The sequence below is a fragment of the Rhodococcus sp. LB1 genome (genome assembly GCF_001583455.1).
Taxonomy (GTDB): domain Bacteria; phylum Actinomycetota; class Actinomycetes; order Mycobacteriales; family Mycobacteriaceae; genus Rhodococcus_F; species Rhodococcus_F opacus.
The window spans coordinates 1-45,825 of sequence record NZ_LTCZ01000112.1 but is presented as its reverse complement, the minus strand read 5'-3'; the positions used below and the strand labels follow the sequence as shown (position 1 = coordinate 45,825).

The window sequence follows — 45,825 nt, the reverse complement described above, 5'->3', positions numbered from 1 at the left end:
ATCCGTCTCGATCCGATCCCCTGCCAGAGACACCTGGTCGCCGCTGCCCCACAAAATCGAGGACGACGCCCTGGGGCGGAATCGAGACGGTTGATCCACCCGGGGGGGGCCGCGGCACTTGGATACAGTTGTGCCACAAGCTCATTGCNNNNTGGGAGCGCGGCGACAAGACTACCAGCGCACCGAAGCCTAGGGCAGGGGACGTGTCATTTCTGCAGGTCAAAGGTGAATTCTGGGGCGGATACGACACCACCAGCACTGATGTCGGCCCGGTGCCGCTGGTGCGAGTTCTCACCCGTCCGGCAAGCTCGGTCGCGGCCGACCGGCAGCACAATCGCCGCCCTACCGTCCGGTTAAGCTTCCCGCCATGGCGCTTGGACTCATGCGACGCACGCGCGCCCACCCCGTCGATCTCGAAAACCTCGCCTACGCTGCGTACGAGTTCCGGGAAGCGCTGATTCCGCTGCAGGGCATCACCCCCGACCGCTGCGATGCCGCAGCCACCGAGTTGCGGAACAGAGCACTCGTAGCTGAGAAACGATTTTTCGCGGCTGTCGCTGGGCTCCCCCGCCGCGAGCGCACACTCGCCGGTCACTGGGAGAACGCGGCGGTCATGCGCTACCGGTATGGGCTGGAGGTCTTCGCGCGCGCCGAAGACCTCGGCGCCGACATGCTCGCCCAACTCGCCACCCACCGGCGGCCGTCGTTGCCCGCGCTCACCGAACTGTGCGACGCCTGCACCGATGCCCGCGCCCTCGATTATCACCAATGGCCCGAGATGTTCGGGGCCATACCGCGCAGGGATACCCGGCGGCGTCGCACCGCCCCCGGCGACTCGGCGGGCGCCGACCACGATCGGGCCACCGGGAGGCCCTGCATTGTCGATCAAGCTGAACTGCGGTGGCGGATCCGCCGTGACCTGACAGCCTGGTCGCCCGTGAACGTCCTCGCAGAGGAGAATCAGCCGGGACGGACGCCGAACGCCATCTCGTCCGGTGGCTGAAATTGGCGTGCGAGACCCTCGACAGTCTCGAGATATTGCCGCGCAATGGCGCGAGCGCCGCCCGATCCAGGGCTGCTCCCGACATCGCGCAGCCGTGGCCGGGTGTCACCGACGGTCGACCGCGGGCTCCGGTGTGCGGTCCGCGGCCTCGGGGTGCGAAACACACAGTCCGGCACCACCCACCCCGCCCGCGTCGGGGGTGTGCTGATCTGTGTCGGGTTAGGGCGGCTCGCGGTGAACACCGCTCGATCACCCACCGGTGCACTGCCCCCGCCCTGCGGGGGCGCACCGATTCGCGGGATCACTGTCTCGGCGATTGCGATCTCCCACAAGGCATCCGCCACCAACCGCAGAGACAACTCATCTACCACACGTCACATTATGTCCCGCGCGCCACTTCATCCACCTGAGACGCGCTGAAAAAGGAAGGCTTTCGGACACGGTCTACAGGCACGTTCACACGTGGGGACGGCTCCCCATGTCCTGAAAAACTCACTCTGGTAAGGGTCGTGCTCGTGCAGCTGCCCGATCAGTGCTGTGCGGCGGGGACTGCCCGGACCAGTTGCCGGGCGGCCTCGGTCTATGTCAGGACGCGGTCCCGGGTTTCCGGCATCCGCGCGTACACGATTACGCCCACCAGTGCCGCCGCGGCGACATAGAGCCATACCCAGTCCTGCAGACCGTTGGTGGCCAACCATGTGGTGGTGTAGGGGGCTGTTCCGCCGAACACGGCCACCGCGATGGCGTAGGGAAAACCGATTCCGGTGGTGCGCACTTCGGCGGGGAACTGTTCGGCCATGACCGTCGCGATAAGTCCGGCGTAGCCGGCCAACAGCGTGACGCCCACGATCTCCACGGCGAACAGTGTCCAGAAGCCGCCGGTCTCGAGCAGACGGAACGCCGGATATGCAAATACCAGGAAGCCGACTGCGAAGGTCAACATCACCGGTTTGCGCCCGATGCGGTCGGCGATGATGCCGACGAAGGGAAGTAGGCACAGGAAGTAGGCCAACGCGATCGTGTTCGCCACCAGTGCGGTCTGCAGTGTCATTGTGCCGATCACCGCGCTGACGTAGCCCGGCATGTAGTTGATCCAGATGTAGTAGATCAGCACGCCGGCGGCCGCCATCCCGATCACGCGGAGCGCGGCACCCGGGTGCTTGCGGAACACTTCGGTCAGGGGATTTCGCGGAATGCGGCCCTCTTCTTGCGCGGTGCGGAAGCTGTCGGTCTCATCGAGTCCGATACGCAGCCACAGACCTACCATGCCGAGGAGTCCGCCCGCGATGAAGGCTGCCCGCCAACCCCAGGACGACATGACGTCCGGTTCCAGCGCGGACGTCAACACCAGGGCTAGCACGGCAGCGATCAGCACACCGAGTCCTGCCGAAACCTGCTGCCACGACCCCGCGAAGGCGCGGCGCATCCCGGTGGCGGATTCGACGAGTAGTGCGGAGGACGATCCGAATTCACCTCCGGCAGAGAATCCCTGGACCAGGCGTGCCAGCAGAAGCACGATCGGTGCGGCCACGCCGATCTGCTCGTAGGTCGGGCACAGCGCGATCACGAAGGCGCAGCCGGCCATCATCACGATGGTCAGCGTCAGGCCCTTCTTGCGACCGTAGCGATCGGTGAAGACGCCGATGACAGCACCACCGACCGGGCGCATGACGAAACCGACCGCGAAGACGGCAAGCGTCGCGAGCAGGCCCGCCCCAGGTGCGGCAGGCGGGAAGAACTGGGTGGCAAACACCGGCGCGAGCGCACTGTAGAGCGCCCAGTCGATCCATTCGACGGTGTTACCGACCGATCCGGCGATCAGTGCCTTGCGTTTCTTGCGGGACTCGGTTCGAGCCGCACTCGAGTGAGTACGACTGCCTTGGACGGACAATGTCCAACCTCCTGTTGGGTTCCGCGCTCAGGGGTCTTCGGTGTTTCCGACGGACCGACTGTGATCCACGTAACTACATCTAATATAATTATATTTACTTGTGATGGCCGGGTTGTCAACCCTTGCAGCCGGAACCTTCGGGTCAGCTGCGATACCGCCGGACACATACGGGAACCGGCAGAGCATCGCGCTCTGCCCGCCCGCGTGTCCCGACGCCTCCGCATCCGAACACCGCCGCGGCTCCTCGAACACTTTCGGCGCGAAGTCGTCAGCTTCCGACGAAGTACGCCGGCCGCTTCTCGGCTAGGGCGCGCCGGGCTTCGCGGGAATCCTCGGTCGATATGACGACGGCATGGTGTGAGGAGATGAGGTCGAGAGCCGTTCTCAGGTCGTGCTTCTCGCCCAGCTTCGCGCTGCGCTTGATCATCTGCACCGCCACCGGAGGCTGATGGGCTATCTCGGTGGCCAACGCGAGTATAGCCTCATCCAACTGGTCGTCTGGGTGGACGGAGCTGACCAGTCCGAGGGACAACGCTTCCTGTGCGGCGACGACCTTCCCGGTCCACATCAGCTGCAGGGCCGTGGCGGTGCCGACGATCCGGGGTAGTAGGTAGCATCCCCCGTCGCCGGGAACGAGACCCACCCGGATGTATGCCTGGGAGAACCTCGCCGACTCGGAGGCCAGCCGGATATCGGCGAGCAGGGCCATGTCCATCCCGGCACCGAACGCGTCCCCGGAGACCGCGGCCAGGTAGGGCTTGCTGAGCGCCTCCGCCGCGTGGGCAACCTTGTGCACGTGCTTGGTCAGGAGGTTCTTTGCGCCGAGGGGTGTCGGTTCGATGCTGTCGAGCACCGCGAGATCGACACCGGAGCAGAACGATCCGCCCGCCCCGGTCAGGACGACGACGCGGATATTCGGGTCGTCTTCGGCTTCGGTCAGCGCGTTCGCCCAGGTGTCGATCATCTCCAAGGTGAAGGCGTTCTTCCGCCGTGGACGGTTGAGCCGGATGGTGGCGACGTGATCTGCCACCTCGTATTCGATATCTGCCATGATGATTCCTTCGGTCTGGCGTGGCTGGCGACCTCGACGGGGCGGTCCGCGCGGTCTTCGGTCAGTCCGCGGCACCGAGGACGAGGACGTTGTAGTACTGGGCGCCGGATCCGGCTCCGGCGACCAACCCGGTTCGTGCGCCGGGTACCTGCCTGTTGCAGCCGTCTCCGCGGATTTGCCGGACGGCCTCGATGATCTTCAATGTCGGTGCGCCCCAGCCGATGTGACTGAAGGACAGAACGCCGCCGTCGGTGCAGGTGGGCAGTCCCCCGTCGATGCCGATTCCGGTGTCGAGGGCGAACGGTCCGCCCTCGCCCTGTTTGCAGAAGCCGAGGGCTTCGTACTGCCGGAGCACCTCGGCGGAGTTGACGTCGTACAACTGGACGAAGTCGAGGTCGTGGGGTTCGATGCCGGCGGTGGTGTAGGCGCGGCGGGAGGCGTCGGCGCCGATCATCCACACGTCGTCGTAGCGGGGTGGGTCTACATATTGTTGGCGCATCCATTCGGCGCCGCCGCCGAGGATCCGCACCGGCGTCGACGGCAAATCCCGGGCCCGCTCGAGCGTGGTCACGACCAGGGCGGCCGCGCCTTCGTTGGCCAGGCATACCTCCAGCCGGGTGAACGGATCCACCAGCTTCGGGGCGGCGAGGACGTCCTCGGCGGTGTACGGGCCGCGACCGGCCATCACGGCATCGGGATTGGCCGATCCGGTGTTGCGGATGGTTGCGGCGACTTCGGCCATCGCCTCCCGGGCATGCGGATACTCGTGCAGGTAGCGCTGCGCCACAAGCGCGAACTGTGCGGTGGTGAACGAGCCGAAGGGCTCGACGAACTCGTTCGCCGGACGCGTGTAGGAGGCGACACGGCCGGCTTCGGCGGTCATCACCCCCGCCTGTCCGCCGGTGATCAGCACGGTGTGGCATTGGCCCGTCGCAATCGCCGCGGCGGCGTCGAGGACTGCAGGCACGCCCTGCGGGTAGGTGTCACCGATCCAGCGCACCGGGATTCCCAGCAGTCCCGCCCAGTCCGCCGATCCGGGTTGGAAGACTGTGCCGCCGGGTCCTGGCCAGCGGGCACAGATGCCGTCGACCTCGGTGCGGTCTATCCCGGCGTCCGCGAGGGCCGCCTTGGCGGCGTGCACACTGGCGGTCAGCGAGTTCATCTCGAGTCGCCGAGCCTGCTGGGTCATTCCCACGCCGACGACCGCGATGTCGTGGAACGGATGGCCGGTGGTCATGCAACACCGGCCGGGGAAGCCAACTTCTCTCGCACTTGGGCTTTCGTGATCTTGCCGACCGCATTGCGCGGCAGATCCTGCCACACTTCGATCCGTTCGGGAACTTTGATGCTCGGGAGCCCCTGCTGTCGGCACCACTGCATGAGTTCGTCCGCCGACGGTGCCTGCGCCCCACTCGCGACGACGACCGCGGCGATCGCCTCACCCCATTCGGGATCGTCGAGGCCGACGACGGCGGCCTCACGCACCTGTTCGTGCAGGGTCAGCACGTTCTCGATCTCGGTGGGCGCGATATTGAATCCACCACGGATGATGAGGTCCTTCTTCCTGCCCACGATCTTCAGATAACCGTCGGATGTCCACTGCCCGATGTCACCGGAATGCATCCATCCGTCGACGAGCACCTCCGAGGTCCGCTCGGGTTCGCGGTAGTAGCCGACCATGGTGTACGGCGTGCCGAACACGATCTCGCCGCGCTCGCCCGGGGGGACGTCAGCACCGGTCTCGTCGACCAGGCGCACCATCACCGCCATCGACTCTTTTCCGCAGGTGGTGAACAATTCCGGGCGACCGGCCGCGGCAGCGGCGTGGTCGCTCTTGCGGAGCATGGTGCCGATCGAGGCGACTTCCGCCATGCCGTACAACTGCACGAAAATCGGGCCGAACCGCTCGACGAGGGCCGCGACGCGGTCCGGCGCGATGGGGGCGGATCCGTACCCGATCGTCCGTAGGGTCGGGATCGCGTCACGGTCGATCTCGGATTCGAGCAGTCGAATCAGCATGGTCGGCACCAGGAAGGTGTGGGTGACCGCGTTCGCTCGCACGTCGTCGACGAACCGCGCGGGCTTGAAGCCCCGCGAGTCCGCGAATCCGATCGCACCGCCGAGGAGGGCGAGCGGAGCGAGGGTGATCTGCATGCTGGAGTTGTGGGGAATGGCGATCATCCACCGCGTCTGCGCGGACAGCTCGTATTCGGTTACCGCCACTGCGGCATGCTGCAGGGTGGCGCCGACGCTGAAGAGGATGCCCTTCGGTCGACCGGTCGTGCCGCTCGAGTAGACGATGCAGAAGTCGTCGCCGGGGCCCACCTGCCGCTCGATGAGTGGTGCGGCGGCGGACGAGGCGCTCAGCTGCTCGTCGTACTGGCTCGGATCGTCGATATCGAGCACGACGACGGAGGTGCCGTCGGTGAGCCGCCGCGCCATCGGGGCCAACTCCGCGTCGGCGAGAATGACTTTCGGGGTGCAGTTGGTGAAGATGTCGGCGTACTCCGGCTCACCCAGCCGAAAATTCAGACCGACGTAGACGGCGCCCGCCTTGGCGCAGCCACCGACGAGTTCGACCACCTCCATGCGGTTGGCGACCAGCACCGCGACGCGGTCACCGCGGGCCACCCCGTACCGGTCGATGAGCAGATTCGCCAGGCGGCAGGCCCGATCGTTGACCTGCGCCCAGGTGCGTGCTCGGGTGCCTGCGAAACATGCGAGGGCCTGTGGGTCCCGGCGGGCGTTTCTACTGAAGGCGAGTCCGATATTCATCGCAGGTCCTCTGTGTCGGTGGTGTGGAAGGCGGGGAAGGTCCAGTTCTCGTCGATCTCGGTCCAGGTCACCTCGACGCGTGCACCGATCGGCGTCGGTTCGTTCCGCGTGGTGACGATGTTCGTGAGCAACTGCCAGCCCTCGTCCATGTCGACAATCGCGAGCTCGTAGGGTGCTGGGAGGGCCGGGGACGGCGGGCGGTGAACGATGGTGCTGCTGTAGACGCTTCCGCGGCCGGTGCTGGTCTGGTAGCTCCACTTTTCGCCGAGGCAGTGGGGGCAGATCAACTGGGGTGTGAAGAAGCTGCGGGAGCAGTCGTCGCAGACGGGACGGATCAGGCGATGCTCGCGGGCTGCTGCCCAGAACGGCGCCGTCAATTCGCTCGGGGTGGGCAGTGGCCGCTCGAGTTGCATGTCCATCAGCTGCCGCCGACGAGCAGGAGGTGCGCGGCTTCCGCGACGGGCATGCCGATGGTGACGCCGCGGTCGCGGGCGTGGCCGTTGCAGGCGCTGATCAGCCCTTCGTGGTAGCCGCGGAAGGCGTCGCCGATCGGCGCCGTGCGCCCGTCGATGCAGGCGCCGGCCAGTCCGGCGTCCTCGGCGGTGCGCAGTCCGACGATGCCGGAGTCGTTCTTCGACATGCCTCCGTCGTGGCAGATGAAGGCCCATGGGTCGGCCTCGAGCAAGAACTTGGCGCCACTGCGGCCTGTGTGGCCCGCGGTCACCATGACGCTGCGGCCGGCGTCCTCCGGCAGCGCCCACACGATGGAGTCGGTGACGACGATCCGGCGGCCGTCCGCGAGCTCCTCGACGATCTCGCGCCGGATCTTGTTCCCGACGGTGGTGTCGGTCAGCTCTTTGTCGCGCAGGAGCTCGGCCGCTTCGCGAACGGGCATCCCGACTGCCACGCCCAGGCTTTCGGCGTGGTAGTTCACATGGGAGATCAGGCCGTTGTCGTAGAGGTCGCGTCCGTTGCCCATTTCCACGGTCATGCCGTCCGCGGTGGCGGCGGGGATGCCCAGTGCCTCCAGGTACCAGAGTCCGGCGATCCCGGCCCCGTCCTTGCCGACGCAGGCGTCGTGCCCGATGACGCCGCGGGGGCGGTGGATGGCACACATGCGTGCGGGAAGGACGCCGATGTACGACGCCGGCAGGACGACGTCACGGTCGGTGTTCCGCCCGTCGACCCAGCGGGCGGAGTCCATGATGATGATCCGTCGTCCGTCGCGTTCGGCGACAACTTCCTGGGGATGGTCCTTCTCCCGCTCGAGCAGGGTCTCGCCCACGTCACTTCTCCTCGCCAGTTCGGCACACGTCATGCACCTGAAACAGTATGTGGTGTTATCATAGACATATTTAATCGTGGTTGAGAAGAGCTTCTCGGAAACCGATTCCCCTCGCACGCTTGTAGGTCGCGCGGCCGGCCCGAACTGCCTCGTAACCAAACAGGGTCTCGACTACCGGTCTTAATGATGCTTATATTATCTACGTTAAGTCTCTGACTCTGTCGAACAGGGTCGACCGGGCTTCGAGACGAAGGAGAATCTCATGAATCTTGACGGGACATCCGCGCTGGTCACCGGAGGCGCGTCGGGCCTCGGTTTGGCCAGTGCGCGCGCACTGGCCAAACGGGGAGCGCACGTGACCATCCTGGACTTACCCACGTCCGCCGGTGAGGCGGTGGCCGCGAGCTTCGGTGGCGCGGCCAGCTTCGCACCCGCCGACGTCACCGACGAGGAAACGGTGTCGGCCGCGCTCGACACCGCGCAGTCCCATGGCCCGTTGCGTGCGGTGGTGCACTGCGCCGGACGTAGTCATACGATGCGCATCCTGGACAAGGAAGGCCGACCCAACCCGCTCGGGAACTATGCGGGAGTCATCCAGACCAATCTCATCGGCTCGTATAACGTGCTGCGGCTCAGTGCCGCCCGGATGGTGAGCAACGAACCCCTCGACGGCGACCGCGGCGCGATCGTGATGACGGCATCGGTCGCGGCCTGGGAGGGTCAGGTCGGGCAGATTCCCTACGCTTCGTCGAAGGCGGGTGTCGTCGGCATGACGATCGTCGCCGCGCGGGACCTCGCGACCCACCAGATCCGGGTCGCCACGATCGCACCCGGAATCTTCGACACTCCGCTGCTCGCACGGCTTCCCGAGAACGTGCGCGACAAACTCGGACAGTCCGTCCCACACCCCAGCCGCCTCGGCGATCCGGCAGAATTCGGCGAACTCGCCGTCCACATCATGGAGAATTCCATGATCAACGGTGAAACGATTCGACTCGACGGCGCCATCCGGATGGCGCCGCGATGAGCACCACCGAGACGCCCGCATCGCTGATGATCGACAACCCGATGGACGGAGTCGCCGTCCTCACGATCAACCGGCCCGCGGCCCGTAACGCCGTCGATCTGGCCACCGCTCGGGCGATCAGCCGCGCCCTCGACGCACTCGACGACGACCCGAACTGCCGTGTCATCGTGCTGACCGGCGCGGGCGGCCACTTCTCGGCGGGAATGGACCTGAAAGCCTTCCGGGCCACGGGCGAACGCCCGGTCGACGACAAGCGTGGACCATTCGGCCTGGTGCGCAAACCGCCCGATACGCCGCTCATCGCCGCTGTCGAGGGTGCCGCCATGGGCGGAGGATTCGAGATCGCCTTGTCATGCGACCTCATCGTAGCCGCCGAGGACGCCGTGTTCGGTCTCCCCGAGGTGCAGCGCGGACTCACCGCCGCCGGCGGCGGTCTGCTGCGACTGCCCTCGCGCATCCCGTATCACCTTGCCATGGAGGCAGCCCTGACCGGACGGCGTCTGACCGCCCGGTGGTGCGCCGAACACGGCCTCGTCAACAGAATCGCAGCGCCGGGCCGTGCCCTCGATACTGCGCTCGATTTCGCCGAGGAGATCAGCGGCAACGGACCGCTGGCCGTGCAGGCGTCGAAGAAGGTGATCATCGAGTCCGGCAATTGGGCCACCGATCAGGCATTCGAGCATCAAGAAGCCATTGTCGACCCGGTTCGTCACTCCGCCGACGCACGCGAAGGCGCGACGGCCTTCGCCGAGAAACGGCGGCCAGTCTGGACCGGCCGCTGACCGGCCGCGCCATGCGCACCAACAGGTACCCCAATCGGGAAAATATCGCAGTAACACTGCATATGTCAGCTGTATATGGCAGGGAATGACCCTCGGATGCCCCGCAGCTACATCAGCGACACCAGGCCCAAGGAGCATCGGATGCTGGAAGCGAATGGCAATGGCAATGGCATCAACGTGAAAGACATGACACCGCAGGCCTATGAGCCGCGGATGCCACCGAAACGCTCCGAGGTGATCGCCCAGCGGATCGTCAAGGACATTCGGACTCGCGGTCTTCGTCCCGGTGATCCCCTGGCCACGGAAACGGAGATGTGCGCCTCCCACAGCGTCGGCCGGAGCACGCTCCGGGAGGGACTGCGAATCCTCGAGCTTCTCGGCGTGATCGAGATCCGTCCCGGACGCGGTGGCGGGCCGATCGTGGCCGCACCCAATTCACGCCATCTCGCGAGCACCATGGCGTTGTTGATGCAGTTCTCGGAGACCACGTTTCGCTCTGTCATAGAGTTGCGGGGTTACATCGAGCCAATCGCCGCGTCGCTGTGCGCGGTACACCGGGACGAGCAGACGGTCCTCGCGCTGAAGGAGTCGGTGGCCAGCATGCGGGCCGACATCGACGACGAGGCCACGTTCCTGCACGAGAATCACCAGTTCCACACCCTCGTGGCCACCGGCGCCAACAACCCGTTGATCACGTACATTTCCAACTCCCTCGACTGGGTTCTCGACGGCGCGCCGCTGGGCGTGCAGTTCACCAGGACCGCTCGTCGTTCGGTACTCGCCGTACACGAGGCGATCTGCCAGACGATCGCAGCCGGCCAGCCGACCGCAGCGGGGGAAGCAATGGAACGCCACATGGTCGAGACGGCGAAGTACTTCGAGAAGAAGTTCCCGACCGTCATGCGTCAGGTGGTGACGTGGGAACTCTACGGCCTCTGACGTTCCTCCGGCACAAGTAGACCGTATCCGCCCACCCGGGATGGATACGGTCTTTTCATGCGGGGCGTTGATTTTTCCTGCGGCGGCAGGTGTCCCGGCTGTCCCGGCCACGGCGCACCAGAGTGGTGGGGAAGAGTCCACCGACTCTTCCCCACCACTCTCCCCACCACTCTCTTTGGTGTGAGGCGCTATCCCGAGTAGGCCCCGCTGAGCAGAATCTGCTTGAGCTCGGTGAATTCGAGGATTCCCTCGGCGCCGCATTCGCGGCCCCATCCGGACTGCTTGACTCCGCCGAAGGGTTCGGTGAGCGAGCAACCCGCGAGATTGAGCGCGACTCCACCCGACCGGATGCGCTTCGCGATTTCGAGCGCCTTGTCCCGGTCCTGCGCATAGACCGACGCGGCAAGTCCGAACGGGGTGTCGTTCGCGATCCGAACCGCATCGTCGAGGTCATCGTAGGCGATCACGACGGTGATCGGGCCGAAGACCTCTTCCTGTGCGATCTGCATGTCGCTGGTGACGTCACGCAGCAGAGTCGGCGCGAAGTAGTAGCCGCGGTCGAGACCGTCCGGCCTCTTACCGCCGGCCGCAACCACCGCACCCTGTTCGAGTGCCTTGGCCAGCATCCGTTCGGTCCGCTCGACGGATCGCTTGTTGGCCAGCGGACCGAGATCGGTGTCCGAATCGAAGGGGTCGCCGACCTTGATCGCATCGAACGCCTCGGCGAGCTTGGCCACAACCTCATCATAACGGCTGCGGGAGACAAGAATTCGCGACAGTGCGACGCACACCTGCCCACAGCCGCCGGTGGCGCCGGGCACGAGGGTAGCCAGCACCTCGTCGATGTCGACGTCGTCGGCGATGATCGCCGGTGACTTGCCGCCGAGTTCGAGGGCGGTCCTCGCCAGGCGCTGCGAGGTCTGCTGGACCACTTCCTTGGCCACTGCGGTGCCGCCGGTCATGTGGACCATGTCGATGCCGGGGTGCTGAACGAGGTACTTGCTGGTCTCGAGTTCCGCGGCGAGACCACTGATGACCCCTACCGGGAACCCGGCGGCCTTGGCGGCGTCCATGATCAGCCGCGAGGTCAGCTGCGACTCGGGCGCGAATTTCACCACCACGGGGCAGCCGGCGAGCAGCGCCGGGATGACTTTCATGCCCATCAGCGGCACCGGTCCGTTGTAGGTCAGGATCGCCAGGACCGTGCCGATCGGCTGATGCTGGACCAGCACCTCACTGGTGGCGTTCTTGCGGATCTCCTCCCATTGCAGGGTAGGCGCGATGTCGATCGCATGTCCCCAGATCGCGCTGCCCGCACCGGAGTTGATCATCTCGCCGTGCGCGCGGGTGTATCCGGACTCGAACATCCAGGCACGGTTCATCGCATCCAACCGGGCCTCGAGCTCGTCGGCGAAGGTGCGGCAGATTCGCGCCCGCTCCTCGACGGGCATGTGCGGCCAGGGACCCTGATCGAATGCCGCACGCGCCGCCGCGACCGCGGCGTCGGCGTCCGCCGTGGTGGGCGAGGGCACCGTGGCCACGACCTGTTCGGTCGAGGGCATGACAACGTCGATGGTCCCGGCACCGGTGGGCGTTACCCACTCCCCGGCGATGAACACCTTGTCGAGTTCGGGAACGGTGACGTCGAACTCGTTAGCGGTCGCGGCGGTAGTTGACATCTGGACCTCTCGGATTCGCGTGAGATGAGGTGCATTCCTGTGACGGAAGTAACACTTAACATATTTAACATAGATATGTTTTAAAAGTCAACGACGCAGTGGCGCCGGTGCGATACGCAATCCCCTGCTACCCATCCTGCGGCTGTGACCCGGATCTCGACAACCCGATCGACGGGCTGTAAGGTAGATAACATAGCACTATTTAACGACCCACCGCCTAAGCGAGGAAAGTGCCCATGACCACTGCGTATGCAGCACAACAGGCCACCGAGAAGAAGCAGTCGTTGGCGATCATCGACTCCGACGTCCATCCCTACATGGAGAACGGGCTGGCGACTCTGGTGCCGTACATGAGTACGGCGTGGCAGAAGCGCATCGGCGCCGGACTGGGCGGCGGCCACACGGTGGCGTCGCAGTTCCACCTTCCTCTCGATTACCTCTACATCAACTCCTCCGGAGGCATGCGCGGCGACACGTCCCGTCCCGGCATGTCGCCGGCCACCGACCCGGCGTTCACCGCCGCGCAACTACTCGACGGCGCCGGCATCGATCGGGCGATTCTCCTGTCCGGACACCTGCTGGGTATCGGAGCGATGCCCGATCCGCAGGTCGCCGCCACCATCGCGTCGGCATACAACGACTGGATGTGTGAGCGGTGGCTCCAGTTCGACAAGAGGTACCGGGGCGGCCTCGTCATCGCACCCCAGGACCCCGAGCTCGCCGTCAAGGAGATCGACCGGATGGCCGATCGACCCGGGATCGTCGAGATCTTCATGCCCCTGCACGACATCCTCATGGGCGAGAAGCACTACTACCCGATCTACGAGGCAGCACAGCGGCACGGACTCCCCATCTGCGTGCACCCCAGCGGAACCGAGAATGTCTACGCCCGCGCTCCCCGGATGGCCGGCACCCCGACCTACTACATCGAGTGGCACGCACTGCTGGGTCAGATCCATCAGGCCAACACCGCGAGCCTGCTCTGTCACGGTGTCTTCGAACGTTTCCCGGAGCTGAAGGTCGTCATCGCCGAAGGTGGTATCGCCTGGATCGCGGAACTCAGCTGGAAGCTCGATGCCGACTGGTACGGACTGCGCGACGAGATTCCCTGGGTCAAGCGGCATCCCAGCGAGTACCTGAACGAGAACATGCGTTTCACGACGCAGCCGTTCGTCGAGCCCCCCAAGAAGCAGCACCTGCTTGCCCTGATGGACATGATCAACGCGGAGAAGGTCCTGATGTTCAGTTCCGACTACCCGCACTGGAACTACAACGACCCCACAAATGCCCTCGCCGGTCTGCCGGAGGATCTCCAGCGCCGGATCATGTTCGACAATCCACGGGAGTTCTACGGTGACCGCATCAACTGAGTGGGATACCACAGCCATGAATGTCATGCTGACTGCGAACGACTCCGAAGTCGACCTCGACCTCGTTGTCCACACCCGACGGATACTGACGCCGGACATCGTGGTGTTGGATCTTCGGGCGAATGACGGCGCACTTCTTCCGTCATGGTCTCCCGGCGCACACGTCGAGATGAATCTCGCCAACGGACTGTCCAGACAGTATTCATTGTGCGGGGATCCGGGCGACCGGCAGACCTGGACTGTTGCGGTGCTGCGCGAGCCGAGCAGCCGGGGCGGTTCCGACTACATCCACGACAACCTGCCCACAGGAACCAGCGTCAAGAGCCGGGGGCCGAGGAACAACTTCCCACTCGAGCCTGCGAGCGCGTACCGGTTCGTGGCCGGCGGTATCGGGATCACTCCGATGCTGCCCATGATTCGAGCGGCGGAGGCGTCGGGTACACCGTGGACGCTGATATACGGTGGTCGCTCACTCGAGACGATGGCCTTCCGGGACGAGCTGGCCCGATACGGCGACAAGGTCACATTTCACCCGCAGGACACTCACGGGCTACTCGACCTGGCCACCGAACTGGCGAACCCCGCTCCCGGGGCCGCGGTGTACTGCTGCGGGCCCGAACCGCTGCTGGCCGCGATCGAAAGCTTCTGCGAATCGACCTGGCCTGCAGGTGCATTACATGTGGAACGATTCCGCGCCGATCTGCCGGATCTGGCGAACGCCCGAGCGATCGAGGTGGAACTTGCTCAGTCCGGCATGACGCTGACCGTGCCGTCCGATAAGAGCATTCTCGAGGTGTTGACCGACGCTGGTGTCATGGTCGACGCCTCCTGCGAAGAGGGCACGTGCGGGACCTGTGAAGTCGTCGTACTCGAGGGCATCCCGGAACACCATGACGTCGTGCTGACCGAGAGCGAGCGTGAGAGCGGCGAGTGCATGATGATTTGCGTCTCACGCGCCAAGGGCAGTTGCCTCAAGTTGGATCTGTGAATGTCGTTGCACAGCAACGAGAGCATCACGATCCGCACGTACTCGCCGTAGTTGGCGGACAGACAAGGAAAACTATGTCTTTCGATCTAGACCAGAAGTATCTCGCGATACGTGACGAGGCGATCGCGGTCGCGGCCTCCGCCGAACCATTCGCCATCGAAGCCGACGCGATGAGCACCGTGCACGAGGGCATGCGGAAGATTCTCGCCGACAGCGGCCTGTGGAGGTTGACCATACCGGCCCGCTGGGGTGGGCGATTCGACTCGGTCGACCCCCTGGCCGTGTGCATCGTGCGTGAAGTCCTCATGGGAACCTCGGCGCACCTGGATTCGCTCTTCGCACTACAGGGCATCGGGAGCTTCGGATTGGCGCGGGCGGGAAGTGACGCGCTCCGGGACGAGTGGCTGCCCAAGGTTGCCTCCGGGGATGTGCTCGCCGGCCTCGGTCTCACCGAGCAGGAGGCCGGTTCGGACCTGAAGAACATCATCACCGAGGTACACCGAGACGGTGAACGATTGGTGCTGAACGGCAACAAGTCCTTCATCTCCAACGGCGGTGCGGCGGGGTTCTATTGCGTTCTGGCACAAGAGGGACAGGGGCTGAGCTTGTTCCTGGTCCCGGCAGACGCCCCCGGTTTGACCCTCACCCCGACGCCCGAGATCATCGCCCCCCACATCCTTGCCGAGCTCGCCTTCGACAACGTCGAAGTCCACGAGGGCAACCGCATCGGGGAAATCGGCAAGGGACTCGAGCACGTGCTCGCCACACTCGCGGTGTTCCGTGTCTCGGTGGCCGGCGCATCGATCGGTCTCGCCCAGGCCGCCTTGGACGAGGCCGCCCGGCACGCCGGGACGCGCGTGCAGTTCGGGCGTCCCCTGGCCAAGCTGGGCGCAGTGGCCGACATGCTCGGCGCCTCCTGGGCCGAACTCGAAGCGGCCCGCCTGCTGACCTACAAGGCCGCCGACATGGCCCGGGTCGACCCGGCCGCATCCCTGCACTTCAGCTCCATGGCGAAACTCGTCGCCAGTGAAACCGCCGGTCGTATCACCGACCGCGCAGTGCAAATTTCCGGCCGCTTCGGGCTGGTTCGCGATTCCAAGCTCGAGCGACTCTACCGCCAGGCGCGTCCGATGCGGATCTATGAGGGTTCCTCGGAAATTCTCCGGCTCGGTATCTCCAAGACGCTCGTGAGCACCGTCCTCGCCGGCGATACGATGCAGGAAGGACTGCGACGATGAGCCGCGACACAGCGCATCAGGCCGTCATCATCGATGCGGTCCGGTCCCCGGTCGGCCGTGGCCATGCCGACAAGGGAGTCCTGCGGGACGTCCACCCCGCCGATCTGCTGGGGCAGTGCTACGAAGGCGTCCTGCACCGTGTGGGCATCGACCCGGCTGTCGTCGACAACGTGATCACCGGATGCGCCAACCAGATCGCGCAGCAGTCCTCCGGCATTGCCCGAACCGCATGGTTGCAGAAGGGTCTCCCGGCAACGACGGGCGCAACGACGGTGGACATCCGCTGCGGGTCCGGTCAACAGGCCGCACACTACGCGGCGTCGTCCATCACGGCCGGCATCGATCGAGCAGTGATCGCCGCCGGGATCGAGCACATGGGCCGCAACGGTTTCCGCGTGCACCAGGGATCCCAGGAACAGTGGGGCCAGGCGTTCACCGAGGAACTGCACTCTCGGTACCCCCTAGTTCCCCAGGGCGTGGCTGCCGAGCGTCTGGCCGACCGCTATCAGATCAGTCGCGCCGAAATGGACGAATTCTCCGCCCGGTCTCACCAGCGCGCCGCCGCGGCCGTCCGGGACGGGCATCTCGCCCGGGAAATCCACCCGATCGATGTCAACGGCACCAAGATCGACTCCGACCAGGGCATCCGGGCAGGGGCCACAACCGAATCACTCGCAGCACTGAAACCGGTCTTCGCGGACGACGGAAAAGTGACGGCAGGCAACTCGTCGCAGATTTCGGATGGTGCCGCCGCCGTCCTGCTCACCAGCGCTCACTTCGCGCAGGAACACGGCCTCCGGCCGCGTGCGCGTGTCGTGGACCAGGTGGTCCTCGGGGTGGACCCGGTCGACATGTTGACCGGCCCCATCCCGGCGACCACACGAATCCTCGACCGGAACAATCTGAGCATCCACGACATCGACGCGATCGAGATCAATGAAGCGTTCGCATCGGTGGTGTTGGCATGGCAGCGCGAATTCCGGCCCGACATGGACCGCGTCAATGCCTGGGGCGGAGCCATCGCGATCGGACATCCTCTGGGTGCCACCGGGGCTCGGCTGCTGACCACGATCGTCAATCGGTTGGAGAACACCGACACCCGCTGGGGACTGGTGACGATGTGCTGCGGCGGCGGCCTCGGCACTGCCACGTTGATCGAGAGAATCTGACCACCTACCTCCCACCGTTCCCGTCGACGGGAACGGTCGACGGGAACGGCCTCACCGCACGACTGGAGCACCACAATGACACGCCACGTGATCGGCAAACTGGACGAATTTCCCGACGACACCCGCCGCGTCGTCGACATCGACGGCGTGGACATCGCCGTCTTCAATGTCGGCGGCGCCTTTCACGCGATGCGCAACGCCTGCCCGCACAAGGGTGCGCCGCTGTGCACCAATGCCCCCACCGGCATGATGCTCGAAAGCGCACCCGACGTCTACGACTGGGGACGCGAAGGCGAAATCGTGAGGTGCCCCTGGCACGGGTTCGAATTCAACCTGTCCGACGGCAAGTCAGTCGTCGCACCGCAGCTCAAGCTCCGGGCCCGCGTCTACAAAGTCGACGTCGAGGGCGAGGAACTGGCGCTCTACGTCTGATCGATTCTGTCGTCCGCTGTGGTCGACAGCGAACCTCTCGAACGACGGGCGTACACCGCCGAACGATCTCAGATGACACGCGACCCGGGCCGGTGAACACCAGCCCGGGTCGTTTCGTGCTGCCTCCGGATGACCGGTTGTGTACGGCTGCCGAACGATTCGGTCGGCAAGCACCTCGCGTTGAAATCGCAACGGCCCCGGTCCGTCTCTGCGCGAGATCGGACCAGTGCCGCTGACGACGAAGGACGGAAGCCTCCGTCTGGCGGCTTACATGACCAGGGGACTCCTCGCTCCGCGATCTTGTGCTCGGCAAGGTCCTGCAGGGCCTGGTTGACGTCGTCAAGACTGTAACGCGTGGCGTCGGCGTTGATTCCGTGTGCTTTCCAGAGGCTGATGACCGCGGCCAGGTCGGCGTGTGACGCGAGCGAACTCGTACTCACCTGCACTTCCTGGTTCGGACGCGTGTAGCCAAACGACAGATAGCCGCCGCCGATCCCGGCGAGAACGAGGGCACCACGAGGGCGATGGCGCCAGCGGCGAGGGCGAGGGCGAGTGTGCTGTCGACTCCGACGAAGTCGATGACCGCGTCGACACCGAGGCCGTCACCGGACACGTCCAACAGCTGACGGACAGCCTCGTCGGATGAGGAATCGACCGCCATGGAGGCGCCGATCGTGACAGCGTGTTCACGCTTGCTTGCGTCGATGTCGACGGCGACAATCCGTGCCGGCGTCAGAGCCGACAACGGGGTCCAGGTCTCCCAGCGGAACGAGGTGCCGGGCGGCGGGAACGAGCAGGTAGTCCGCCCATCCTGGGCTGGGGTCACGCCGACATAGCTGACGTTCGGGCAGATGTGCTCATGGCCGGTCCCGCAGATCCGGCAGGTGCCATCACCCCACCCCGGCCATACCGCGACCGCATCCCCCACGTCGAGGCCGGTCACGCCGTCCCCGAGCGCCTGCACGTGCCCGGTGTTGTCGTGTCCGAGCGTCCACGGAAAGTACGGCGCGGAGGGCATCCCGGGTCCAGCGTTCTGGATGGTGACATTTGGGTACTTGATCGCGAACTGACCCAATCCTCCGGCGCCGGTCACGGCGACGCATCGATCCGTAGGCCGTGAGTCCGGCGTCGGTCAACGGCGCCGCCTGAGTGGCACACCCCGGACGCAGCGAGCTTCACCACGACCTGGTCCGGCCCCGGGGTGGGTCCGGGACTTCCTCGACGACGAGATCAGAGCCGGTGGACCGCAGTCGAGCAGCACGCATGAAATGAGTGCTGTTGCAGCGACCGACGACTCAGGCAGTGAACCGGTACCCGGCCAGGCCCCGCACCCAATAGGACGGCATCCACTGCGGATCCGACTCGAGCGGCTGCAGATCAGGGAAGCGTGTCAGCAGCCCGCTGACGGCCTTCGCGCACATCATGCGGCCGAGCGGCGCACCAATGCAGTGGTGGGCGCCGGTGGCGAAGGACAGATGCTTATTGAGATTGGGCCGGTCGAGGATGAACCGCTCCGGCTCGTCGAACACCGTGTCGTCGTGGTTGGCCGACGCGATATACGCGAACACCATGGAATCGGCCGGGATGGTGACACCCGCGACCTCGACGTCCCGCACGGCGGTCTGGAAGACCATCTGCACGGGCGAGTTCTGACGCAGAGTTTCCTGTACTGCTGCCAGGGCTCTACTCGGGTCGCGCCGCACCTCGGCCAGGATGTCGGGGTGTGTGAACAGGTTGTACACCGTCGAGCTGATCAGGTGGGACGGCGTCTCGGAACCACCGAACTGCATCAAGGCAACCAGGCTCAGGATCTCGGTAGCGGTGAGAGTCTGACTTTCTTCCTCGGCGCGAACAAGATCTGAGACCAGGTCGGTCCCGGGATTGGTTCGACGGTATTCGATCTGCTCGGTGAAGTAGGCACGGAGCTCGGCGACACTCTTGCGGATCTGGTCGATCTCCTCCTGGGGGAGGACTCCGCGGCTGGGCGACTTCAACAGATCCATCGTCCAGCGCTTGAAGTTCTCCCGCACGTCCGGGTCCTCGACGCCGAGCAGGTCGGCTGTGACGTTGACCGGAACGTAGGCGGCGAAATCCGACACAAGATCGAAGTCCGAACGCTTGTCCTCCAGGTTGTCGAGCAGACGGTTGACCACAGCGTCGACCTTCGGCTCCATGGACTTGATCGCACCCGGGCGGAAGCCGGCGTTGGCCAGGCGGCGAACGCGTGAATGCTCCGGCGGGTCCGTGGCGATGATGGAATTCACTTCGGGTACGGGATCGAACTCACCGAACGCGTTGGTAGTGAAGTCCTTGGCGGAATAGATTTCCGGATGCTTGAAGGTGCTCTCCACATCGGAATACCGGAAGATTCCCCATGCACCGACCGACTCGATGTACTGCACCGGCGCGTTCTGACGCAGTTCTTTGTAGAAGGGGTAAGGGTTCTGCTGAACCAGGTATTCGAGCGGATCGAAACCGGTGGCGGTTGTCACCATGACCTCCAAATCAGGACCGACCGACTCTTCTGAGTCATGCCCGGACAGTTCGCTATGTGACGCACAACACGTACTGAAAGTACGTAACCATATTCATATTATCTACGCAAGGGCTGCGGTCCTGCCGAAAAGACTTGATGTTGGAATCCTCAGCTGAGTCGGCACTTTGGCTCCTGCCGACCGGTCAAAGAAAATCGGTTGTACATGGCCAACTCCTGCCTGCAGCCGACGCGGAGGCCATTCACCCGCCCGCCAGACGGCTTCGGTCCGAGCCCCACCTCGTACCGGTGGCAGGGCTCGAACCGAGAGGTCGAGATTCGACCCAGGTCAGATCGAAATATTCAGCAAACGCGCAAGATTCAACCCCAGGATGTTATCGACATCGCTTTCGGGCAGGCCCAGCTGCCGGACTGCCTGAATCTCCCGCCCTTGATCTGCCATCGGCCAATCCGAGGCGAAGATGATTCGCTCGGGACCGTGTGACTCGATCACCTTCCGCACATCGGTCGGGTTGAGCTCGGCGAGGCTCGGTGGCCACGAGGTGTCGAGGTATACCGGGAGCCCGACGACCGTGTCGACCGCCGCCTGAAACTGCCGGTAGCCGCCGAAGTGGCAGGCGATGACGTCGAGCCTGGGGAATTTGCGCACCAGCGCTGCCAGCATCGCAGGACTGCAGACACCCTCGGAGCTGGCGGTCGAGATGGAACCGATGTGAATGATGACGGCGAACTCGCCCTGCATCGCGTCGAAGAGGCGGTCCATGCGCGGGTCATCCAGAGCGTACTTCTGAAAGAAGGGGTGGATCTTCACCCCTTTCAGACCGTGCCTGCGGAGGCTGCTGATGTTGTCCTCGACCGATAGGTCGGGGTGGACGGACCCGAATCCGATGAAGTAGTCGGGATCGAGCGAACCGGAGAACTTGTTGGCCTTGTCGACGGCTGCACCGTCGTTCGCGACGGCGAGGCAGACCGAGCGGTCGATCCCCGCTGCGGCCATCGATTTCATGAGACCGTTCGCCGTGCCGTCACCGCGGCGTTCGAGATCCGGCACCGATCCGGCCAGAGCGCGTTTGGCCACCGCATCCGGCCACATGTGGGTATGAGCGTCGATGATCATTGACAGAGACCTTTCAGAGCCGGCTGACTTCGCCGCCGTCGATGACGGCGACTGAACCGGTGACAAAATCGGACAGAGGTGATGCCAGATATGCGACAAGGGGACCGAATTCTTCGGGGTCACCCATCCGGCCGGCCGGGATCTTTCTCAGCCGCCGGGCGAGCACGTCCGGCGAGTCGGTGACGGCACTCTGCGCGTCCGTGGTGAAGGCGCCGGGAGCAATGGCGTTGACCTGGATACCTTTTTTGGCCCACTCACCCGCGAGGGCCTTGGTGAACTGAACGAGCGCGCCCTTGGACGAGGAGTAGGCCACCAATGTCGGCTTCCCCTTGATCCCGGAGGTGCTGGCGACGTTGATGATCTTGCCGGACCCCTGCGGAATGAGGTGGTGTGCCGCCGCGCGGGTCAGTACAGCGGGCGCACGCACGTTGACGTCGAAAACTTCATCCCACAGTTTCTGGGGTTGCTCCTCGAAACGCCCCGCCGGCGCGATACCGGCATTGTTTACCACGATGTCGAGGCGTCCGAAAACCTCGACTGCCGTGTCGGCGAGGGCCGCCACGGCATCCATGTCGCGCATGTCGCACGTCTGCACGGCCGTGTGGTCGGGGTATTGGCCGTGCAGATCCTCCAGCGCCTCACGCGAACGTGCCACCAGCAGTACAGACGCCCCTTCCCTTATCAGGGCTCGAGCCGCTGCCCTACCTAGTCCACGGCTTGCGCCCGTCACGATCGCGACCTTTCCGTCAAGCTGGAGGTCCATTGATCCCATTCCTTTCGGTGCTGAAGTGCCTCGGCGTAACCACATCTACGGGTAACACCGTCGTCGCGCTCTTGCCAGGCAACTATATTCTAATTATATTTGTCATATTAAACGTCAAGCGGTGTCGGCGCCAGACCCCTTTGCACTCTCGCGAGAGGCGAGCAGTGGTCTCGAGTCGGTGGCCGATGGCCCCCATCACCCGTCACGAAAGGTAAATGAAACCTATGAGTGTTCCGATGACAGTCGAGGAGACCATCCTCTCCCCCACGCCTGCCGGGGAGATCTGGGAGCTGTGTGGCGCCCCCGCCTCGATCGCTGACTGGTCTCCCTCAGTGGGGAAGTCTTGGATGGATGGCGACGTACGGTACGTCGAACTCACCGGAGCCGGCCAGGCCCGGGATCGAATCACCCAGCACGATGACGCGGAGCACTACTACACCTATGACTACCTGGACGGCCCGCTGGTGCTCGGTTCAATGTCCGCGCGGTTCGCGGTGCAGTCCACAGTCGACGGCGGTTCGAAGATCGTGTGGTCCGCGCAGTTCACTGCTGTCGACGATGCGCAAGGCGCGGCGTTGGCACAGGCAGTGGGCGGCTTGTACCAGGCCGGGTTGAACAGTCTCACCGCGCTGGTGGCAGCGAGCCACTCGTGAAGGTTCTATCGTCGCCAGCCCGGCCCCGCGCGCGCCGGGCCCGTTCCCGAAGGAGCCTCCGGTGAGCAAGATTCGATTGATCCCGCCCGCCGTCGACGATCCGAACGACCACGCTGCGCTTCGCGCCGAGCTGCGCGGCTTCCTCCGTGAGTGCCTCGACGACGCGGTGTTCACACCTGGAGTCGACACCTGGCTCACCGGATGGGACCCCGAGTTCACGCGCTTGCTGGCCGAACGTGGATGGATCGGCATGACCATTCCCACCGAATACGGAGGACACGGGCGGTCGCACCTGGAACGCTTCGCCGTGACTGAAGAACTACTGGCTGTGGGCGCCCCGGTCGCGGCTCACTGGATCGCGGACCGGCAAATCGCTCCGTCGCTGATGAAGTTCGGCACCGAGCAGCAGAAGCACCGCTTCCTCCCTGCCATCACGCGGGGTGAGTGCTTCTTCGGCATCGGCATGAGTGAACCCGACTCCGGATCGGATCTGGCGAGTGTTCGCACGAAAGCCGTTCGTGTCGACGGCGGCTGGATGGTCACCGGGACCAAGGTGTGGACGTCCGGAGCCCACCGTGCGGACGCGTTCATCGCGCTCGCCCGGACCTCGCCGAAGGATCCGGACGCCCGCCACGCCGGTCTCAGCCAGTTCATCATCGATCTGAGGTCACCCGGCGTCGAAATCAGACCCATCATCTCGATGGGGGGAAGTCATCACTTCAACGAGGTGTTACTCGAGGATGTATTCGTTCCCGACGACATGGTGCTTGGCCGGATCGGGGACGGCTGGCGGCAAGTGACGTCCGAACTCGCATACGAACGCAGCGGTCCGGAGCGGTTTCTGTCGACCTTCAGCTTGCTCGCCGAGACGCTGGAACAGGTCCGCACCCAGACAATTCGGGGCAACGGCGGCCTCGGGCGTCTGACCGCCCGAATCGCAGGACTGCACCACATGTCCTCCGCCGTCGCCGGCGCCCTGCACCGCGGTGAGCGAGCGGACAGCGCTGCCGCCGGGGTCAAACTGTTGGGCACCGCGGCCGAAGGCGACATCGCAGACTACGTGGACGTCCTCGTAGACCGCGACGTCAGCCCCTACGAAACCGGATGTTTCGCCGACCTCATCGACCAGGCAATCGTCCAACGACCAGGCTTCACCCTGCGGGGCGGCACCAACGAAATTCTCGAGAGCGTTGTCGCACGAGAGCTAGGACTGCGCTGATGAATACACACACGACGGTCGATCCTGATCTCGTCGAGATGATGGAATCGGTCTTCATATCTCACCGCACCGCCATCCACACCTCGGCTGATGCCGCTGTGTTGGATCCCAAGTTGTGGAAAGTACTGGACGACCTCGGACTGGCACGTTTGACCGGCAGCGAGTCCCATGGAGGAAGCGGCGCCGACTGGCACGCCGCCGCAATACTGCTCGGAGCCGCAGCCGCCTCGGCCGTGCACGTTCCCGTCGCCGAGCACGATCTGCTGGCCGGCTGGCTTCTGGAGACGGCTGGCCTTCCCATCGACGGTCGCCTGCGAACAGCCTTCCTGCTGACCGACACGCGGAAGGCCAGCATGGTTCCGTGGGCACGCGACGCCGAATCCCTGGTGGCCCTGCGCCGTACCGACTCAACGTGGATGGTTTCCGACATAGCCAGAGACCAGGCGACCATCATCCCGGTACAGAATGTTGCCGGCGAGCCCCGGGACCGCGTAACAATCGATGTCGACAATGCAACCTGGACATCAGTCCCGGACCACGTCGCCGAAACCTTCGTCCTACGAGGGGCTCTCGCCCGAGTCTTGCAAACGTGCGGAGCGATGGAACGGATCGTCGAGCTGTCGATCGAGCACGTGTCCAGCCGTGTCCAGTTCGGCCGGCCACTGTCCAAATTTCAGGCAGTACAACGCCTCGTCACCGGAATCGCCACCGAGACAGCACTCGCACGCGCCGCCGCAGACGCAGCGGTCTCCCGAGTCGAGCGAGAGGGATGGAACACACCCAGCGCTGCTTTCAGCGTCGCGGTAGCCAAGTCCTGCGCTGGGCATGCCGCCTCGACCGTGGTCCGCAATGCCCATCAAGTCCACGGCGCCATCGGCACGACACACGAGCATGACCTCCACCGGTACACCTTGCCGGTGCTCGCCTGGCGTTCGGAATTTGGATCTGTCGACCAGTGGGACCGGTTGCTCACCCGCACCGCGGTCGCCGCCGGTCGGGATGATGCATGGAGTCTGATCACCGAGGGCCGCCCCGTCACGGGGGTGGTCGACATCATGATGCGATGAGCCGCCGCCAGCCGGTTGTGCCGCGTTCGGTATCGGCACAACCGGCTGTGCAGGATCAACCCACCGACAGGGTCGTCACCTAGTTCGTTGAGCAGCGCGCTCCGGTCGGCGCGCCCGACAGATTGTCCGCAGCTCCTCTCGAACATCGGGAGCCAACTCGCGTGCCTTGACACCGTCGAGTATGCGGGCAAGCCGCCTGAAGTACTGGTCCGGCGAGATACCGAACTCGACAAAGATGTCGGAACGACTCCCCCCGCCCCAATGTCGCCACTTGACGGCGAAGGCGAGGAGGTCGGCGTCGCGGTTCATTCGCGTCCCTCCCGCGGCGGCCATTCATCAATCATGTGTAGTCCGCGCCCGAGATGAGCGGCACCGTCGATTTGCAACAGTTGACCGGTAATCATCCGTCCAGCAGGGGTTGCGATGAAAGCAACGAGCTCGGCAACGTCCGCGACCGGCGTAGCCCGACCGGCCGGCACCGATTCGGGAACCACGCGATCACGCAGGGATGCCGCCACTGCCTCCGGCAACGAGTCCGAGATCACCACCCCCGGCGCCACGCAGTTGGCGCGGATGCCCAGGTGAGCCCATTCGAGCGCAAGGGTCTTCGTCATCGCCAGTACACCGGCGCGAGCCGCCAGCGAGTGCGCGAGGCCCACGCTCCCCCGCTCGATCCCGGACAAGGAGATGTTGACGATGCTGCCACCCCGCTGGGCGAGGAATTGCTTGGCTTCCGAGATCACGGTGAAGACGGCGTTGAGGTTCAGGTCGACCACGGATCTGAATCCGTTGTCGGAGATCTCTTCCGCCGCAGCGTAAAACTGGCCGCCCGCATTGTTGACGAGAAGATCCATGCCCAGTTCGGCCGATGATTCGGCGATGACTGAGCGCACCCGGGCGCAGTCTCGAACATCGGCCGTGAACCATCGAAACTTTCCCTGCGCATGCGCCGCCAGTTCCGCTGTCTTCTGGAGCGCGGAATCGGTTCGACCGATCCCCGTCACCGTCGCACCGAGTTCGACCAGGCGGACGCAGATCCCCTGCCCGATTCCACTTCCAGCACCTGTTACCACGGCGTGCTTCCCCGCAAGTAGCATCGGCGCCAGCACCTTGGGGTCGGCAACCTCCCAGTCCCGGCCCGATTGTGGGGGATGCGGCCGAAAACCTGACATGCCGACTCCTTTCGAACCTGACAGCGACGATGTGTCGGTTCTGATCATTTGCCCGGCTCGATTGACGCCCGCGGGTCTATTGACGTCCACCGCGATCAACCGGGACCCGTTAGAGGCATAACATATCTATGTTTACAGCGGCGAATTCGTCCCGTCAACCCTTCGGCGTGGGGACTCGGAGCGGCACGAACGACGCACACCAGGGTTCCAAATGTATGATGAACATATGGCAGGTAAAAAGGTGGCCACGACTACGGCCGACACGCGCACCCGCAGAAGTCGCTCCGTGGATTCCAACGAGACCGCCACCCAGATCCTGCCACTCTTCCGGGACGTCACCCCTCTGACACGCCCGCCCGGAATGCCTCCGAAACGTGCTGAGATGATCACTCAACGCATCGTGCACATGATTCAAGAACAGGGCCTGAAGGCCGGCGACCCCCTCCCCATCGAAACGGACATGTACGAGATGTTCGGGGTCGCACGAAGCACACTTCGTGAGGCTCTGCGCATCTTGGAACGGCAGGGCGTGATCGTCATCCGCCCGGGTCGAGGTGGCGGACCTACTGTTGGATCACCGGACTCGCGTCACCTCGCGAGCACGCTTGCCCTTCTGATGCAGTTCTCGGACACCCCCTTTCGATCCGTGCTGGAAACTCGTGAATACATCGAGCCGATCGCCGCCGCCCTCTGCGCGCAGAACGGTGACGAACGGGTGATCAACGGACTTCGCCAATCAGTCGACGCCATGCGTGCGAGCCTCGCCGACGAAAGCGCATTTCTCTACGAGAACCACAGATTCCACGAGCTGATCGCCGATGGGGCTCAGAATCCGCTGATCTCTTATTTTCTCAACTCACTCGACTGGATCATCGACGGCGCCCGGTTGGGAGTTGTCTACAGCCATGCCTCACGCAAACACGTTGCGGTGATTCACGACCAAATCTGTGAAGCAATCGAAGACGGCGACAGTGATCGCGCACGTGATGCCATGAGCGAGCACATGCAAGAGACTCGCGCCTTTTTTGAGCGTAAACACCCGAAGGTCATGAACCAGACATTGACTTGGGAAATGTACGGTCAGTAAGCCCGGGCCCGGTTTACTCCGTCTGTATCGGGCAGTCCTCGGCGCCCTGCAGCCGGCGGGTACTCGAACCGCGTGGACGATACCGGTCAGGAATCGGTAATGGCCAAGGTTATCGCGTCTTCCGCACCCAACCGTGATCCCTTACGGTGCCGTGAACTGAAGGCCGTCTCGCCGAGGCTATTGCGGGTCGCTGCCTCGCATTCGGTGTGGTGGATATGAAGGTCCTGAAATAGTAGAGGGGAGCTTCCCACCGCAGATCCCAACGACTCTGCGGCACCTAACAGCATCGCCGCTCGGTCGAAGTTTCGGTTACGACTTGCTATCCACGCGAACCCCTCCAGGCAAAAGGCGGTGACGAGGGGCTCGTCGATCAAACGGCACAACCGCAGGCACTCCTCCAGATAGTGTTTTGCGCGAACAATATCTCCTTGCCGGAAGACCGCAATGCCGATTCCCCATAGTGAATACGAGCGAAAGACCGACTCACCATGCGATTCGGTGATGTCGAGCACCTCACGATGGCACGCGATCGACCGCTCCGTGTTGCCGCCCAACTCGTGTGCCAATCCCAACAACATCAGAATCCAGACTCGCACGCCGACGTCATCCTTTTCACAGAACACCGGGAGCGCGTCTTCCAGTCTGTTGATGGCCTGCACGACGTCGCCGCTGTAGAGCGCAAGGATTCCCTTGGCGTGGGCCATACGAGCGTCGCTGGCAGGGTCCGACATCTCGGCGACCAGCATCTCGCCCTGGGCGATGAGATTCGAGCCAGCGGCCACGTCACCCTGCAAGTCTGCGAGCACGCTGTTGGCATACAGAGCTTTGACTCGGTCCGCCGACCTCCTCACCGGTCGCGTTTCCAGGGCACGATCGAGCCAATACCTCCCCTCGCGAAACAGGTTTCGGGAGAGCCAGAAGGAAAACAGTGCCGTCGCGATCTGGAGAGCGGTCCCTTGCTCTCGTTCGTCGGGCTCGAACACCGCGAACTCCATCGCTTCACGGAGATTCGATTGTTCCCTGCCAAGTCGCGCGATCCAGTCGAGTTGACGGACACTGATCCAATCGCGCTCGGCATCGAGTACTAATTGTCGGTACCAGTCATGATGACGACGCCGCAGTGTCGCATAGTCGCCGGACTCCCGTGCTTTCATTTGTCCGAATTCACGGATCGTCTCCAACATCCGAAATCCCACCGCAGGGCCGTGCTCTTGCCGAATGAGGATCGATTTGTCGACCAACGAGAATACGCCGTCGAGAAGTTCATCTCGGTCAATTTTCTCACAAATGAACTCCGCCGCATCAAGTTCGAAGTTACCGACGAATGCGGACAGATTGATCCATATCTGCCGTTCCAGCGGCGTGCAGAGGTCATAACTCCACTCGATACACAGCCGAAGGGTGCGCTGACGAGCCGGCGCCGCACGGCTTCCATGGGTGAGAAGCTTGTATCGGTCGTTCAGCCGCTGAGCGATCTGATCGAGCGACATCGCCCGCAATTGAGCTGCGGCCAATTCGAGGGGCAACGGCAAGCCGTCGAGCTGACGGCAGATCCGCACCACGGTGTCGATATTGTCGTCGGAGAGCTCGAAACCCGGCACCGCTGTGGTGGCACGTTCCTCGAACAGAGCGATCGCATCATAGTGCGGCGATGCCATCAATGCGGGCTCGTGATCGGCGTCGGGGGTGCTCAAGGACGGCACGCGCAAGACGGACTCGCCGGGAATGTTCAAGGGCTCACGAGTCGTGGTCAAGAACTTGATGTCCGGGCACGTGCGAAGAACGGTCTCGACGAACCGCGCAACCGGCGCAACCACGTGCTCACAGTTATCCAGGACGATCAGCAACTTCCGGTCGATCAGAAACTCGACAACCTCGTCCATAGGCTCAGCGTGACGAGTTCTCAGGCCGAGGGCTCGTGCGATCACGTCGACGAGAAGCGACTCGTCCAAGACTTCACCGAACTCCGCCAGCCACACACCGTGCGGAAAATCGCTTCGCATGTCGGCGGCGAGTCGCAACGCGAGCCGTGTCTTCCCGACACCTCCGATACCCGTCAACGTCACCAGACGCGCGGTGTGGAACATGTGCTTCACTTCGGACAGCTCGCCCTGGCGGCCGACGAAGCTGGTCAACTCCAAGGGGAGATTCCCCCCGCGACTCTGACGCGCGGTTCGGTGACCTGAGCTCTCCTCGCTGGACGCCGTCGGCACGGCGTCGCGTCGACCGAGCGGCGCCGATTGCTCCTCCCTCAACAGCGCCATCTCATCCACGTCGAGACCGTTCCGCGCTTGGAGGGCGCGTAGCTCGTCGCCGAACTCGATAGCACTTCCAGGACGGTCACGGGGGTCGCGTGCCATGGCGTGTTCGATTGCGGCAGCCACATCATCGGGGACTCCGTGTTCCCTCAAGTCGGGAGCCGGATTCTTCGTGATTCGGACGAATTGCGCGACGACCTGCTCACCCGACCGGCGCTCGAAGGCCGCGTGCCCGGTCAATGCACAGAAGAGGGTCGCGCCGATGCTGTATATGTCCGAGACCGGGGTCGGTGATTCTCCTCTCAAGATCTCGGGAGCAGTGAAGGCAGGCGAAGCCGTAATCATGTCCTTGGCTGTCTCGAAACCGCCCGCAATGTGTGCGATGCCGAAGTCGGTGAGTGCCGGTTCTCCGTAGCTCGAGAGCAAGATATTGCCCGGCTTGATATCGCGGTGGAGAATCCCGAGTCGATGCGCGGTCCCCACAGCACCCGATACTCGGACCCCGAGTCTCAATACTAGATCCGCGCTCAGGGGACCGTCGTTCTGGATCAGCGTGTCGAGCGAGTCCAAGGCGTGGTACGGCATGACGATGTACGGTCGGCCACTCGCCGTGGAACCCACGTGAAGAATATTGACAATATTTGGGTGGCCAGTCAGGCGACCCATAGCCCGCTGTTCCCTGAAGAACCGGGCCCTGTTCTCCTCGTCGATAGCTCCGGTCAAGACCTTGACTGCGACCGTACGGTCCAACGACGGTTGCAGACATCGATAGACCACTCCGAAGCCGCCACGGCCGATCTCGCAGGCCTCCGTCAATCCAGCCCCACTCAACTCACGCTCGATGGCAGCGTCATCCCTCCGTGTCGTCAACCCACCATCCTCAACCATCACACCTTCACCACCCGCGTTCCGCTGAGACGGCACTCCGTCGATGCATCGGCGGCCGTCGTGCCATCACCGATACGACATCAGCAACAGTAAATCTACCCGTTGTCCGACATGATCCATGGACACAAACGCAAGATCAGCGCACCAAGCACTCGACCGGGCAGTGCCTATAGGTCGAGCGGGTTGAGGGGACCGTCATAAAGCGAGCGTGTCGACTTTGCATACCCAATATTCCGGGTCGTTGACAGCGCGAACACCCCGGGGTGGTCGTGGTCATGACCAGTCCGGTGGCCGAGAGAGCGCGGCAGCATTGTCAGGTGTCAACGCTGAATTGAACCGTCTCGGGTTTCGTGCCGCTCCTATATCGGTGACGGCTCCGGTTGTGGACTCGACAGGTGAGCGTGGTACACCGTCTCGAATTCGTCCGGAAGGACGTATCCAAGACGACTGCGATTGAACGAGTTACAGGCAATCTCCGACACTGCCGATAGATGCAGCGATCCTTTTCAGCACAAGGGTTTCCGCGAAAGAGATGGACGTGTACTGACTGCCCGCATCGCTGGGGTACCGCCCGGCACGAAGTGCTCGGGGGAGGATGGATCAATCCTGCACCGACGGGTGGCCGGTGTGGTCACGTCGCCACAGCGCCGCCTTCAAGGCGGTGGACCATCGCGGTGTCCTTGACGGTGGCGGCGTGCCAGCCGACGATCGCCCGCGGGACCAGTCGATCACGAATGCGACGTAGACGAACCCTGCCCACGTGCGGCAATACGTGAAGTCGGTGACCCATTTCCGGTGGGCCTCGGCGGTGAGGTCGCGATCGACCAGATCGGGGGCACGTCGGCTGTTCGCTCCGGCGGGATGGTGGTGCGGTGCGGGCGGCCCCGAACGACTCCGGACAGCCCTTAACCGCGCATCAACCGATCGACGGCGCATGCCGCAACCTCGTAGCCGAGCCTGCGCGAGTGTGCGGTCATCGTCCGTCGACCGTAGGGCCCTTCGGTGGTGCCGGCAGTCTCACGCGGGGCGTTCGTCAGATGCGCATCGGTGACGGTCCGAGGGGACGGAGTAGCGGTTTGCCAGTTCCGATACGTGCGTGGGGCGACCTTGATGCCAGGCTCGGTGAGCACGGCGCAGATCGACTCGACCCGGTGTCCTTGTGCTGCATCCGGTCGATGAACTGGCAGGTCAGCAGCGGCGAGGTGGGGGTACCTCCCGCGTGCGGGGGACGAGTTCCCTCGCGAAGAAAATCGAAGCCGACCCCTCAAGAACGGAGGCGACATCAAACCCAAGAGGTTCAATGCCTCGTTCGACCCGCAGATCGTCAAGACCGGCAGTTTCGTCGGCGTTCTGGTCTGGCCATGGTCGACCGGGAGGCTGATAGGCAGGGAACCAGAGATCGCACTGGCGATCTACCCGGGCAGGTAGGTGGTACGAGAAACCGGATCCGGCGGCAGTTAGACCAGGCGCTGCTCGGCGACCCGACCGCGCAGGACCGGATCGAGTGTTCCTACCCGATCCGTTCGGCGATTACCGTTGCCGGCATCGTGGGGAACTCTTTCAACAGCTCCCGGATGCGGGGTTCGACCGCGTCGACGATCGAACCTGACTTGGCGCGTCGATATTTCGGTGGTCCGTCGGCGGCCAGTGCCGATCGGACCGTGTTGCGGGAGATCCCCATCATCCGGGCGATCGCCTTGATCGGCAACCGTTCGCTGCGATGCAGACGGCGAATATCGGCCCCATCTTCCACGGACAACATCCCTTCGTCCCTCCTGGCTCGACTCGAGTCCGGATCGGTGGACAGAGGGTCAAATTTGAGATGCCATACCGTGTTCAGTTTTACGTGCCGTCGCCAACGCGAGAGGTATCTGGGGCGGCGACCATCCGGCTATGGACGGCGCGCTCCTTCCAAACTCCGCCCCTTCGCCGGTGTCGGCCGACAATCGGAGGATGCCACCGTGTCCGTCGAGAGCGAGACCAATGAGAGCATAGATCGCGTCGTGTACACCCTTCGTCGGGCAGACGGACAGCCAGTCCTTGCCTATTCTCGATCACCTCGTCAGCGATCCCCGAGACGGTCTTCCTCGAGGTAGACGCGCCATAGATTTCGGAGAAACGCGCATGGAGTACCCCCTGAACGTAGCGCCTGAGAGGTCTGAGCCGTGCTCAATCCTCTGAACGTGTTGGGAAAGTGACTGGGCGTGTCTGCGTGACTGATGCGGCTGAAGTAGTCATTGTGACCGTATGGGTAAGAAGGTCGACAGGAATGCGTACCCGTCGGATCTGACCGACGAGCAGTGGGCGGTGATCGAGCCGCTGATTCCGGCGCCGCGCTCCGGTGGTCGTCCGGCGGTGCATTCGCGGCGCAGGATCGTCGACGCGATCTTGTATGTGAACCGGACCGGATGTGCGTGGCGGCAGCTGCCGCATGACTTTCCGCCGTGGGCAACGGTGTTCTGGTACTTCAAGCGGTGGCGCCAGGACGGCGTGGTGGACCGGTTGCACGATGCGCTGCGCGACCGGGTGCGCGATGCGGAGGGCCGCGATCCGATGGCCTCGGCCGGCTGTATCGACGCTCAGTCGGTCAAAGGTGCGGACACTGTCGGCGCCGCGGTGCGTGGATTCGATGCGGGGAAGAAGATCAACGGTCGCAAGCGGCATATCGTGGTCGACACGATGGGTCTGCTCTTGCTGGTGGTGATCACCTGCGCGGGCGTGCAGGACCGCGACGGGGCACGCACACTGCTCGAGAAGGTCAAGATGGCGATGCCCTCACTGTCGCTGGTGTGGGCGGACGGCGGCTACGCGGGAAAGCTGGTCGAGTGGGCCGAGCAGGTCGCCCACATCACCGTCGAGATCGTGCGCAAGCCGTTGGGAATCAAGACATTCCAGGTCCTGCCCCGGCGGTGGGTGGTCGAACGCACGTTCTCGTGGATCGTCAAGTGTCGCCGCCTTGATCATGATTACGAACGTTTGCCGGAGACCAGTGAGGCCATGATCAAGTGGGCCATGATCGGGTTGATGGTCCGTCGCCTGGCGCCACCGCCCGGCCGCAAGCCCTGGCAACGTAGCTCAACCGCCGCTTAAGACTTTCCCAACACGTTCTCTGGCGTACGAAACAAGAACGATCTCGACTTGCACCCGGTCTCCCGGGTAGCTCAAAGGGCAAGCACGCTGGTCTCTAGTCGACACGACCTCCGGTTTTCGTTCCGGATGTTCGTCGAAACTCCCCCGCGATGCCCGGGCACAGCCGAGTTGGTCGCCCCCGTAGTCAGCCATGTATTTGGACTCGGGTCCATATGCAGGCTGGTCCCGCCGCGGTCTCGGGCAGCTTCCCACTTGCGTAACTAATATGATTATGTTTACAGTATTTCGAACGTGCTTTGCGCCACACCACACCACTCGCGGACCGCGGGTCTCGGACGGGAGAAAATACAATGGTCAAACTGATAATCCTGATCAAGCGCCGCCCCGATATCACCCATGCGGAGTTCAGGGACCGTTACGAGCGCCACGCTTCCCTAGCTTTGAACTATCTCAAGGACGTGCTCATCGACTACAGGCGAAGCTATCCGGTCAAAGAACACCCCTACATGTCAGCAGAAACAGGCATCGAACCATCACAATTCGAGTACGACGTTGTGACCGAGATGCGACTCCGCTCAAAGGAAGACTTGAATGTGTTGTTCAGCATCCTCGCGGAACCGAAGGTGAAAGAGGTCATTCGAGCCGACGGAGAAACCTTCCAAGATCCCACATCGATCCGCATCCTGGTCTGCGAGGAAGAGCGGTCGAAGCTGTCCGATGACACTGTTACATTCTGAGCCTCGACCTCAGCCTGGTCTGGAGTCCGCCCGCCGATGAGGACGCGTCGTGAGCCGCGATACGCACGATGAGCCGCGGGACCAAGGACGTCGACATCCCAACCACGAGCACCCGCAGTTGCGAACCGTCGCCGCGGAACGCTATACCAAGTTCGTAGTCTGGTTGACCAGCTCTCGAGATTCAGTTCGACATGCACTTGCGCATCATCGCCCGTGGCGCCGTGGCGACCACCCTGCCGCTCCCGAGGCGACCCGCCATCCGTAGGGCCTTGCCATGCGATCGGAGCTGGCCCCAATTCGGGAGTCACATCCAGTTCCGTCGCGCTTCGACCGCCCAGCTGCGGCACCCGTCCGTCCATTCTCAGGACTCCCTCTGCACCAACGACTTTCGCCCCACGCACTGTGGCCAGCGTACTGGCGTATATATCGCGAGCTGCATTCGCCTTTGGTCATGGCTCTACCCTCACTCATCGACCGTCCATCCGCGCCTGCCGCCCACTCCACACATAAACCGGCAGCAGACCGCGCATGCACACTCCGAGAGGGCAACGCCTTACCCATACATCGTGCATGAAGCTACGCACCCCTTGCGAAGATAATATGAATATGGTTACCTTATTTGCAGACAGTGTTGTGTGTCACAAGATGGACAGCCCTTCCGGTGAGCCCGCCCAATTGGCTGGTACATCCCAGAAGCCACAGTCTGCTACCACCCCGAACCGAGATAAGAGGGTCACCAAATGTCGAACCAACGCCTACTTGTCATCGGCAATGGCTGCGGTGGGACCGAAGTTGCATTCGCTGCACGCAGCGCCGGTTGGGACGGTCCGATCACGCTCTTGGGTGACGAGGACTTCCAACCGTACCACCGCCCCCCTCTCTCGAAGGCGTACCTCAAGGGCGAGGTTTCCGCCGCGTCATTGCATCTGCGTGGCGCGGTGGCATACGAGCAGAGCGACGTCACTCTTCGCACCGGCCATCGCGCGGTGGAGATCGATCGCAAGAGACGCAGAGTCGCGATGTCCGACGGCACCGAAATCGACTACGACCGATTAGTTCTCGCTACAGGGGGTCGGCCGCGGGCGCTACCTGCCGCAGAAGCGCTTTCGGAAAAACCGAAGAATCTCTACTATCTCCGGACTCGATCCGATGCTGACGCACTTCGAGGAAAGTTGGGACCCGGACGGACTGTCGTTATCGTGGGCGCCGGATACGTCGGTTTGGAAGTCGCAGCGGCTGCCGTACGGGCCGGTATGAATGTGATTGCGATAGAGGCGGCGTCCAGAGTACTTGCTCGCGTCACTGCGCAGCCTATCTCCGATTACTATGCCGCCGTTCACCGGGAGGCGGGAGTCAACATTCTGACAAATTGTGCGGTGGAAGAATTGGAGACCACCCCTGGGGAAGGCGGCCACATCAGAGCAGTTCGCTGTTCGGACGGCAGACGACTAGCTGCGGATCTCGTCATCGTCGGCATTGGTCTAATCCCAAATAGCGAGCTGGCGGACACAGCTGGGCTCGAGGTGGAGGACGGGGTGATCGTTGACGATGAGCTTCGTACTACGGATCCCAGCATCATGGCTGTAGGAGATTGCGTTCGCCAATACAGCCATCTATACGAACGCTACGTTCGTATAGAGTCGGTTCCCAACGCCCTGGAGCAGGCGCGTAAGGCCGCTGCAATCTTATGCAATAGACCGACTCGTCCAATTGCCGCTCCATGGTTCTGGTCCGATCAATACGACTTAAATCTAAAAATGGTCGGTTTGTCGGATGGATACGACTCTCTAGTATTACGCGGAAAACCCGAAGATCGGTCCTTCAGCGCTTTCTACCTACTTAGCGACCGAATTTTGGCGGTAGACACCATAAACCGGCCTGCAGATTTCAACTTCGCAAAAAAGCTCATCTCGGAAAGAGTGCCCGTCTCCGCAAAACTTCTTGCAGAACCCAATCTCTCATTGCGGGATCTCGCCAATTCGACATCATCACCAGTCACAAGTTTCACAGCTGGAAAATAGGAGGCACACCAGTCATGGCAAAGGCAACTTTCATCTCTCCTGACGGAAAGCGGGATGAACTGACGATCGACTCCGGAACAACACTCATGCAAGCCGCGATCAGCCATGGAATCCGCTCGATCGTCGGCGATTGCGGCGGCAGCGGCGCCTGTGCAACATGCCATGTCTACGTGGATCCGCAGTTTCTCGACAAGCTCACTCCAATGAATCCCAATGAACGTGAGATGCTCGAATGCGCATCATCTCCCGTGGAAGAAAACAGCCGGCTGAGCTGTCAGATTGCAATGCAGGAGCATCTTGACGGAATCAACGTAGAAATTGCGCCAACCCAGTGGTAGATGGCTTATCGGGTGAAAACCCGGCCCTTCATCGGAAACCGTGGCGACACTGTACCAACATATCCAAATCTCATTGAGAGAAATGGACCAGCGCGACAGAACAGCTGAAGTAGAACACTTTACTCATACCAACAAAAGCGAAGCAGTCCAACATCAGAGGCTAGAAGTCACAGGAAGCGAGCGAACAATGGGAACAGTACCCGAAGCAATTACTACGGCAGCCGGACAGGACCTGCCGGCGAATGTTCCGGCCGAACGTGTCGTTGATTTCGACATGTTCAATCCGCCCCACATTGATCAGGGTCTACAAGAGGCGTGGAAGCATCTGCAAGAATCCAGCGGGCATGACCTGATGTGGACTCACCATAACGGTGGACACTGGATCGCGACGCGCGGATCGCTGGTCAAGCACATCCTCACGGACTACGAGCACTTTTCGAGTAAATGCCCATTCCTGCCCCGCGAGGCGGGAGAACAGTATGTTCTCATTCCCATGTCGATGGACCCGCCCGAACAGCGCCCCTACCGGCGAATTCTCAACGCGAGTATTGGCCCCCGTATCGTCGATGGTATCGGTGACGAAATTCGGTCGTCAGCAAGGGAGTTGGTTCGACAGATTCGACCTGCCGGCAGTTGCGACTTCATAAAGGAGTACGCGGAAGTCTTCCCCGTCAAGGTATTCCTCACGATGATCGACCTTCCGCCGAGCGATGCTCCGAGACTGAAGTACATTGCGGATCAGATGACCAGACCTGACGGCTCGATGACCATGGCAGAGGCAACGAATCAATTCTTCGAGTACCTGTCCCCCTTCATCGATGCCCGCACGGCTGAGCCTGGCAATGACGCGATCAGTATCGTGGTGCAAAGCAAGGTCGACGGCCGTCCCATTACGAAGGACGAGGCCCTAAAGATCTGTTCTCTTCTGGTATTGGCCGGACTGGACACAGTGGTGAATTTTCTTGGTTTCATGATGCACTTCTTGGCCGAGAACCCCGAGAAGCGGCGCGCGCTCGTGAAGGACCCCCAGCTGATTCCGACTGCTATCGAGGAGTTGCTGCGGCGCTTCGCGTTGGTAACCGACGCCCGGTTGATCAAAAAGGACGTCAAGCTTGACGGTGTTGACCTGAAACCAGGCGACATGGTGGCGGTGCCAAGCATGCTGTACGGACTCGAGGAACAGAATAACCAGTGCCCTATGGATGTCGACTTCGGGCGTGAGAAAATCGAGCACATGACATTCGGGCACGGAGTGCATCATTGCGCGGGGGCGCATTTGGCTCGAGTAGAGGTTCAGGTGACGCTGGAAGAGTGGTTGGCGCATATTCCTGAATTCGAGGTGGCCGATCCGTCGAGGGTGGGTTATCAGTCGGGCATCGTGGGCTCCGTGACTTCGGTTCCGCTGCGGTGGACCACCGACTAAGGGCACGTCTCCTGTGGGAAGTGGCTGCCAGTGGATCGTACAACGGTCATAAATGAGTCGCTTCCTGGTTGTTACCGGATGCGCCGTTTCTCGTCCTTTATCAGGACTCGCAAATTCCAACAATATGGCAGGCGAAAGACAATGGAGCTTCTCTGGCAGATGTCAAGAAGTACCCACACATCTGCGCGACGGTCCCCTCGACTGGCGGATACGGTCAGCCATTGGCACGCAAAGAGTTCGAGATTGTCGATGACATATCCACCTTTCGGTTCGGGGATTTCCGTGCAGCCGAGCGAGGCAAAAATGGGTGTGCAACAGGGGTCGACGCGGAGACCGTTGACACTGCCGTTGGTGTTCGACCCAGAAGGCGTTCGGCGCTCAGTATCCAATCAAGTTGAGGAGGGTTTCCTATGAGTTCTCATACGCCCGTTGCGGTTCTGGTACACGGCGGCTTTCAAGGCGGATGGTGTTGGGTGCGGGTGGCGGAGTCGCTTCGTACTCAAGGTTGGCGCGTTCTTACGCCGAGCTTGACTGGTCTCGGTGACCGGGCGCATCTGCTTTCACCTGAGGTGAGGTTTGATACACATGTCAAAGACGTTTTGAGTTTGCTGGCAGCCGAAGAACTGGAAAAAGTGGTGCTGGTCGGGCACAGCGCGGGCGGGACGGTCATAACCGCAGTGGCCGACCGTGCACCAGCTCGCATTGCGGCTCTCCTCTACCTTGACGCGTCGCTTCCGACAACGGGACAGTCGATGTTGGATTTTATGGGTGACACGCAAGGCATCCCCGACCTATTCCTTTCCCAGGCCAACGAATTGGGAGATGGTTGGCGCGTGCCCGCAGGTCCCCCGTTCGATGCGGCTGGCTTCGGAGTGGACGACCCGGACGATGCTGCGTGGGTGAATCGGCGCATGACCGCCCACCCGCTGGCTGCCTTCACCGATCCAGTCAATCTGACTGGTGCTTGGGAGACCGTGGCCCGCAAGCACTACATTCGTTGCGAGAGGTTCATGATTGCCCATGGAGAACCGACTATTGCCCGAGTTGAAGCGGATCCCGCATGGACTTCCGAACGGTGGGATTGCGGACACTCGCCGCATGTAACCGACGCGGAGCGGGTCGCGAACGCCATCACAAAGTTGATGGCACCTTAACTCCCGGACATACTTGTGCACCCGAATGCCCGATTATCCAATCGTAACGAATCCTCCGGTGTTTTTGAGCTCTAGGGAGTGGGCCGTCGAGCATTTGGGGCGCGGCACACACCTCGGTGGCCGTGTTATGGGCGAAGTTCTGATGTCATCGACCCTCCCTGAATGATTACTACTTCAACGATTCATCTTTACGCCCGGGACGTCGGGCGATATATTCCGAGACAGGAGACATCATGGCTACTGGCAAGGCAGCGGTACTGGTCGAAACTAATCGCATTGAGACATGGGAGGTGCCGGTCAGTGATCCAGAGCCGGGTGGACTTCTCGTAGAGGTCGTGATCGGCGGCGTGTGTGGCAGTGACAACCACATCGTCACTGGCGAAGCCGGTGAGATGCCTTTCCCGATCATCCTCGGCCATGAGGGAGTTGGAAGGATTTACAAACTCGGAGCTGGCGTCAGCGCAGACTACGCGAGCGTTCCCGTCGAGGTCGGCGATCTCGTCTACTGGGCACCAATTGCGCTATGTAATCGCTGCTACTCCTGCTCGGTACTAGAGCAAACACCATGCCAAAACTCAACCTTTTTCGAGCACGCCGAGAAGCCGAACTGGGGTAGTTACCAACAGTATTCTTGGCTACCGAATGGTACGGCGTTCTATAAAATCCCGGACGGCGCTCAGCCCGAAGCGCTTGCCGCGCTCGGTTGTGCACTTCCGACTGCAATTATGGGTTACGACCAAGGTGGCGGGGTCGGGATCGAGGACACAGTAGTAATTCAGGGAGCCGGACCAGTTGGTCTTGCTGCCAGTATGGTCGCATCAGTCGCCGGCGCTCGCGAGATTATCGTCATCGACCAATCCCCTGAACGACTTCAGGTTGCCAAGTCGATGGGTGCCACCACTACGCTGTCGCTCAGTGACCTGAGTCCTGAGCAGCGGCACGATCAAATCTGGGAACGATCCGGGCCATCGGGACCAAACATCGTTGTCGAAGCTGCCGGGGCGCTTCCAGCGTTCCCCGAGGGCCTGGACCTAACTGGCAATCATGGCCGCTACATCGTTGTGGGCCTGTGGGGGGCTATCGGGACACGAGAGGTTTCACCGCGAGAGCTGGTCGTCAAGAACATGACGGTCAGCGCTGCAAGCTTTCCCAAACCGAAGCACTATTACCAGGCCATGCGACTAGCGGCGCGTATGCAAGACCGCTTTCCGCTCACCGGGCTTATCACGCATCGCTACTCGATCGACGAAGCTGCGTCAGCGCTGGATGCGGTTGCATCAGGCTCTGCGATCAAGGCGATAATCGATCCCTCCCGTTAGTTGAACCCGTTGTCAAGGGACATGGGGGCATCCCTGTAGGCGGACAGGTGGTTTCCTGGTGCGCGGACAGCTGATCTCCCTGTCGGCGGTCAGCTGATCTCCCTGTCGGCTCAGGTCAAGGGCATCACCCCGCGTCCGGCGGTGGCGTCCCTGCAACCGCAGTGTGTGTGCACCACACGGTGGTGATCGCGTCGCCGTAACACCGAGAACGGAGTCCGGTCCCATTGGCGTGTCCCCGGTGAATGGGGCCACTCTATTTTAGAGTCTTGTTGCCCGTGAACTGGGCGGATAGGACGATGGAGAACATGGCTGGACGGAAGCGGAACTCCGCAGAGGACATCCTGCGCAAACTGCGCCGTGCCGACGAGCTCACTGCTGCTGGTAAGGCGCAGGAGGAAATCGCTGCGGAGCTCGAGGTGTCGGCAGCGACGCTGTACAACTGGCGCCGCCAGTACGGCGGTATGGACACCGACGCAGCGAAGGAACTCAAGGAGCCGCGCGAGCAGAACAGCAAGCTCAAGCGGCTGCTCGCCGAAGCCGAGCTGGAGAAGCACGCGCTGCGGGAGGTAGCGAAGGGAAAATTCTGAGCCCAGCTGCCAAGCGCCGCGCGGTCGACATGCTCATCTCCACGATGAGCATGTCGAAGCGGTTGGCATGCAGAGCGGTTGGGCTCGCCCGCTCCACTTACGCCCGAACACCTCTCGCTCAGACACCAGCAGACCCCGATGCCGCTCTGAGAGCGGCGCTACGCGAATACGCCCACACGCATCCGCTGCATGGTTTCCATCGCGCCTGGGCGCACCTGAGGCACGATCAGGGCGCTGTGGTGAACAAGAAGAAGGTCCACCGGCTCTGGAAGGAGGAAGGCCTTCAGGTTCGGATTCACCATCCACCAAACGGTCCGGTGTCAGCTCGTGCCCGCAGATCGAAGCCGACGCCCCGCATGTGGTGTGGGCTTGGATTTCCACTTCGACTCCACCATCGACGGGAAAGCGATCAAGATCGCCTCAATGATCGACGAGCACACGAGGCAGTCGCTGCTGAACATCGTCGAACGTTCGATCACCGCGCAGCGGTTGACCGACCAGTTGGACAAGGCATTCGCGTTGTGGGGCGGCCCACCGGTCGTGCTGCGGATGGACAACGGTCCGGAGTTTATTTCAACTGTGCTGCAGCAGTTCTGCAGGGATCGGGTAGGGATTTCGTACATTCCACCGGGGACGCCGTGGAACAACGGGCACATCGAATCATTCAATAATCGTTTGCGGAAGGAATGCCTGAACCGGAACCACTGGACAAGCCTGCTCGAAGCTCGGGTGGTGATCGAGGACTTTAAGGATGACCACAACCATCGGCACAGTTCTCTGGGGTCAGCCGGGTTGTTGTGTGACGTTGCATAGGTCCCGCGACACGGACCGGTTTGCAACAGATCTCCCGGGTTGTGGTGCTCGTGGCTGGTAGTCCTACAGATGCCTGCCACGAGAGGAGATCAGGATGTGGGCGTTTCTGGTGAGGTTGCCGTCCGGGGTGCGGTATTGGACGGTGCTCGACGAGGACCTGGCCGTGGTGGACGAGGCGGATGCGTTCTTGCGGCATGTCCGGTTCGGCCGCGACGGCTCGGAGTTGACGACCAGGTCGTATGCGGGCGGGATCGCGTTGTTCCTGCGGTGGTGCGCTCGCACCGGCCGGCACTGGCATGACGGTGTGAGGTTGCCACTTGAAGGTGGACACCGAATTTCATGCGGCGACTGACAGCGTAGACGACGCGATCAGTCGTTGCTCGAACTCCACCGGGGTGAGGTATCCGAGGGCGGAGTGACGGCGACGTCGATTGAAGTACGAGAGCCACTCGAACAGCTCCAGCCGTGCCTGCGACTTCGACGACCAACTCCGTCCGTGCAGCCACTCCCTCTTGAGTCCTTGGAAGAACGACTCGGCGAGAGCATTATCGTAACTTGACCCGACCCGTCCCCGACTCTGCTGGATCCCATGACGGCGGCATACATCGACGAAAGCTGCTGCAGTGTACTGTGTTCCGCGGTCGCTGTGGAAGATGACGCCACCGACGTCACCGCCGCGGATGCGCACCGCCATCTCGATCGCGTCCGTGACGAGATCGGTGCGCATGTGGTCGGCGATGGACCAGCCCACCACCCGGCGTGAGCAGATGTCGATCACCGTGGCCAAGAACAACCACGAGGATCCCACGGGGATGTAGACATCCCACGCGGGTCAGATGTCAAGCAGCCGCCGGTTGAGACGTGATCTGATGGTCGGGCCAGGCGGCGTGGTCGTCCCAGGGTTCGTTGTGTTGCAGACACCACCACATGCGTCCGAGGAGCTTGTTGGCGAGGTTGCGCAGCGCGGCGTTGTGGTGGTCGCCGGCGGCTCGCCGTTTGTCGTAGTGGGCACGTGCGCCCGCTGATTTGGTGAGGGTGACGAACGCCCACCAGTGGCAGGCGTCGCCGAGTCGCTTGTTGCGGACCTTTCGCGCCTTGACGTAGTGCGATCGGCCCGAGGCGCGGGTGATCGGCGCGGTACCGGCGAACGCGCGCAACCCGTTCGCCGTCGCGAACCGTGCAGGATCGTCGCCGACCTCGGCCAGGACCCGGGCGGCGAGAATCGGACCGAGACCCGGAGCCGACCGCAGGATCGGTGCGAGGGGGTGGCTGTCGAATTCGCGACCCAGCGCGTTCTCCAGGCTGTCCACGGACTGCTGCATCGAGGCGATGACGGCGAGCAGGCCGGTGACAGCATGACCGAGTGCCTCCTCGACCTGCGGCGGCTGCCGGAGCGCGGGCGTCTTCAGCTCCCGCAGGATCCGCTCGACCAGGTTCGGGTCGTTGCGTCGGCCACTGTGATGCAGGAGCGCCACAACTTTGCGTCTGGTCAGGGCTCGACCCGATTCCGGGGTGGGCGCCGCGGAGAGCACCGCCACCGCGGCGCGGTGCTTCAAATTCGGAAATGCCTGCAGTGCACCAGGATAGAACTCCAGCAATACAGAACGTAGTCGGCTGATGGTCTGATACAGCGCCCAGATCGCCTCCTGGTGCTGACGGGCGAGGGCCTTGATCGCCCGGCCGTGTTCGCTGATCGCCGGCATCGGACGGTGCATCGCTCGGTCGGTGCGCAGAATATTCGCCAGAATCGCGGCGTCACCCGGATCGGACTTGCCGCCGGCCTGTCCGTGGCGTTCGCGGTAGCGGGCAACCGCACGGGGGTTGATCGGGTATACGGTGAATCCTGCTTCCACCAGGGCCACGACGAGTAGATTCTTGTCGGTTTCGATCGCGATAGGGGTGGTGCCGGGTGCGCCTCCGCTCTCGGCGATTACCTCCAGCAGCGCGGTCAGTCCCGCTGTGCCGGTGTCGATGCGCTTCCGGGCGACGACGGTGCCGTTCTCGTCGACGAGGGCGACATCGTGATGCACTTCGGCCCAATCGATCCCGCAGTTGATGCTCATGTACAACCTCCTGCCCAGCGGCGTATTCTGCTGTGAGCTCGGGGGTTGTGCGGCGACCTAGAAGCGCTCTTCGGCGCGGCATCTCACAAGCCGATCACGTGCCCCAGCGACTGGCAGGGTCACCGTCTACATTCAGACCTCTCACACAGTCGGATGCCATCACAGCAGTGATCCCCTTCCAGCAGCTTACTGCTCAGACTGCGCCTGGATCGGTAAAATCTCAGGGACCTCCCGCCAGTCGCCTTGTGCGTGTCGGATCGTTGGTCCGACTCACCCATTAGGTGATGTCCCCACACCATTTGGTATCGACAGCCGTAGCGGTGAAGTCTCGCATCACCAGATCCGGCACCGGTAGGCCCGATTTGTCCGCGATGGTCGTGCGCTTGCTGCGGCGCAGGTGCCGGCCGACCACGTGGTGGATTCGCATCAGCCGGGTCACCCGTTTGCGGTTGATCTTGCGTCCGCGGGAGCGGAGTTCGGCGTGAACGCGCGGGGCGCCGTAGGCGCTGCGGTGGTCGGCATGGATGGCGCGGATCTCGGCGACTGTGGCGGCCTCCTCCGCCGCGTGCTCGGCGCGAGCATCCTCGGTGGCCAGGTGCCGGTAGTAACCGGAGCGGGAGGTTCCCAGCACCCGGCACAGCCGCTGCACGCCGAACTCGGCGCGATGGTCGGAGATGAAGTCCCAGCGGCGGGTCTTCACTTCACCTCTTTGATGCTTCTATGTCAAGCCGCCGCCGAAAGCGATGATTCCGAGGCGTTTCCGGTCGCGGACTCGTGGACGCGCAGGACCTGAAACACCCGGTCGGAAACACGTCGGCGGAGCAGGCGCACTGCTTCCCGCTTCGTCTTCCCGGCTGCCTGCAACTTGGCCACGTAGTCCTTGCCCGGCCCGCCGCGGGCGACCTGCGTAGTGGCGATCGCGTGCAGCGCGGCGTTCACGGCACGGTTGCCACCGCGATTGAGGCGGACCCGCTCGTGGGCCGACCAGACCGGGATCGGGGCGGTGCCGTTGAACTTCGCGTAGGCATCTTTCGAGTGGAACCGTCGAGCGTCGGCTGTCTCGCCGATGATGACCGCGGCGGAGAGGACTCCGCACCCGGGTATCGCGAGCAGCGACGGCGCGATCCGCCGAACGCGGTCACGGATCTGGCGCTCGAGATCGTTGACCTGCCCGGTCAGCTGCCGGCACCGGTCGAGGAGTTCGCCCGCGATCTGGGCGACCACACCGGTGAACGCGGTCAACCGTTCGGCGAGCTCGTCCATGACGCGATACCTCCGGATCCCCCGCACGGGAATCACCAATTCGGGGTCCAGTTCGTGCAGGTGCCAGCGAAGCCTGTTGATGAGTTTCGTTCTCTCGCAGACCAAGTTGCGTCGGTGATCGGACAGGAGCTTGACCTCCCTGGTGGATTCGTCCAGTTGGGCGATCGGCAGATTCTCCTCACGCAGCGCGGCCATCGCCACGGCGTGGGCGTCGATGGGGTCGGATTTTCCCGGCTGGCGGGCGCTGCGCCGGTGCAGGGCCATCAACTGGGTCTTGACCCGGACCACCGCGTGGCCCCGGGACAGCAGATCCGATTCGAGCCGCCGAGTCACGTGGCGGCAGTCCTCGAGCGCGAACTGCACCTGCGGCCACTGGGCGGCCCACTCGATCGCCGACAGATGACCCTCGGTGGTGGCCTTGACGGTCCGCTGCCCGACCTGACGGCCGATGTCGTCGACCGCGACGAGGGTGTGGGTGGATTTGTGGGCGTCGACTCCGATCACGATCAACTGGCGACTCCAATCCGGTTGACGGGCTGTAGGCGTCGGATCGGTGCGTTCGCGGGCAGGCCTCAATCGGGCATCAGCGGCAGGCTTCTATTGTCGACCGTCACGTAATTCCCCAGGGGTGTCCGTCACGTAATTCCCCGTGCTCGGGCGTGCTGAGTCG

Annotated in this window: 37 protein-coding genes and 5 pseudogenes; 22 read left to right on the top strand and 20 right to left on the bottom strand. The window is 63.0% G+C overall.

The genetic code is table 11. The features are described from left to right. Positions 1 to 367 precede the first annotated feature (367 nt). A complete protein-coding gene (locus AZG88_RS53740) occupies positions 368 to 1,003 on the top strand; it encodes a hypothetical protein (protein ID WP_231914064.1) in 636 nt (211 codons plus the stop codon). A 230-nt stretch (positions 1,004 to 1,233) separates the two neighbouring features. Here the strand turns inward: AZG88_RS53740 and AZG88_RS52635 are convergent. The 7 genes and pseudogenes from AZG88_RS52635 to AZG88_RS17870 all read right to left on the bottom strand — a co-directional run. Beyond that, positions 1,234 to 1,374, bottom strand: a pseudogene (locus tag AZG88_RS52635) (IS5/IS1182 family transposase); the annotation flags it as partial. A 209-nt stretch (positions 1,375 to 1,583) separates the two neighbouring features. Beyond that, positions 1,584 to 2,894 carry an MFS transporter gene (locus AZG88_RS17895; protein ID WP_061698445.1) on the bottom strand — a complete coding sequence of 437 codons (1,311 nt, stop codon included), beginning with the start codon at positions 2,892 to 2,894 and terminating at the stop codon, positions 1,584 to 1,586. A gap of 268 nt (positions 2,895 to 3,162) precedes the next feature. Next, positions 3,163 to 3,945, bottom strand: coding sequence for an enoyl-CoA hydratase/isomerase family protein (locus AZG88_RS17890; RefSeq protein WP_061698444.1), 783 nt, complete (start codon positions 3,943 to 3,945; stop codon positions 3,163 to 3,165). A 61-nt stretch (positions 3,946 to 4,006) separates the two neighbouring features. Then, positions 4,007 to 5,182, bottom strand: a complete 1,176-nt coding sequence (locus tag AZG88_RS17885) for a thiolase family protein (RefSeq protein ID WP_061698443.1) — start codon at positions 5,180 to 5,182, stop codon at positions 4,007 to 4,009. Continuing rightward, positions 5,179 to 6,720: a class I adenylate-forming enzyme family protein gene (locus AZG88_RS17880; protein WP_061698442.1), complete on the bottom strand. Its 1,542-nt coding sequence runs from the start codon at positions 6,718 to 6,720 to the stop codon at positions 5,179 to 5,181. Before AZG88_RS17880 ends, AZG88_RS17885 begins: the two co-directional genes overlap by 4 nt. Continuing rightward, the gene (locus tag AZG88_RS17875; protein WP_063886824.1) at positions 6,717 to 7,139 is read right to left on the bottom strand and encodes a Zn-ribbon domain-containing OB-fold protein; all 423 of its coding nucleotides are present in this window, start codon (positions 7,137 to 7,139) and stop codon (positions 6,717 to 6,719) included. Before AZG88_RS17875 ends, AZG88_RS17880 begins: the two co-directional genes overlap by 4 nt. Next, entirely contained in the window at positions 7,139 to 8,005 is an 867-nt protein-coding gene (locus tag AZG88_RS17870; RefSeq protein ID WP_197487852.1) for a hypothetical protein, read from the bottom strand. The genes AZG88_RS17875 and AZG88_RS17870 overlap by 1 nt, the downstream gene beginning before the upstream one ends. A gap of 262 nt (positions 8,006 to 8,267) precedes the next feature. Between AZG88_RS17870 and AZG88_RS17865 the strand changes: the two genes are divergently transcribed. From AZG88_RS17865 to AZG88_RS17855, 3 genes are all read left to right on the top strand, one after another. Beyond that, positions 8,268 to 9,032: an SDR family NAD(P)-dependent oxidoreductase gene (locus tag AZG88_RS17865; RefSeq protein ID WP_061698440.1), complete on the top strand. Its 765-nt coding sequence runs from the start codon at positions 8,268 to 8,270 to the stop codon at positions 9,030 to 9,032. Further along, the gene (locus AZG88_RS17860) at positions 9,029 to 9,814 is read left to right on the top strand and encodes a crotonase/enoyl-CoA hydratase family protein (protein ID WP_061698439.1); all 786 of its coding nucleotides are present in this window, start codon (positions 9,029 to 9,031) and stop codon (positions 9,812 to 9,814) included. The genes AZG88_RS17865 and AZG88_RS17860 overlap by 4 nt, the downstream gene beginning before the upstream one ends. 141 nt (positions 9,815 to 9,955) lie before the next feature. Continuing rightward, positions 9,956 to 10,753 (top strand): FadR/GntR family transcriptional regulator, encoded by a 798-nt coding sequence (locus tag AZG88_RS17855; RefSeq protein WP_061698438.1) that lies wholly within the window; start codon positions 9,956 to 9,958, stop codon positions 10,751 to 10,753. A 188-nt stretch (positions 10,754 to 10,941) separates the two neighbouring features. Here AZG88_RS17855 and AZG88_RS17850 read toward each other — a convergent pair whose 3' ends face one another. Beyond that, positions 10,942 to 12,432: an aldehyde dehydrogenase family protein gene (locus AZG88_RS17850; protein WP_061698437.1), complete on the bottom strand. Its 1,491-nt coding sequence runs from the start codon at positions 12,430 to 12,432 to the stop codon at positions 10,942 to 10,944. A 236-nt stretch (positions 12,433 to 12,668) separates the two neighbouring features. On the opposite strand from AZG88_RS17850, the gene AZG88_RS17845 reads away from it, so the two are divergent. From AZG88_RS17845 to AZG88_RS17825, 5 genes are all read left to right on the top strand, one after another. Beyond that, complete coding sequence (locus AZG88_RS17845) at positions 12,669 to 13,802, top strand: amidohydrolase family protein (RefSeq protein ID WP_061042860.1); 1,134 nt, start codon at positions 12,669 to 12,671, stop codon at positions 13,800 to 13,802. Between the two features lie 25 nt (positions 13,803 to 13,827). Next, positions 13,828 to 14,790 carry a PDR/VanB family oxidoreductase gene (locus tag AZG88_RS17840; protein ID WP_061698449.1) on the top strand — a complete coding sequence of 321 codons (963 nt, stop codon included), beginning with the start codon at positions 13,828 to 13,830 and terminating at the stop codon, positions 14,788 to 14,790. Positions 14,791 to 14,864: 74 nt separating this feature from the next. Continuing rightward, positions 14,865 to 16,028 carry an acyl-CoA dehydrogenase family protein gene (locus AZG88_RS17835; RefSeq protein WP_061698436.1) on the top strand — a complete coding sequence of 388 codons (1,164 nt, stop codon included), beginning with the start codon at positions 14,865 to 14,867 and terminating at the stop codon, positions 16,026 to 16,028. Continuing rightward, a complete protein-coding gene (locus AZG88_RS17830; RefSeq protein WP_061698435.1) occupies positions 16,025 to 17,197 on the top strand; it encodes a thiolase family protein in 1,173 nt (390 codons plus the stop codon). The genes AZG88_RS17835 and AZG88_RS17830 overlap by 4 nt, the downstream gene beginning before the upstream one ends. Before the next feature lie 75 nt (positions 17,198 to 17,272). Beyond that, positions 17,273 to 17,629: a Rieske (2Fe-2S) protein gene (locus AZG88_RS17825; RefSeq protein ID WP_061698434.1), complete on the top strand. Its 357-nt coding sequence runs from the start codon at positions 17,273 to 17,275 to the stop codon at positions 17,627 to 17,629. 436 nt (positions 17,630 to 18,065) lie between these two features. Here AZG88_RS17825 and AZG88_RS17815 read toward each other — a convergent pair whose 3' ends face one another. From AZG88_RS17815 to AZG88_RS17800, 4 genes are all read right to left on the bottom strand, one after another. Continuing rightward, on the bottom strand, positions 18,066 to 18,722 hold the full coding sequence (locus AZG88_RS17815) for an alcohol dehydrogenase catalytic domain-containing protein (RefSeq protein WP_061698432.1): 657 nt from the start codon (positions 18,720 to 18,722) through the stop codon (positions 18,066 to 18,068). A 202-nt stretch (positions 18,723 to 18,924) separates the two neighbouring features. Next, positions 18,925 to 20,121, bottom strand: a complete 1,197-nt coding sequence (locus tag AZG88_RS17810; RefSeq protein WP_179377950.1) for a cytochrome P450 — start codon at positions 20,119 to 20,121, stop codon at positions 18,925 to 18,927. A gap of 330 nt (positions 20,122 to 20,451) precedes the next feature. After that, positions 20,452 to 21,240 carry an amidohydrolase family protein gene (locus AZG88_RS17805; RefSeq protein WP_061698430.1) on the bottom strand — a complete coding sequence of 263 codons (789 nt, stop codon included), beginning with the start codon at positions 21,238 to 21,240 and terminating at the stop codon, positions 20,452 to 20,454. A gap of 13 nt (positions 21,241 to 21,253) precedes the next feature. After that, positions 21,254 to 22,003, bottom strand: a complete 750-nt coding sequence (locus AZG88_RS17800) for an SDR family NAD(P)-dependent oxidoreductase (protein WP_061698429.1) — start codon at positions 22,001 to 22,003, stop codon at positions 21,254 to 21,256. A gap of 215 nt (positions 22,004 to 22,218) precedes the next feature. On the opposite strand from AZG88_RS17800, the gene AZG88_RS17795 reads away from it, so the two are divergent. From AZG88_RS17795 to AZG88_RS17785, 3 genes are all read left to right on the top strand, one after another. Beyond that, on the top strand, positions 22,219 to 22,656 hold the full coding sequence (locus tag AZG88_RS17795) for an SRPBCC family protein (protein ID WP_082833357.1): 438 nt from the start codon (positions 22,219 to 22,221) through the stop codon (positions 22,654 to 22,656). Between the two features lie 61 nt (positions 22,657 to 22,717). Then, positions 22,718 to 23,875 (top strand): acyl-CoA dehydrogenase family protein, encoded by a 1,158-nt coding sequence (locus tag AZG88_RS17790; protein WP_061698427.1) that lies wholly within the window; start codon positions 22,718 to 22,720, stop codon positions 23,873 to 23,875. Then, positions 23,875 to 24,942 carry an acyl-CoA dehydrogenase gene (locus tag AZG88_RS17785; protein WP_061698426.1) on the top strand — a complete coding sequence of 356 codons (1,068 nt, stop codon included), beginning with the start codon at positions 23,875 to 23,877 and terminating at the stop codon, positions 24,940 to 24,942. The genes AZG88_RS17790 and AZG88_RS17785 overlap by 1 nt, the downstream gene beginning before the upstream one ends. A 75-nt stretch (positions 24,943 to 25,017) precedes the next feature. Here the strand turns inward: AZG88_RS17785 and AZG88_RS17780 are convergent, their stop codons facing one another. Both AZG88_RS17780 and AZG88_RS17775 read right to left on the bottom strand, forming a co-directional pair. Beyond that, positions 25,018 to 25,251, bottom strand: a complete 234-nt coding sequence (locus AZG88_RS17780) for a DUF3263 domain-containing protein (protein ID WP_061698448.1) — start codon at positions 25,249 to 25,251, stop codon at positions 25,018 to 25,020. Further along, a complete protein-coding gene (locus AZG88_RS17775) occupies positions 25,248 to 26,204 on the bottom strand; it encodes an SDR family NAD(P)-dependent oxidoreductase (RefSeq protein ID WP_231914066.1) in 957 nt (318 codons plus the stop codon). Before AZG88_RS17775 ends, AZG88_RS17780 begins: the two co-directional genes overlap by 4 nt. A gap of 136 nt (positions 26,205 to 26,340) precedes the next feature. Between AZG88_RS17775 and AZG88_RS17770 the strand changes: the two genes are divergently transcribed. Then, complete coding sequence (locus tag AZG88_RS17770) at positions 26,341 to 27,201, top strand: FadR/GntR family transcriptional regulator (RefSeq protein WP_218834943.1); 861 nt, start codon at positions 26,341 to 26,343, stop codon at positions 27,199 to 27,201. An 86-nt stretch (positions 27,202 to 27,287) separates the two neighbouring features. On the opposite strand, the gene AZG88_RS17765 is transcribed toward AZG88_RS17770, so the two are convergent. Both AZG88_RS17765 and AZG88_RS53735 read right to left on the bottom strand, forming a co-directional pair. After that, positions 27,288 to 30,347: a protein kinase domain-containing protein gene (locus tag AZG88_RS17765; RefSeq protein WP_082833359.1), complete on the bottom strand. Its 3,060-nt coding sequence runs from the start codon at positions 30,345 to 30,347 to the stop codon at positions 27,288 to 27,290. Positions 30,348 to 31,666: 1,319 nt separating this feature from the next. Further along, positions 31,667 to 32,109, bottom strand: a pseudogene (locus tag AZG88_RS53735) (IS21 family transposase); the annotation flags it as partial. A gap of 485 nt (positions 32,110 to 32,594) precedes the next feature. Between AZG88_RS53735 and AZG88_RS17750 the strand changes: the two are divergent. The 9 genes and pseudogenes from AZG88_RS17750 (at position 32,595) to AZG88_RS17715 (ending at position 42,181) form a co-directional block, all read left to right on the top strand. Further along, positions 32,595 to 33,437: an IS5 family transposase gene (locus tag AZG88_RS17750; protein ID WP_061698422.1), complete on the top strand. Its 843-nt coding sequence runs from the start codon at positions 32,595 to 32,597 to the stop codon at positions 33,435 to 33,437. 350 nt (positions 33,438 to 33,787) lie between these two features. Further along, positions 33,788 to 34,174: an EthD domain-containing protein gene (locus AZG88_RS17745; protein WP_061698421.1), complete on the top strand. Its 387-nt coding sequence runs from the start codon at positions 33,788 to 33,790 to the stop codon at positions 34,172 to 34,174. Positions 34,175 to 34,914: 740 nt separating this feature from the next. After that, positions 34,915 to 36,195 (top strand): NAD(P)/FAD-dependent oxidoreductase, encoded by a 1,281-nt coding sequence (locus AZG88_RS49985; RefSeq protein ID WP_082833354.1) that lies wholly within the window; start codon positions 34,915 to 34,917, stop codon positions 36,193 to 36,195. A 14-nt stretch (positions 36,196 to 36,209) separates the two neighbouring features. Further along, on the top strand, positions 36,210 to 36,533 hold the full coding sequence (locus AZG88_RS49980) for a 2Fe-2S iron-sulfur cluster-binding protein (RefSeq protein WP_082833353.1): 324 nt from the start codon (positions 36,210 to 36,212) through the stop codon (positions 36,531 to 36,533). 187 nt (positions 36,534 to 36,720) lie between these two features. After that, positions 36,721 to 37,956, top strand: a complete 1,236-nt coding sequence (locus tag AZG88_RS17740; RefSeq protein WP_063886822.1) for a cytochrome P450 — start codon at positions 36,721 to 36,723, stop codon at positions 37,954 to 37,956. 410 nt (positions 37,957 to 38,366) lie between these two features. Continuing rightward, entirely contained in the window at positions 38,367 to 39,110 is a 744-nt protein-coding gene (locus AZG88_RS17735) for an alpha/beta fold hydrolase (RefSeq protein ID WP_063886821.1), read from the top strand. 233 nt (positions 39,111 to 39,343) lie between these two features. Continuing rightward, positions 39,344 to 40,429 carry a zinc-binding dehydrogenase gene (locus tag AZG88_RS17730; RefSeq protein ID WP_061698418.1) on the top strand — a complete coding sequence of 362 codons (1,086 nt, stop codon included), beginning with the start codon at positions 39,344 to 39,346 and terminating at the stop codon, positions 40,427 to 40,429. 305 nt (positions 40,430 to 40,734) lie between these two features. Continuing rightward, positions 40,735 to 41,829, top strand: a pseudogene (locus AZG88_RS17720) (IS3 family transposase). A 94-nt stretch (positions 41,830 to 41,923) separates the two neighbouring features. Continuing rightward, the gene (locus tag AZG88_RS17715) at positions 41,924 to 42,181 is read left to right on the top strand and encodes a hypothetical protein (protein WP_061698416.1); all 258 of its coding nucleotides are present in this window, start codon (positions 41,924 to 41,926) and stop codon (positions 42,179 to 42,181) included. On the opposite strand, the pseudogene AZG88_RS17710 reads toward AZG88_RS17715, so the two are convergent. The 4 genes and pseudogenes from AZG88_RS17710 to AZG88_RS17695 form a co-directional block, all read right to left on the bottom strand. Beyond that, positions 42,167 to 42,646 (bottom strand): annotated as a pseudogene (locus tag AZG88_RS17710) (IS3 family transposase); the annotation flags it as partial. The gene AZG88_RS17715 and the pseudogene AZG88_RS17710 sit on opposite strands and share 15 nt — an antisense overlap. Before the next feature lie 22 nt (positions 42,647 to 42,668). Then, on the bottom strand, positions 42,669 to 43,892 hold the full coding sequence (locus AZG88_RS17705) for an IS110 family transposase (protein ID WP_061698415.1): 1,224 nt from the start codon (positions 43,890 to 43,892) through the stop codon (positions 42,669 to 42,671). A 280-nt stretch (positions 43,893 to 44,172) separates the two neighbouring features. Continuing rightward, a pseudogene (locus AZG88_RS17700) lies at positions 44,173 to 44,598 on the bottom strand (IS3 family transposase); the annotation flags it as partial. A gap of 17 nt (positions 44,599 to 44,615) precedes the next feature. Further along, positions 44,616 to 45,665 (bottom strand): IS110 family transposase, encoded by a 1,050-nt coding sequence (locus tag AZG88_RS17695; RefSeq protein ID WP_061698414.1) that lies wholly within the window; start codon positions 45,663 to 45,665, stop codon positions 44,616 to 44,618. Between the last annotated feature and the right edge of the window lie 160 nt (positions 45,666 to 45,825).

What these genes read in the sequence shown, in the direction of transcription:
- AZG88_RS17835 (WP_061698436.1), top strand. Translation starts at nt 14,865, where the DNA reads ATGTCTTTCGATCTAGACCAGAAGTATCTCGCGATACGTGACGAGGCG.
- AZG88_RS17740 (WP_063886822.1), top strand. Translation starts at nt 36,721, where the DNA reads ATGGGAACAGTACCCGAAGCAATTACTACGGCAGCCGGACAGGACCTG.
- AZG88_RS17785 (WP_061698426.1), top strand. Translation starts at nt 23,875, where the DNA reads ATGAATACACACACGACGGTCGATCCTGATCTCGTCGAGATGATGGAA.
- AZG88_RS17850 (WP_061698437.1), bottom strand. Translation starts at nt 12,432, where the DNA reads ATGTCAACTACCGCCGCGACCGCTAACGAGTTCGACGTCACCGTTCCC.
- AZG88_RS17880 (WP_061698442.1), bottom strand. Translation starts at nt 6,720, where the DNA reads ATGAATATCGGACTCGCCTTCAGTAGAAACGCCCGCCGGGACCCACAG.
- AZG88_RS17885 (WP_061698443.1), bottom strand. Translation starts at nt 5,182, where the DNA reads ATGACCACCGGCCATCCGTTCCACGACATCGCGGTCGTCGGCGTGGGA.
- AZG88_RS17865 (WP_061698440.1), top strand. Translation starts at nt 8,268, where the DNA reads ATGAATCTTGACGGGACATCCGCGCTGGTCACCGGAGGCGCGTCGGGC.
- AZG88_RS17750 (WP_061698422.1), top strand. Translation starts at nt 32,595, where the DNA reads ATGGGTAAGAAGGTCGACAGGAATGCGTACCCGTCGGATCTGACCGAC.
- AZG88_RS17855 (WP_061698438.1), top strand. Translation starts at nt 9,956, where the DNA reads ATGCTGGAAGCGAATGGCAATGGCAATGGCATCAACGTGAAAGACATG.
- AZG88_RS17875 (WP_063886824.1), bottom strand. Translation starts at nt 7,139, where the DNA reads ATGGACATGCAACTCGAGCGGCCACTGCCCACCCCGAGCGAATTGACG.
- AZG88_RS17800 (WP_061698429.1), bottom strand. Translation starts at nt 22,003, where the DNA reads ATGGACCTCCAGCTTGACGGAAAGGTCGCGATCGTGACGGGCGCAAGC.
- AZG88_RS17840 (WP_061698449.1), top strand. Translation starts at nt 13,828, where the DNA reads ATGCTGACTGCGAACGACTCCGAAGTCGACCTCGACCTCGTTGTCCAC.
- AZG88_RS53740 (WP_231914064.1), top strand. Translation starts at nt 368, where the DNA reads ATGGCGCTTGGACTCATGCGACGCACGCGCGCCCACCCCGTCGATCTC.
- AZG88_RS17860 (WP_061698439.1), top strand. Translation starts at nt 9,029, where the DNA reads ATGAGCACCACCGAGACGCCCGCATCGCTGATGATCGACAACCCGATG.
- AZG88_RS17845 (WP_061042860.1), top strand. Translation starts at nt 12,669, where the DNA reads ATGACCACTGCGTATGCAGCACAACAGGCCACCGAGAAGAAGCAGTCG.
- AZG88_RS17735 (WP_063886821.1), top strand. Translation starts at nt 38,367, where the DNA reads ATGAGTTCTCATACGCCCGTTGCGGTTCTGGTACACGGCGGCTTTCAA.
- AZG88_RS49985 (WP_082833354.1), top strand. Translation starts at nt 34,915, where the DNA reads ATGTCGAACCAACGCCTACTTGTCATCGGCAATGGCTGCGGTGGGACC.
- AZG88_RS17770 (WP_218834943.1), top strand. Translation starts at nt 26,341, where the DNA reads ATGGCAGGTAAAAAGGTGGCCACGACTACGGCCGACACGCGCACCCGC.
- AZG88_RS17780 (WP_061698448.1), bottom strand. Translation starts at nt 25,251, where the DNA reads ATGAACCGCGACGCCGACCTCCTCGCCTTCGCCGTCAAGTGGCGACAT.
- AZG88_RS17730 (WP_061698418.1), top strand. Translation starts at nt 39,344, where the DNA reads ATGGCTACTGGCAAGGCAGCGGTACTGGTCGAAACTAATCGCATTGAG.
- AZG88_RS49980 (WP_082833353.1), top strand. Translation starts at nt 36,210, where the DNA reads ATGGCAAAGGCAACTTTCATCTCTCCTGACGGAAAGCGGGATGAACTG.
- AZG88_RS17805 (WP_061698430.1), bottom strand. Translation starts at nt 21,240, where the DNA reads ATGATCATCGACGCTCATACCCACATGTGGCCGGATGCGGTGGCCAAA.
- AZG88_RS17745 (WP_061698421.1), top strand. Translation starts at nt 33,788, where the DNA reads ATGGTCAAACTGATAATCCTGATCAAGCGCCGCCCCGATATCACCCAT.
- AZG88_RS17890 (WP_061698444.1), bottom strand. Translation starts at nt 3,945, where the DNA reads ATGGCAGATATCGAATACGAGGTGGCAGATCACGTCGCCACCATCCGG.
- AZG88_RS17705 (WP_061698415.1), bottom strand. Translation starts at nt 43,892, where the DNA reads ATGAGCATCAACTGCGGGATCGATTGGGCCGAAGTGCATCACGATGTC.
- AZG88_RS17715 (WP_061698416.1), top strand. Translation starts at nt 41,924, where the DNA reads ATGTGGGCGTTTCTGGTGAGGTTGCCGTCCGGGGTGCGGTATTGGACG.
- AZG88_RS17830 (WP_061698435.1), top strand. Translation starts at nt 16,025, where the DNA reads ATGAGCCGCGACACAGCGCATCAGGCCGTCATCATCGATGCGGTCCGG.
- AZG88_RS17795 (WP_082833357.1), top strand. Translation starts at nt 22,219, where the DNA reads ATGAAACCTATGAGTGTTCCGATGACAGTCGAGGAGACCATCCTCTCC.
- AZG88_RS17765 (WP_082833359.1), bottom strand. Translation starts at nt 30,347, where the DNA reads ATGGTTGAGGATGGTGGGTTGACGACACGGAGGGATGACGCTGCCATC.
- AZG88_RS17825 (WP_061698434.1), top strand. Translation starts at nt 17,273, where the DNA reads ATGACACGCCACGTGATCGGCAAACTGGACGAATTTCCCGACGACACC.